The organism is Halopenitus salinus (genome assembly GCF_042662125.1).
GTDB lineage: Archaea > Halobacteriota > Halobacteria > Halobacteriales > Haloferacaceae > Halopenitus > Halopenitus salinus.
Genome location: NZ_JBHSXL010000003.1, coordinates 168566 through 225027, shown reverse-complemented (window position 1 = coordinate 225027; position 56462 = coordinate 168566). Strand labels below are relative to the sequence as shown.

General features: G+C 66.3%; 58 protein-coding genes, 2 tRNA genes and 1 pseudogene (2 of these 61 running past the window's edge). 33 read left to right on the top strand and 28 right to left on the bottom strand.

From position 1 onward, the window contains the following. Positions 1-41 (top strand): annotated as a pseudogene (locus ACFQE9_RS03890) (M24 family metallopeptidase) (it extends 1140 nt beyond the left edge of the window). 53 nt (positions 42-94) lie between these two features. Then, on the top strand, positions 95-1003 hold the full coding sequence (gene map, locus ACFQE9_RS03885) for a type II methionyl aminopeptidase (protein ID WP_379740611.1): 909 nt from the start codon (positions 95-97) through the stop codon (positions 1001-1003). 100 nt (positions 1004-1103) lie between these two features. Here the strand turns inward: map and ACFQE9_RS03880 are convergent, their stop codons facing one another. After that, entirely contained in the window at positions 1104-1304 is a 201-nt protein-coding gene (locus ACFQE9_RS03880) for a DUF7835 family putative zinc beta-ribbon protein (RefSeq protein ID WP_379740608.1), read from the bottom strand. A gap of 100 nt (positions 1305-1404) precedes the next feature. Between ACFQE9_RS03880 and ACFQE9_RS03875 the strand changes: the two genes are divergently transcribed. Beyond that, a complete protein-coding gene (locus ACFQE9_RS03875; protein ID WP_379740605.1) occupies positions 1405-1998 on the top strand; it encodes an HIT family protein in 594 nt (197 codons plus the stop codon). A gap of 64 nt (positions 1999-2062) precedes the next feature. Here ACFQE9_RS03875 and ACFQE9_RS03870 read toward each other — a convergent pair whose 3' ends face one another. After that, entirely contained in the window at positions 2063-3097 is a 1035-nt protein-coding gene (locus tag ACFQE9_RS03870) for a DUF7972 family membrane protein (RefSeq protein WP_379740602.1), read from the bottom strand. Between the two features lie 104 nt (positions 3098-3201). Between ACFQE9_RS03870 and ACFQE9_RS03865 the strand changes: the two genes are divergently transcribed. Further along, the gene (locus tag ACFQE9_RS03865; RefSeq protein WP_379740599.1) at positions 3202-4056 is read left to right on the top strand and encodes a TatD family hydrolase; all 855 of its coding nucleotides are present in this window, start codon (positions 3202-3204) and stop codon (positions 4054-4056) included. A gap of 17 nt (positions 4057-4073) precedes the next feature. On the opposite strand, the gene ACFQE9_RS03860 is transcribed toward ACFQE9_RS03865, so the two are convergent. Next, complete coding sequence (locus ACFQE9_RS03860; RefSeq protein ID WP_379740596.1) at positions 4074-4793, bottom strand: DUF1405 domain-containing protein; 720 nt, start codon at positions 4791-4793, stop codon at positions 4074-4076. 73 nt (positions 4794-4866) lie between these two features. On the opposite strand from ACFQE9_RS03860, the gene ACFQE9_RS03855 reads away from it, so the two are divergent. The 4 genes from ACFQE9_RS03855 to ACFQE9_RS03845 all read left to right on the top strand — a co-directional run bounded on the left by ACFQE9_RS03855 (position 4867) and on the right by ACFQE9_RS03845 (position 6418). Next, positions 4867-5553: an FxsA family protein gene (locus tag ACFQE9_RS03855; protein WP_379740592.1), complete on the top strand. Its 687-nt coding sequence runs from the start codon at positions 4867-4869 to the stop codon at positions 5551-5553. A gap of 123 nt (positions 5554-5676) precedes the next feature. After that, positions 5677-5750 (top strand) — tRNA-Ile (locus ACFQE9_RS03850). Between the two features lie 197 nt (positions 5751-5947). Next, positions 5948-6139 carry a DUF7563 family protein gene (locus ACFQE9_RS15230; protein WP_464384453.1) on the top strand — a complete coding sequence of 64 codons (192 nt, stop codon included), beginning with the start codon at positions 5948-5950 and terminating at the stop codon, positions 6137-6139. A 66-nt stretch (positions 6140-6205) separates the two neighbouring features. Beyond that, entirely contained in the window at positions 6206-6418 is a 213-nt protein-coding gene (locus ACFQE9_RS03845; RefSeq protein ID WP_379740589.1) for a hypothetical protein, read from the top strand. A gap of 133 nt (positions 6419-6551) precedes the next feature. Here the strand turns inward: ACFQE9_RS03845 and ACFQE9_RS03840 are convergent, their stop codons facing one another. Beyond that, positions 6552-8378, bottom strand: coding sequence for a sensor histidine kinase (locus tag ACFQE9_RS03840; RefSeq protein ID WP_379740586.1), 1827 nt, complete (start codon positions 8376-8378; stop codon positions 6552-6554). Between the two features lie 481 nt (positions 8379-8859). Here ACFQE9_RS03840 and ACFQE9_RS03835 point away from each other — a divergent pair, with 481 nt between their 5' ends. The 6 genes from ACFQE9_RS03835 to ACFQE9_RS03810 all read left to right on the top strand — a co-directional run bounded on the left by ACFQE9_RS03835 (position 8860) and on the right by ACFQE9_RS03810 (position 14110). Next, positions 8860-9279: a PIN domain-containing protein gene (locus ACFQE9_RS03835; RefSeq protein WP_379740583.1), complete on the top strand. Its 420-nt coding sequence runs from the start codon at positions 8860-8862 to the stop codon at positions 9277-9279. A gap of 43 nt (positions 9280-9322) precedes the next feature. Then, entirely contained in the window at positions 9323-10480 is a 1158-nt protein-coding gene (locus tag ACFQE9_RS03830; protein ID WP_379740580.1) for an MFS transporter, read from the top strand. A 502-nt stretch (positions 10481-10982) separates the two neighbouring features. Further along, on the top strand, positions 10983-12215 hold the full coding sequence (locus ACFQE9_RS03825; protein ID WP_379740577.1) for a hydroxyacid-oxoacid transhydrogenase: 1233 nt from the start codon (positions 10983-10985) through the stop codon (positions 12213-12215). A 130-nt stretch (positions 12216-12345) separates the two neighbouring features. Further along, a complete protein-coding gene (locus ACFQE9_RS03820) occupies positions 12346-12597 on the top strand; it encodes a hypothetical protein (protein WP_379740574.1) in 252 nt (83 codons plus the stop codon). Between the two features lie 76 nt (positions 12598-12673). Beyond that, on the top strand, positions 12674-13549 hold the full coding sequence (locus ACFQE9_RS03815) for a homoserine kinase (protein WP_379740571.1): 876 nt from the start codon (positions 12674-12676) through the stop codon (positions 13547-13549). Positions 13550-13732: 183 nt separating this feature from the next. Beyond that, on the top strand, positions 13733-14110 hold the full coding sequence (locus ACFQE9_RS03810; protein ID WP_379740569.1) for a DUF7522 family protein: 378 nt from the start codon (positions 13733-13735) through the stop codon (positions 14108-14110). Positions 14111-14157: 47 nt separating this feature from the next. Here the strand turns inward: ACFQE9_RS03810 and pdxS are convergent, their stop codons facing one another. Further along, complete coding sequence (gene pdxS, locus ACFQE9_RS03805) at positions 14158-15066, bottom strand: pyridoxal 5'-phosphate synthase lyase subunit PdxS (RefSeq protein ID WP_379740566.1); 909 nt, start codon at positions 15064-15066, stop codon at positions 14158-14160. A gap of 151 nt (positions 15067-15217) precedes the next feature. Between pdxS and fer the strand changes: the two genes are divergently transcribed. Continuing rightward, positions 15218-15946 (top strand): ferredoxin Fer, encoded by a 729-nt coding sequence (fer, locus tag ACFQE9_RS03800; protein WP_379740563.1) that lies wholly within the window; start codon positions 15218-15220, stop codon positions 15944-15946. Positions 15947-15992: 46 nt separating this feature from the next. Here fer and ACFQE9_RS03795 read toward each other — a convergent pair whose 3' ends face one another. The 4 genes from ACFQE9_RS03795 to ACFQE9_RS03780 are packed head-to-tail and all read right to left on the bottom strand — an operon-like array spanning position 15993 to position 20762. Then, complete coding sequence (locus ACFQE9_RS03795) at positions 15993-16562, bottom strand: J domain-containing protein (protein WP_379740560.1); 570 nt, start codon at positions 16560-16562, stop codon at positions 15993-15995. Between the two features lie 52 nt (positions 16563-16614). Then, a complete protein-coding gene (locus ACFQE9_RS03790) occupies positions 16615-16809 on the bottom strand; it encodes a hypothetical protein (protein ID WP_379740557.1) in 195 nt (64 codons plus the stop codon). Next, positions 16806-19109, bottom strand: coding sequence for an efflux RND transporter permease subunit (locus tag ACFQE9_RS03785; RefSeq protein WP_379740554.1), 2304 nt, complete (start codon positions 19107-19109; stop codon positions 16806-16808). The genes ACFQE9_RS03790 and ACFQE9_RS03785 overlap by 4 nt, the downstream gene beginning before the upstream one ends. Positions 19110-19115: 6 nt before the next feature. Next, on the bottom strand, positions 19116-20762 hold the full coding sequence (locus ACFQE9_RS03780) for a COG1361 S-layer family protein (protein ID WP_379740551.1): 1647 nt from the start codon (positions 20760-20762) through the stop codon (positions 19116-19118). Between the two features lie 123 nt (positions 20763-20885). On the opposite strand from ACFQE9_RS03780, the gene mutS reads away from it, so the two are divergent. Continuing rightward, a complete protein-coding gene (mutS, locus tag ACFQE9_RS03775; RefSeq protein ID WP_379740549.1) occupies positions 20886-23954 on the top strand; it encodes a DNA mismatch repair protein MutS in 3069 nt (1022 codons plus the stop codon). Then, the gene (gene mutL / locus ACFQE9_RS03770; protein WP_379740546.1) at positions 23951-25828 is read left to right on the top strand and encodes a DNA mismatch repair endonuclease MutL; all 1878 of its coding nucleotides are present in this window, start codon (positions 23951-23953) and stop codon (positions 25826-25828) included. The genes mutS and mutL overlap by 4 nt, the downstream gene beginning before the upstream one ends. 77 nt (positions 25829-25905) lie before the next feature. Here mutL and ACFQE9_RS03765 read toward each other — a convergent pair whose 3' ends face one another. The 5 genes from ACFQE9_RS03765 to ACFQE9_RS03745 all read right to left on the bottom strand — a co-directional run bounded on the left by ACFQE9_RS03765 (position 25906) and on the right by ACFQE9_RS03745 (position 31058). Further along, positions 25906-26160, bottom strand: coding sequence for a DUF7573 domain-containing protein (locus tag ACFQE9_RS03765; RefSeq protein ID WP_379740543.1), 255 nt, complete (start codon positions 26158-26160; stop codon positions 25906-25908). A gap of 3 nt (positions 26161-26163) precedes the next feature. Continuing rightward, entirely contained in the window at positions 26164-27819 is a 1656-nt protein-coding gene (gene lysS / locus ACFQE9_RS03760; RefSeq protein ID WP_379740540.1) for a lysine--tRNA ligase, read from the bottom strand. 5 nt (positions 27820-27824) lie between these two features. Then, positions 27825-28574 carry a UMP kinase gene (pyrH, locus tag ACFQE9_RS03755; protein WP_379740537.1) on the bottom strand — a complete coding sequence of 250 codons (750 nt, stop codon included), beginning with the start codon at positions 28572-28574 and terminating at the stop codon, positions 27825-27827. A gap of 110 nt (positions 28575-28684) precedes the next feature. Continuing rightward, a complete protein-coding gene (locus ACFQE9_RS03750) occupies positions 28685-29716 on the bottom strand; it encodes a lysylphosphatidylglycerol synthase transmembrane domain-containing protein (protein ID WP_379740534.1) in 1032 nt (343 codons plus the stop codon). A 58-nt stretch (positions 29717-29774) separates the two neighbouring features. Next, positions 29775-31058 carry a glycosyltransferase family 2 protein gene (locus tag ACFQE9_RS03745; protein ID WP_379740531.1) on the bottom strand — a complete coding sequence of 428 codons (1284 nt, stop codon included), beginning with the start codon at positions 31056-31058 and terminating at the stop codon, positions 29775-29777. Between the two features lie 90 nt (positions 31059-31148). On the opposite strand from ACFQE9_RS03745, the gene ACFQE9_RS03740 reads away from it, so the two are divergent. The 9 genes from ACFQE9_RS03740 (at position 31149) to ACFQE9_RS03700 (ending at position 40072) form a co-directional block, all read left to right on the top strand. Beyond that, positions 31149-32087: a hypothetical protein gene (locus ACFQE9_RS03740; protein WP_379740528.1), complete on the top strand. Its 939-nt coding sequence runs from the start codon at positions 31149-31151 to the stop codon at positions 32085-32087. A 93-nt stretch (positions 32088-32180) separates the two neighbouring features. After that, positions 32181-33005, top strand: a complete 825-nt coding sequence (locus tag ACFQE9_RS03735) for a molybdopterin synthase (RefSeq protein WP_379740525.1) — start codon at positions 32181-32183, stop codon at positions 33003-33005. Positions 33006-33280: 275 nt separating this feature from the next. Next, positions 33281-33877 carry a DUF7978 family protein gene (locus ACFQE9_RS03730; protein ID WP_379740522.1) on the top strand — a complete coding sequence of 199 codons (597 nt, stop codon included), beginning with the start codon at positions 33281-33283 and terminating at the stop codon, positions 33875-33877. Positions 33878-34079: 202 nt separating this feature from the next. Next, entirely contained in the window at positions 34080-35789 is a 1710-nt protein-coding gene (locus tag ACFQE9_RS03725; RefSeq protein WP_379740519.1) for a GTPBP1 family GTP-binding protein, read from the top strand. Positions 35790-35894: 105 nt separating this feature from the next. Further along, positions 35895-36464, top strand: coding sequence for a magnesium transporter (locus tag ACFQE9_RS03720; protein WP_379740516.1), 570 nt, complete (start codon positions 35895-35897; stop codon positions 36462-36464). Then, positions 36464-37042, top strand: a complete 579-nt coding sequence (locus tag ACFQE9_RS03715; RefSeq protein ID WP_379740513.1) for a magnesium transporter — start codon at positions 36464-36466, stop codon at positions 37040-37042. The genes ACFQE9_RS03720 and ACFQE9_RS03715 overlap by 1 nt, the downstream gene beginning before the upstream one ends. Before the next feature lie 104 nt (positions 37043-37146). Then, positions 37147-38814 carry a CTP synthase gene (locus tag ACFQE9_RS03710; protein WP_379740510.1) on the top strand — a complete coding sequence of 556 codons (1668 nt, stop codon included), beginning with the start codon at positions 37147-37149 and terminating at the stop codon, positions 38812-38814. Then, complete coding sequence (gene guaA / locus ACFQE9_RS03705; protein WP_379740507.1) at positions 38814-39731, top strand: glutamine-hydrolyzing GMP synthase; 918 nt, start codon at positions 38814-38816, stop codon at positions 39729-39731. Before ACFQE9_RS03710 ends, guaA begins: the two co-directional genes overlap by 1 nt. Beyond that, positions 39731-40072, top strand: coding sequence for a DUF7126 family protein (locus ACFQE9_RS03700; RefSeq protein WP_379740504.1), 342 nt, complete (start codon positions 39731-39733; stop codon positions 40070-40072). Before guaA ends, ACFQE9_RS03700 begins: the two co-directional genes overlap by 1 nt. Positions 40073-40174: 102 nt before the next feature. Here the strand turns inward: ACFQE9_RS03700 and ACFQE9_RS03695 are convergent, their stop codons facing one another. From ACFQE9_RS03695 to ACFQE9_RS03655, 9 genes are all read right to left on the bottom strand, one after another. After that, entirely contained in the window at positions 40175-40771 is a 597-nt protein-coding gene (locus tag ACFQE9_RS03695) for a GTP-dependent dephospho-CoA kinase family protein (RefSeq protein ID WP_379740501.1), read from the bottom strand. A 33-nt stretch (positions 40772-40804) separates the two neighbouring features. Beyond that, positions 40805-41002, bottom strand: a complete 198-nt coding sequence (gene spt4 / locus ACFQE9_RS03690; protein WP_379740498.1) for a transcription elongation factor subunit Spt4 — start codon at positions 41000-41002, stop codon at positions 40805-40807. After that, the gene (locus ACFQE9_RS03685) at positions 41002-41586 is read right to left on the bottom strand and encodes a DNA-directed RNA polymerase (protein ID WP_379740495.1); all 585 of its coding nucleotides are present in this window, start codon (positions 41584-41586) and stop codon (positions 41002-41004) included. The genes spt4 and ACFQE9_RS03685 overlap by 1 nt, the downstream gene beginning before the upstream one ends. A gap of 7 nt (positions 41587-41593) precedes the next feature. Next, positions 41594-42037, bottom strand: a complete 444-nt coding sequence (locus ACFQE9_RS03680; RefSeq protein ID WP_379741326.1) for a twitching motility protein PilT — start codon at positions 42035-42037, stop codon at positions 41594-41596. A gap of 139 nt (positions 42038-42176) precedes the next feature. After that, positions 42177-43400: a translation initiation factor IF-2 subunit gamma gene (locus ACFQE9_RS03675; RefSeq protein ID WP_379740492.1), complete on the bottom strand. Its 1224-nt coding sequence runs from the start codon at positions 43398-43400 to the stop codon at positions 42177-42179. 205 nt (positions 43401-43605) lie between these two features. After that, on the bottom strand, positions 43606-44088 hold the full coding sequence (locus ACFQE9_RS03670; protein WP_379740488.1) for a DUF5809 family protein: 483 nt from the start codon (positions 44086-44088) through the stop codon (positions 43606-43608). Between the two features lie 104 nt (positions 44089-44192). Further along, on the bottom strand, positions 44193-44693 hold the full coding sequence (locus ACFQE9_RS03665) for a DUF5810 domain-containing protein (protein ID WP_379740485.1): 501 nt from the start codon (positions 44691-44693) through the stop codon (positions 44193-44195). A 71-nt stretch (positions 44694-44764) separates the two neighbouring features. After that, positions 44765-45019 carry a DUF2250 domain-containing protein gene (locus ACFQE9_RS03660; protein WP_379740482.1) on the bottom strand — a complete coding sequence of 85 codons (255 nt, stop codon included), beginning with the start codon at positions 45017-45019 and terminating at the stop codon, positions 44765-44767. Between the two features lie 91 nt (positions 45020-45110). Further along, complete coding sequence (locus ACFQE9_RS03655; protein ID WP_379740479.1) at positions 45111-45665, bottom strand: metal-dependent hydrolase; 555 nt, start codon at positions 45663-45665, stop codon at positions 45111-45113. A 473-nt stretch (positions 45666-46138) separates the two neighbouring features. On the opposite strand from ACFQE9_RS03655, the gene ACFQE9_RS03650 reads away from it, so the two are divergent. The 5 genes from ACFQE9_RS03650 (at position 46139) to ACFQE9_RS03630 (ending at position 52489) form a co-directional block, all read left to right on the top strand. Beyond that, a complete protein-coding gene (locus ACFQE9_RS03650; protein ID WP_379740476.1) occupies positions 46139-46408 on the top strand; it encodes a DUF8103 family protein in 270 nt (89 codons plus the stop codon). Beyond that, positions 46405-47019, top strand: a complete 615-nt coding sequence (locus ACFQE9_RS03645; protein ID WP_379740473.1) for a DUF7504 family protein — start codon at positions 46405-46407, stop codon at positions 47017-47019. The genes ACFQE9_RS03650 and ACFQE9_RS03645 overlap by 4 nt, the downstream gene beginning before the upstream one ends. A gap of 326 nt (positions 47020-47345) precedes the next feature. After that, entirely contained in the window at positions 47346-47636 is a 291-nt protein-coding gene (locus tag ACFQE9_RS03640; protein WP_379740470.1) for an ArsR family transcriptional regulator, read from the top strand. Positions 47637-48020: 384 nt separating this feature from the next. Beyond that, complete coding sequence (locus tag ACFQE9_RS03635) at positions 48021-50372, top strand: surface glycoprotein (RefSeq protein ID WP_379740467.1); 2352 nt, start codon at positions 48021-48023, stop codon at positions 50370-50372. Beyond that, complete coding sequence (locus tag ACFQE9_RS03630) at positions 50372-52489, top strand: PGF-pre-PGF domain-containing protein (protein ID WP_379740464.1); 2118 nt, start codon at positions 50372-50374, stop codon at positions 52487-52489. The genes ACFQE9_RS03635 and ACFQE9_RS03630 overlap by 1 nt, the downstream gene beginning before the upstream one ends. A gap of 104 nt (positions 52490-52593) precedes the next feature. Here ACFQE9_RS03630 and cofH read toward each other — a convergent pair whose 3' ends face one another. Continuing rightward, positions 52594-54027, bottom strand: coding sequence for a 7,8-didemethyl-8-hydroxy-5-deazariboflavin synthase subunit CofH (gene cofH / locus ACFQE9_RS03625; protein ID WP_379740461.1), 1434 nt, complete (start codon positions 54025-54027; stop codon positions 52594-52596). 128 nt (positions 54028-54155) lie between these two features. On the opposite strand from cofH, the gene ACFQE9_RS03620 reads away from it, so the two are divergent. Then, the gene (locus ACFQE9_RS03620; protein WP_379740458.1) at positions 54156-54440 is read left to right on the top strand and encodes a hypothetical protein; all 285 of its coding nucleotides are present in this window, start codon (positions 54156-54158) and stop codon (positions 54438-54440) included. A gap of 4 nt (positions 54441-54444) precedes the next feature. Here the strand turns inward: ACFQE9_RS03620 and ACFQE9_RS03615 are convergent. The 4 genes from ACFQE9_RS03615 to ACFQE9_RS03600 form a co-directional block, all read right to left on the bottom strand. Then, positions 54445-54515: transfer RNA gene (locus ACFQE9_RS03615), tRNA-Gly, on the bottom strand. Between the two features lie 336 nt (positions 54516-54851). Then, the gene (locus ACFQE9_RS03610; protein WP_379740456.1) at positions 54852-55106 is read right to left on the bottom strand and encodes a DUF7123 family protein; all 255 of its coding nucleotides are present in this window, start codon (positions 55104-55106) and stop codon (positions 54852-54854) included. After that, complete coding sequence (locus tag ACFQE9_RS03605; protein WP_379740453.1) at positions 55103-55426, bottom strand: DUF8028 family protein; 324 nt, start codon at positions 55424-55426, stop codon at positions 55103-55105. The genes ACFQE9_RS03610 and ACFQE9_RS03605 overlap by 4 nt, the downstream gene beginning before the upstream one ends. A 465-nt stretch (positions 55427-55891) precedes the next feature. Further along, positions 55892-56095 carry a hypothetical protein gene (locus ACFQE9_RS03600; protein ID WP_379740450.1) on the bottom strand — a complete coding sequence of 68 codons (204 nt, stop codon included), beginning with the start codon at positions 56093-56095 and terminating at the stop codon, positions 55892-55894. Between the two features lie 119 nt (positions 56096-56214). Between ACFQE9_RS03600 and ACFQE9_RS03595 the strand changes: the two genes are divergently transcribed. Continuing rightward, on the top strand, positions 56215-56462 hold the beginning of the coding sequence (locus ACFQE9_RS03595) for a DUF8052 family protein (RefSeq protein WP_379740447.1). Its footprint extends 550 nt past the window's final position; 248 of the gene's 798 nt are visible here — the first part of the coding sequence; the start codon lies at positions 56215-56217; its stop codon lies beyond the right edge, outside the window.

The following is a 56462-nucleotide window of genomic DNA, read 5'->3' as shown; positions in this document are numbered from 1 at the left end:
AGCCGCTCGCCGACTTCCCGCGCGAGCTGTTCACGATCTAGACCTCGAACCGTTTCCCGCAACCTCTTTCCGGTCGCTGCGCGAACCCGTCCCCATGAGCGAGGAGCCGTTCGACGACGACGTACTCGAGAGCTACAGAGAGGCCGGTCGAATCCTCACGGAGACGATGAACGAGGCCCGCGAGATGATCGAGCCGGGTGTGACACACCTGGAGGTCGCGGAGTGGGCCGAAGATCACGTCCGCGAGTCGGGCGCCGGCCTCGCGTTTCCGGTGAACATCAGCGTCGACGAGGAGGCCTCACACGCGACGCCCGACGGGAGCGGCGAGGAGACCTTCGGCGAGACGGACATGGTCTGTCTCGACGTCGGCGTGCACGTCGACGGCTACATCGCCGACGCGGCGGTGACGGTGGACTTCTCGGGGTCCGACGAGCTCGTCGAGGCCTCCGAGATGGCGCTGGAGGCCGCGATCGACGAGGCCGGTCCCGGCGTGCCGGTCGGCGAGGTCGGCGGGGCGATAGAGGACGTGATCCGCGGGTACGGCTACACCCCGATCCTCAACCTCTCGGGCCACGGCGTCGAGCGCTACGACGCCCACACGGGCCCGAACGTTCCGAACCGCGGCGTCGACCGGTCGGTCACGCTCGAGCCCGGACAGGCGGTCGCGATCGAGCCGTTCGCGACCGACGGGCGCGGCAAGGTCGGCGAGGGGACCACCGAGGAGATCTTCGAACTCGAGCGCGAGCGAAGCGTTCGCGACCGTCGCGCCCGCGAGGCGCTCTCCGCGATAGAGGAGTTCGACGGGCTTCCGTTCGCGGCCCGATGGCTCGAGATGGACGGCTCGGAGATGGCGCTGCGTCGGCTCAAACGACAGGACGTGATCAAGGGCTATCCCGTGTTGAAGGAGGACGCCGGCCAGCTCGTGAGTCAGGCCGAACACACGCTGCTCGTCACCGACGAGGGCGTCGAGGTGACGACCGCCGGGATCCACGGGTTCGACTGACCGACCATCGGCCGGCCTTGGGTTTGCTCGGCTTCACGATCGGTCGATCGTCCGGATCGCCCCTTCGACCGCCCGATCGCCGAGCCGCTCGGTCGAATCGTCACTCGTCGTTCATCCGCGTCGCGGTCTCGGCTCCGCAGCGTCGACAGACCGCGATCCGGTAGGGTTCCCGCGAGAAGCGCGCGTTCTCGGCCTTTTCGCTTTCGGTCCGGATCTCCACGCGTACTCGATGTACCGTCCGCTCCCCGCAGTCGTCGCAGGGCTCGCGAACCGCATCCGGATCGGTGGCGTGCGACGCCATGGGTTGGGGCTACTCAAGAGGATCCGATAAAGCCTCGCCCCGCGGCATCGATCGGGGGCGAATCGCCCGGATTCAAGGACGTTGCGACGCCACCGACGGTATGGACCGGATCTACGCGCCCTGGCGCATCGAGTGGGTCGAGCGGGACGAGGACCCGGTCGACGGCTGCCCGTTTTGCGTGCTGCCCGAACGCGACGACGACGTGGAGTCGTGGATCGTCGCACGCGGCGACCACAACTTCGTGTTGTTGAACAACGCCCCCTACAATCCCGGCCACGCCATGGTCATTCCCTACGACCACGTCGGCGAGTGGGGAGACCTCGACGACGAGGCGATGCTCGAGCACGGCCGACTCAAGGCGGCCACGCTCGACGCCATGGACGCCGCGATCGGCCCGGACGGGGTCAACACCGGGATGAACCTCGGGGACGCGGCGGCCGGAGGATCGATAGACGACCACATCCACACGCACGTCGTCCCGCGGTGGGAGGGCGACACCAACTTCATGCCCGTGATCGGGGAGACGAAGGTGATCGTCGAGGCGATCGACCGGACCTACGAGCACCTCCACGAGGCGTTTTCGACTCTCGATATCGCCGTCGACGCCGGTCGGAGCGGAGACGATCGGGACGAGGACGACGCCGATGGAAACGGGGACGACCGCGAGCGTGCAGCGGTCAGATTGTCGATCTGAGGAGCCGTCCGCACGAAGCTGGACCCGACGGACCGCCGATCCGACGCGCCGCCGACCCGGCGCCTCACCGGTCCCACTCGACCTCGCTCACCTCGTCGGTCTCCCGGAGAATAAACGGGCCGATCGAGAGCGTGTGTCTCGTCACCGTTGCGATCCGCATGACGTATGCCAGGAGGATCACGAACGGAACCACGGCAACGGTCGCCGCGGCAGACACCACGAGGACGAGCGTATCGACGTCGAACACCGCGACCCCGTAGGCGCCCGCGTCGAAAAACAGGATCATGCCCGTCGAGACGAGCAACGCGGGGAGGGACGCCGCGAGGATGCGACGCGAGAGGACGATGAGATCCCACTGGAAGTACAGCGTCTTGAAGTGCTCGCGCGCGGGGCCGAAAAACAGGAGCACCTCGATCAACCGCTCGAGGGCTTCGGTACTCTCGGCCGTCAGCGAGTCGCCGTGCCGTTCGTTGAGGCGCCGGGCGGTGAATATCTTCCATGAGTAGTTGAAATCCAACGCGGAGAGGATCACCTCGAACCGGCCGAATCGCGCGTCGTCGAGGCCGCCTGAGACGCGCTCTGCGTTCTCCGTGAGGCTTCCCGTGAGGGTCTCGACTTCCTCCGCCACGTCGTCGTCGACGTCGCTCGGAACCGCATCGCGGAACTCCGACGCACGCTCTCCCGCCACCTGGACGAGCGCGCGCAGGAACTGGCTCGGTCGAACCGGGCTCACCGGCGCCTCGATGGCGTCGGCGACGTCCTCGCGAAACTGCATCGCTTCCTCCATGCGTTCGCGTTGGTCCCCGACCGCCCCGAACTCCTGGGAGAGAACCAGCTGATTCAACGTCACGACGAGCGTGACGCCGGTGATCGTCGCCGTCAGGAACCCCTGAAAGAGGGTGTCGACGGAGTCCCCGCCGCCGATCGCCTCCCTGGCTCCGGGATACAGGTACCCGGTCGCCACCAGGACGACGAACACCGCCGTCGAGACGAGTACGGCGACCAACAAGCGGTCAGCTTCGAAGAGCAACCACGACTTCAGCCGGGACCGTTTCGCCCGCTCGCGGAGCCGATCGTCGGGTGCCTCGTCCGCGGACATGGAACCGTTACTCGTGGGAGACACCAAAGTACCACGGGTCGATCACGGACGCTTTCAGGCTCCGATCGGGGGCGCTTTCAGGCTCGCGCCCGGATCGGTCGTCGATGACCGCACCCCAGCTCGAGACGCCCGTGCTCGACGACCACCTGCACCTCGATCCGCGCCACGGTCGCGGGATGGCGGCCGTCGAGGACTTCCGGAACCTCGGCGGGACGCACCTGCTCGTGGTCAACAAGCCCTCCTGGCACCTCGGCGTCGAGCCCGAGGAGCCGGACGACTTCCGGGCGGTCTTCGAGGAGACGCTGGAGATCGTCGCGGAGGCGAGCGAACTTCTCCCGGGGCGAGCCTGGCCGGTTCTGGGCGTTCATCCCGGACTGATCAGTCGGCTCGTCGACGACCGCGGCTTCACGCCCAAGGAGGCTTGCGAGTTGATGTGCGGCGGGATCTCCGTCGCCGCCGAGTACGTGGCCGACGGCGATGCGCTCGCGTTGAAGTCCGGACGGCCGCACTACGAGGTGACGGAGGCCGTGTGGGAGACCTCCAACGAGGTCACGAGACACGCCTTCTCGCTCGGCGCCGAACACGACTGTGCCGTCCAGCTGCACACCGAGGCGAGCGAGGACCTGCGCGAACTCGCCGAGTGGGCAACGGAGTGCGGGCTCGAGTCCCACTGCGTGGTCAAACACTACGCATCCGGGCGGTTGCGCGGGCCGACGCCGAGCGTGATGAGCGAGCGCGAGCGTCTCGAGCGGGCGGCCGAGCGCGGCGATCCCTTCCTGATGGAGACGGACTTCGTCGACGACCCGGATCGCCCGGGCGCGGTTCTCGGCCCGAAGACCGTACCGCGGCGCGTCCGCTGGCTGTTGGAGGAGGGCTATGAGGACGCCGTCCGGCTCGCACACGTCGAGACGCCGCGTCGGGTCTACGGGATCGACACCGAGGCAACCCTCGATCGATAGACGAGACGAGTCCCGGATCACTTGGCGCCGATCGCCGCGGCCCGGACCTTCTCCAGCCGCGTGAGGAGTAACCAACTGACCGGAGCGATCGTCAACACGACCGCTCCCGCCGCCGCGACCTGCAACACGGTCGTCGTGAACCACGGCGTCGAACCCGCATACGGCAACGCGGTGTGTGTCACCTGTCCGCCCGGCGGGACGAAGTAGTCGAACAGGAGGTCGACGGTGTACCACGCGGCGGCGACGGCGATGGTCCGGAGGCGGAACGCGGCGATCCGGTGGAGGACGAACGCCTGGACCACCATCCCGAGGTGGCTGAAGAATAAAAAGAGGTACATCGGGACCGGGTTCAACTCGAGGAACCCGGGGGCGAAGGCGACGAGGACGTAGGGCGTCCACAGGCCGAGTTTGACGTTCCCGACGAACGCCAGCGCGGAGAGGTAGTCGTTGGGGCGGCCGACGGCCCACGCGGCCAACGCGATCGCGACGAGAAGCGTCGCCGCGGGACTGTCGGGGACGAACGCCCACCACGTCGCGTCGATCTGCCGGAACTGGAACCGGTAGTAGTAGAACCCGAAGGCCGTTCCGACCAGGTTTATCGCGACGATCACCCACACGTACCGCAGCGCGAACGACTCGAGCCGCTCGGGGAGGGGAGCGACCCACCGCGACAACGGCTCACTCTCGGGCGGGTCCGTCGGCGTTCCGTGCGGGCGAGCCGGGTCCGAGCGGTCCATGCGTGTCTCCTCCGCGGGCGACCACAAAGCCGTGACGAAAAGGGCTATGAATGCCCGCTTTGAAACCGTGGGTATGCGACTTCGCTATCTGCTCGCGCTCCTCCTCGTGATTCCGCTCGCGGACGCGTTGTTTCTCGTCGTCGTCGCGGACCGGCTGGGGTGGCAGATCACGGTCGCGCTCGTCGTGCTCACGGCGATCCTCGGAATGCTGCTCGTACGTGCCGAGGGGCGACACACGCTTGCCCGGATCCAGCGCAAGGCCGCCCAGGGCGACCCGCCGACCGACGAGCTTCTCGACGGCGCGTTTTTGATCGCCGCCGGCGCGTTCCTCCTCACGCCGGGGCTCGTCACCGACGCGATCGGATTCCTGCTCGCGCTGCCCCCGACACGGGTACCGATCCGCGCAGGGGTCAAGCGGTTCCTCGTCGTCCCCTACCTCGAGCGGCGTACGGGCGGATTCGCCTCGGGGAACGTCTACATCGGCGGCTTTCCGAACGGCGATGGCGACGGAAACGGATTCGGAGCTGCCGGATTTGGAGGCACGGACTTCGGAGCCGGCGGGGGATTCGACGGAACGGGATCGGGTTCCGGATCCGGCGGAGCGGCGAGCGGCTCCCGTAGAGAGGCGTCCACGGACGACGACGTCGTCGATGTCGACTTCTCGGTGGACGACGAGGTGTCGGCCGAGGACGAGGAGTCGTCCAGGAACGAGGGGTCGACCGATAGCGATGCGACGGACGATGAGGGCGTGGGTCGATAGTACCGCGACCGATCGGCGGCTTCGATCGACCGACGTCGGGTGACAATAATCGACGTACTGCGGTGCGATGTGAAAGGGAAACCCTTAAACTCCTACCAACGCAAGCGGAGAACGCGCTCGCCTGGGCCAATAGCTCAGTCAGGTTGAGCGCTCGGCTGATAACCGGGAGGTCCACGGTTCAAATCCGTGTTGGCCCACCTGCAAAAAACCCGGAACCTATCCGGGTGAAATTGGTGGGCTGGGACTCCCCAGCCATCCAATTTCGGTATTATAACGAATTTGAGGTACCTCTCTATTCGCGTTGTTTGAGGTGTTCACCAGGCGCGGGTCGACGCTGTACTGCGGTGCGTGTGACTGGAGAAGCATCCAGTCTCGACACCGGGAGGTGTCAGCCATGATCCGTCTTGATCGCGGATCAAGCGCCGACCACGAGTGTCGACACTGCGGGACTCACGTGTCCGACACGTTCCGTCGAACCTTCGGCGACGACGAGGGTCGTGTCTATCGGTGCCTCGCCTGCGATACGCGAGCCCGCATCCAGCTCGGGAGTGCCGCCGGACGCGACGTCGATTGGCGATCCCGCTGACCAACCGAATCGGAACCGTGGGACACACACCGACCAACTCGAGAACCCGAACAGTGGTGGTTCGCCGTGAGTTCGTTCGACGAACCCACCGCTGACGATCTCCGTTCCCGCAGTGATCACGCGGTTCGTGCCGCGTGGTATCTCGTGGTCGTGACCGTCTCGAGCGGTGTCGGGGTGTGGATACTGCACCGCTTCGAACTCGGTGCGCTCGTCGACCAGCGCATGTTCCAGCTCGACCAGCAGGAGCAGACCACCGCCGCGTCCTCGCGACGCGTGTAACACGGTCGGATAGCGACTCGTTGTTCTGTTCGCTAGTCAAAACGGGGTCCGAATACCGAGATGTGGCACAGCGATCACATTCCTTGCGTCAGTATTCGACTGAACCAGTCGTGTTGTGGCTCGTGCGTATTGCTCAATCGATGCCCGTGATTTCGAACCGGGCGCCGCCCAACTCACTTTCCGTGGCGCGGATCTCCCAGCCGTGCGCCTCAACGATATCCGCGACGATCGCGAGCCCGAAGCCAGCTCCGGCAGTCGTCGAGTGCCCGCTCTCGAAAACCTTGTCGCGGTCATCCTCGGGGATCCCCGGCCCATCGTCCTCGACATAGAACCCGTGCTCAAGTGTGCCAACGGTGACCGTCACATCCGCCTCACCGTGCTCAATGGCGTTCCGGAACAGGTTCTCGAACAACTGCCGGAGCCGCGAGGCGTCTGCTGGCACCGTGTCGTGGGCCATGATCTGGAGGGTGGCGCTGTCCGTCGGCACGGATTCCCACGCCAACTCCGCGAGTTCCCCGAGTATAACGAGCTCAACGTCGCCGATCGCTTTGCCTGCCTTCGACAGCGCGAGCAGGTCGTCGATGAGTGCTTCCATCCGCTCGACCGCGTCGAAACAGTGGGCGAACTCCTCCGCATCGCCGGTCTCCTTGGCAAGTTCGAGCCGACCCGATAGGACGTTCAACGGGTTCCGGAGGTCGTGACTGATGATGCCGGCGAACTGCTCGAGGCGCTCGTTCTGTCGCTGGAGTTCTGCAGTTACCTGTTTGCGCTGGAGTTCGTAACTCACCCAGCGACTCATCAAATCGACGAGCGTCATGTCCCACTCGGAGAACTGATCGGCTCGCGTGTCCCTCCCGTAGAAACAGAACGTGCCGTACACGCCATCGTTATCGTACACCGGTGCCCCGAGATAACAGGAGATGCCCCAGTCGGTGTAGCCGGCGCGGTCGGTTTGCTCCGGCGCATCCTGCGCGATGTTCCCCCATGCAAGGGTCTCTCGCTGGGTCGCCACACGTTCACAGTTCGTCGCTTCGAGCGGTACCGTGTCCCCCGCCTGGAGACTGTCGTCGTCGGCAGCGACGATCTCGAACAGGTACTCATCGCCTCGAATCTCCGAGAGCGAGCCGTACTCCGTCCCGAACTCTGCACGTCCGAGCGCGAGCAGCTGTTGGATTTGTTCGGTGAACGTGCTGTCGCGATCGGCAGTAATCGTGTATAGCTCTTTGAGTATCTGTTCACGGTGTTCGAGTTCCGCGCGATGTTGGTGCTGTTCGGTGATTTCGCGAAAGTAGATGGAGAGCCCGGTTTCGTCAGGGAACGCCCGAACGTCGAACCACTCGTCCAGCGGCGGGAAGTACTCCTCAAACGAAACGGCCTCGTCAGTCTCTATCGCCCGGTGATACTCCTCGTAGAAGATCGTGTCGACGGCATCGGGAATTTCCTCCCACAGGTGAAGTCCCTCGAACGTCGTTTCCTCGCGGGGGGTCCCCATTGCGTTGGCGAGCACTTGTTTTCCCTTCTCGTTGGCGTAGGTGATCCGCCAGTCGGTATCGACGGCCAAGAAGCCATCGCGCATCCGGTTCAGGATCGCGTTCCGCTCACGTTCGGCCGCCTTTCGTTCGGTGATATCACGGCCAATTCCGGCGAACGCATAGGGGCTGTCTTCAGGGAGCCGCGTCGCTCTGAACTCGTAAGGGATACGGTCGCCGTCCGCCGTCACCAACTCTACTTCGACAACAGCGTCACCGGTTTCGAACAGCTCGTTGATTGCTTCGGTGACGCGGTCGCTATCCGGTTGGTCAAAGAAGTCGGAGGGGGTCATCGTCCCCGCTTCCACGTTAGTGTACCCGGTGATCTCGGCAGCGGCTTGGTTCCAGAGTTCGATGTAACCGGATTCGTTGACCGCAAAGAAGATATCCTCAAGAGCGTTGACTAGAGGCGGTATGGTTTCTGTCTTCACGATACTCTCTTGTCTGCTATGGGTCCCGAATCCATATAAGAGTCTGGGGGCAGAGGTGTTCAGAACACTGTCTTCGGCAACCGCCTATTTCGTCTGGTCGATCAGGGGCGCACCGTCGTCGACGTCGAACACGCGATGTCCGTGCCGACGCCGCTCAACGAGCTGGGGAGACGAGTGATCTCCCCAGTCGTGAAACGGATCGAAAGACATCGCGCGACGGGATCGAGGCTCTTCCGACACCAGCCATATCTTTTTACTCCTTGAGTCAGGATCTCATGGTGCCTACTCACAAATTCAATGGGATTATCGGTAGGCAAGCACGGAATTGAGGGAGCTACACGCGGATTGAGTCATCGCATGTCATGCTCTCCGGGGGGTTGCGGAGGCACCCCCCGATTTCGTAGCAGAACGGAGGTTCGGTCAGTCCAACAGTCCGCATCACTCACCTCCGTTTACGGTCCTGGATCATTGGACCGCAAACGTGTATCTTGACACCGACGTCGTCCTCGCGGTGTTGAAAGCTGACGACCGGCTCAGCTCCGCGGTCGATCTCGACGCGATCGACGACCCGAAGACCTCCGTCTCGACCTGTATTGAGGTCCAGTACGCGATGGAAGACGAGTGGACCCGCGAGCGGGTCACCAGCGTGAACGAATCACTGACTGACGAAGGGATCGAACTCGTGCCGCTGCGGGAGTCCCACGTCGCCGCAGGCGGAGCGCTGCAACGGAAATACGACCGACTGAACCTCTTCGACGCGGTCCACCTCGGAACTGCGGACGGTCTTTCGGAAACGCTCGTCCCGGCTTCCGTGTTCCGACCGGTCGATCGCCGATCGCGAGCGGATCGATCGAGTCCCGACAGCGGACAACCGTCTCGAGAGAGGATCCGGAACTCGTGAGGGGGTTCGCAACACTTGACTCCCCCAGGTCGAAAGTGCCGTCGTGAGTCGCCGTCGTCTATTCGGTTCGCTTTGCGGGCTCGTCTTCTTCCTCAACCTCGCCAGAGTCGTGTTCGCGCCGCTTTTGAACGTGTTCATCGCCGAGTTCGGCATCGGCGAGGCGACCGCGGGCCTCATCGTGACGCTCACGTGGGTCGGCAGCGCGGCCCTTCGACTCCCGGCCGGGTGGCTGCTCACGCGCGTCCCACGACACCATCTCGTCCTGGCCTCGGGAGCCATCCTCGCGGGGGCGGCGGCCGGCGCGGGCGCGGCGACGACCGTGCGTCAGCTCATGCTCGGGGCGTTCCTCATGGGGACCGCCTCCGGCGTGTATTTCGTCTCGGCGAACCCGCTTTTGAGCGAACTGTTCCCGGAGGCGGTCGGCCGCATCCTCGGGATCCACGGTGCGGCGACCCAGTCCGCGGCCGTGGTCGCGGCGCCGCTCGTCACCGTCGCGGTGTGGTTCGACTGGCGGTACGCGCTGTGGACGATCGCCGTCGGCGTCGCCGTGGTGACCGTCTACGCCGTCGTTCAGGCCCGCCGGACGGAGATGCCCGCCGCGGGCGAGGCGGATCGATCGCTGATCGCGGGGGCGCTCTCGGAGTGGCGGATCATCCTCACGGCGCTGGGGCTGGCCGGGCTCGTCGTCTTCGTCTGGCAGGGCGTGTTCAACTTCTACGAGCTGTACATGCAGTCGCGCGGTCTCTCTCCGACGGCGGCTTCGACGATGTTGACGATCGTCTTCGCGGCCGGCATCCCCGCGTTCTTCATCGCCGGCGAGCTGGTCGATCGACTGCCGTCGGTCCCGTTGTTGCTCGCCATCGTCGGGTCCTTCGCCGGCTGCCTGCTGTTGTTGGTCGCGGCCGACGGCTTCGTCGCCCTCGCGGTGATCTCCGCGGTCATCGGATTCGTCATCCACGCGCTGTTCCCGGCGACCGACGCCTACATCCTGACCGCGCTTCCGGATTCCGCCCGGGCGAGCGCCTACGCCGTGTTCAGCTCCGTGTGGATGCTCTCACAGTCGATCGGCTCGTCGGTTCTTGGAAGTTTGATCGAGCGCGGCTACGCCTACGACACGGTTTTCGTCGCGGCCTCGGTGGCCCTCCTCGCGACGCTCGTCGTGCTCGCCGGCCTCGAACGGGACGGTCGACTGCCGACGTGAACCGCCGTTCGGCGACCACGTGCATCGGCATTCCCTGGAATCGACGAAAAGGGGCGACGGGGGGACGTCGCCACAGCAATGGTGGGGGGACACGATCGCGGATCGCTCGGGTCGCGTCGATCGTGCGGTGGTGGCCTCGGGATGGAGGCCACATCGGGGGTAGACCGGGAGCCGGTATTGTTATGAGCGACCTACCGTGGCCCCGACGGTCGAGGAACCACCTCTCTCGGCGGTCAACGGCCGATCGAAGGACGTCGATTCGCCTCGCTTCCGTCCTGCGATCGTGTGGTCTCGCCCCGCTCTAACGTCCCGTTCGTCCCTCGATATCGACGATTTCGGAGCCGGATCGTCGATCGTTCGTCGACCTCGAGATCAGTCCTCCTCTCAGGCTCGTTCGTCGATTCCGAGATCGCTCCGCGCTCTCGAGATCGGTCATCGGTCTCGTCGGTCATCTGAAAGCTGCTTACCTATTTATGTCGCCCACCCGATCACCGTCCCGTACATGGTGTATGAGTCCGAATCGGTCTGGGAGTTCGAGATGGCCAAGAACGTCACCTTCGGGGTCGGCGCGGCCGCGGAACTCGGCGGAGTCGTCCGCGAATTCGACGCGGACTCGGTCCTCGTGGTCACGGATCCCGGCGTCTCGGAGGCCGGAGTCGTCGACGAGGCGACCGAGTCGCTCGCTCCGGACGACTACACGGTCTTCGACGAGGTCGAACCGGAACCGTCGGTCGAGGTCTTCGACCGTGCCCTCGAGGAGGCGGCGGCGGTCGATCCGGACTTCATCGTCGGCCTCGGCGGCGGAAGCTCGATGGACGTCGCGAAGACCACGAGCGTCGTTCACGAACACGGCGGCGACATCCTGGATTACGTCGCGCCGCCGACCGGCGGGGGACGGGACGTTCCCGGACCCGGAGTCCCGACCGCGTGTCTGCCGACGACGGCGGGAACCGGATCGGAGACGTCGCCGGTCTCGGTCATCTCCCTGCCCGAGGAGGATCTCAAGGTCGGGATCTCGAGCCGCCACCAGCGTCCCGACGTCGCGCTCGTCGATCCGGGGCTGACGGTGTCGCTCCCGCCGGGACCGACGGCCTCCTCGGGGATGGACGCGCTCTCACACGCCATCGAGGCGTACGTCACCCGCCGGTACGACGCGAAGCCCGCACCGCAAGACCGGACGGATCGTCCCGATTACAACGGCCGATCCGTGCTCACGGACCAGCTCGCGAGAACCGCGATCGAGCACATCGGCGACGGGCTCCGTGACGCGGTGAACAACGGCGAGGACGTCGAGGCGCGACGGAACATGTCCCTCGGAAGCTTGATGGCGGGGGCCGCGTTCACGAACGCCGGGCTCGGAGCGACCCACGCCATCGCGATGGCGGCCGGGGCCGTCCACCACACGCCACACGGCGTCACCATCGCGTTGACGCTGCCCGAGGTGATCCGGTTCAACGCGACGAGCGCGTTCGACCGCTATGCCGAGATCGCGGAGCTCCTCGGGGAGGACACGAGCGGGCTGAGCGACGACGAGGCGGCCGAGGCGGCGGCCGTCGCGGTGGAGAAGCTGGCCGCCGACGTGGGGATCGAGGGCGGCTTGTCCTCGCTCGGGATCGGACCGGACGACGTCGATCACCTCGCCGAGCGGTCGAACGCGCTCCAGCGACTCCTCGTCGGGAATCCCCGCCGCGTCACGAGAGAGGACCTCGAAGGGATCATCGAACGGTCGCTTTGAGATCGTCGAACGGGGCGCCTCGAGCCGGTGGTCGAACCGGGTGCCTCGAACCGGTCGGAGGCCCGGAGCGTTCCCGGCGTCCGCGAAAACGGAACTTTAATGCGCGAATCGGCCGGACCGTGAAACGAGAATGATCCCGCTGCAATCTCTGATCGACGGGTTCCTGCTCGACTACCACCTGGGTCACATCCTGTTGGTCGCGTTCGCAGTGACGACCGTGGGTGCCCTGCTGCTCAAGAGCCAGCGCGTTCTCGCCGCCAACCTCGCACTGTTCGGGCTGATCTTCGCGGTCGCGCCCTTCACGACGATGTCGGCGCCGTTCATCTTCTTCGGGCTGGCGCTTCTCGTCATCGCACCGCTGCTTTGGACCACGGCCAGGTGACCGTCGATCCGGCGGAACTCGGCGGCGGCGATCGCGGAACCAGCCCCTTTTTTGCCCACCGCCGCAACCCCACGGTATGATCACGGTACGGGCACCCGCGACGAGCGCGAACCTCGGAAGCGGGTTCGATACCTTCGGTGCCGCGCTCGCCCGGCCGGCAGACGTCGTCGCCGTCTCGAAGGCGGAGACCACCTCCATCGAGGTGACCGGCGTCGGCGCACAGTACATCCCCGAGGACCCCGAAAAGAACACCGTCGGGGCCGTCGTCGAGGCGCTCGACGCGCCCGCACACATCCACATCGACAAGGGGGTTCGTCCGGCTTCCGGACTCGGGTCCTCGGCGGCGAGCGCGGCGGCGGCGGCGGTCGGGCTCAACGAGCTGTACGACCGCGGATACACCCGCGAGGAACTCGTTCCGATCGCCGCGGAGGGCGAGGCGGTCGTCTCCGGGGTCGCTCACGCCGACAACGTCGCTCCGGCCATCGTCGGCGGGTTCACCGTCACGACTCCGACGGCCACCCACGGGGTCGAGACGGACATCCCGGTCGTGGCGTGTCTGCCCGACGTCGCGGTCTCGACGCGGGACGCACGCCGGGTCGTCCCCGAGACCGCCTCCATGGATCAGGTGGTCGAGACGGTCGGCAACGCCGCGACGCTGACGATCGGGATGTGTCGCTCCGATCCCGACCTCGTCGGCTCGGGGATGTGCGACTCGGTGGTGACTCCAGAACGCGCCCGCCTCATCACCGGCTACGAGGACGTCCGCGAGGCCGCCTTCGCGGCGGGCGCGACCGGCGTCACGGTGAGCGGCGCGGGCCCGGCGATCCTCGCCGCCTGCGAGATGGACGACAGGCGACACGTCGCGGCCGCGATGGTCGACGCCTTCGCGGGCGCGGGCGTCGAGTCGCGCGCCTACCAGACGCGGATCGGTCCCGGAGCGACCATCGTCTGATCCCCGGAGCGGCCATCGTCTGATCCCCGGAGCGGCCATCGTCTGATCCCCGGAGCGGCCATCGTCTGATCCCCGGAGCGGCCATCGTCTGATCCGGGACGTACCGTCGGCGTCCCGGACCGTATCGATCCCCGAGAATCGGGGGTGGATTATTTAGGTGTGTGCCCTGTTGTGAGCTACCGTATGAGCGACGACGAGCTGTCCGATCCACTGCGGGATCAGCTGTTGAGCGCGGCGCGAACCGCGATCGGCGACGAGCTTCGAAGCCTCACGTACTTCACCGAGGACGCGGTCGAGCAGATCTACCTCCGCGGTGACTTGGAACGGAGCGCCGACCTCGTCGGGTTCGCGGAGCGCGAGCGGATGGGCTTTCACTCGAAGTCCCTCTACAGGGGGACCCAGCTCGACGACTACCAGTTCACGATCCGGGTCTTCGAGCGAGGGTACCTGACCCGGGTGATCGCCGGCGATCACGGCGTGTGGGCGACCACGGACGAGATGCGGATCGACCGGTTCGAGGAGCTCGCAAGCGCGTTGACGACGGTGCTGGAGGACCTGTAGGTGACCGAACGGGAAGAACGCGAGGGACGTGTCAGAAGATATCCGCTTTAGACGCCGCGACCCTGCAGGCGCTCCTCCTCCTCGAGCGAGTCGTTGGAGCGACCCTTCATGCCGCTTCCGGCGCCGCGGGCGATCTCGGCGAGTTCGTCGGCGTCGTCCCAGTTGTTCACGGCCTCGACGATGGCGGTCCCCATCTCCGTCGGGTTCTCCGCGCCGAAGATCCCCGAGCCGACGAAGATGCCGTCACACCCGTGGTGCATCATCAAGGCGGCGTCGGCGGGCGTCGCGATCCCGCCGGCCGCGAAGTTGACGACCGGTAGCCGACCCACGTCGGCCGTCTCGTGGACCAGATCCCGGGGCGCGCCGTGCTCGCGGGCCCACGCCTCGCGCTCGTCGTGATCGAGGCCGGCGATCTCGCGGATCTGTCGCTGCATGGTGCGCTGGTGTTTGACCGCCTGGTTGACGTCGCCGGTTCCGGCCTCGCCCTTGGTGCGGATCATCGCGGCGCCCTCGTTGATGCGTCGAAGCGCCTCGGGGAGGTTCCGAGCGCCGCAGACGAACGGGGCCGTGAACTCGCGTTTGTCGATGTGGAACTCGTCGTCGGCGGGCGTGAGCACCTCCGACTCGTCGATCATGTCGACGCCGAGCGACTCGAGGATCTGCGCCTCCTTGCGGTGGCCGATCCGTGATTTGCCCATCACCGGAATCGAGACCTCGTCGATGATCGAGACCACGTTCTCGGGGTCGGGCATCCGGGCGACGCCGCCGCGTTTCCGGATGTCGGCGGGAACCGCCTCGAGCGCCATCACCGCGACCGCGCCGGCGTCCTCGGCGATGCGGGCCTGCTCGCGCGTGACGACGTCCATGATGACGCCGCCCTTCTGCATCCGGGCGAAGCCACGCTTTACCAGTTCGGTTCCGCGTTTGAGTTCCTCGAGATCCGTGGCGTCTGCCATGGTGAAATTCTGGGTCGGAGACCACTTAACGTGCGTCCTTCGGCCTCGAACGCGCGTCCCAACGCCGATGTCGAGTGCGCACGTTCGACGTCGTGGGGCCGTGGCGCGCCGTGTTGGGAAGCCTTTTGGGTCCGATCGGACAAGTGAATCCATGGCCTCCCCGTACGAGGTGCTCGGGGTCGATCCGGACGCAGACGACGGGGAGATCGAACGCGCCTACAGGCGGCGAGTGCTCGAGACCCATCCCGACCACGGCGGGTCGGCCGAGGCGTTCCAGGACGTGAAGACCGCCTACGAGGCCGTTCTCGCGGGCGAGGGTGACGACGAGTCCCTGCTCGAGTCGGGAGAGGGATCGTCCGGAAGCGACGGGAACCGATCCCGCAAAGCGTCTTCGGGTTCCGGCTCGCAAGCGGGCGGGGAGAACGGCAACGACGACGGCGGCGAATCCGAGCCCGTCGGTGCCACGGTCGAGTACCTCGATTACGAGGTGCTCGCGGACCGTGGCTGGTCGCTCGACGACGAGAACCTCTTCGACCGGGCGGCCGACGCCGACCTCTCGTCGGCCGATCACGGGCGGTTCCTCGCGGAGCCGGACGAGACCCTCCTCGAGGCAGCCGAGAAACGCGGGTTCGCGTGGCCCTACGCCTGCCGTGGCGGGGCCTGTGCGAACTGCGCGGTCGCGGTGATCGAGGGGGAGCTGTCCATTCCGGTCAACCACGTCCTCCCCGACGAGATGACGGAACGCGGGATCCGGCTGTCGTGTGTGGCGGAGATCGTCTCCGATGAGCTTCGAGTGGTCTACAACCTCAAACACCTCCCGAAGCTCGAGGAGCTTCGCCTGCCGTCGGATCCGTTCGACCGCTCGCGCGCCAGCGATTGAATCGGACGTGCGGGATCCGGCTCGTGGGCGCGAACTCGTGAGTGAGCTACTCCCGGAGTCGATCGTAGGCCCGCGTGAGCTCCTTGAACGCGGCTTCGTCGCCCCCGTCGGCGTCGGGATGCAGCGTCTTCGCTCGCTCCCTGTAGGCCGCGCGGACGGTCTCCTGGTCGGCCTCCGGGTCGACCCCGAGGGTCTCCGCGGCCTCCCGACGCGTCGGCGCCGGATCGGCGGCAGCCGAGGCCCGGTCGGTCCGGGCTCCGGCGTGAGTTCCCGCCCCTCCGGACCGTGTTCCGCCGCGACCACCGGCCGTCCCGCGCGCCCCGTCGAAGGCGGCCTCGCGGTTCCTTCGGGCGCTGGCGCGCGTTCGTTCGTACTCGCGGGCGCGACCGTCCCCGGCGGATCGCCTCCCGCGGGTTCGCCCGCTCGACGTCCGACGCGTACGAACCCGGTCGGCGAGTCGGCCGCTGGCGTGCAGCCAGAGGAGGTAGGCCGCGAGGCCGAACGGAACGGCGACGAAGACGAGGATCGGATGGACCACGAGCCCGGCGACGGCGAGCACCACCGTGAGTCCGATGAACGTCGCGGCGAGTCCGACCACGAGCTTCCGGTTCCTCACACGTTCGGTTGGGAACGCGGAACCGTAAGCCTCCCGCCGACGGCGATGTCTCCTATGCGTTCCGGTCGTCGCTTCCGGCAGCCTCGACCGCCTGGTCCCTCGCCTCGTCCGCGCCGTCCGCGTCCAAAAGCGGAACCACGGTCAAGGCGGCCGGCAGCACCGTCATCGCGGTCACGAGCGAGAAGGCGATCGCGAGGACGGTCGTCCGACCGAAGTTCGCGAGCACGGGGAACCGCGAGACCGTCAACACCCGAACCCGAAGATGGTGGTGAAACTCGATCCGACGATCGGCCGCGAGAGCTTCGAGACCGCGGTGGCGGCCGCCGTAAGCGGGTCGAGCCCGTGTTCAGTCACTTCGAACTCGTACCGTTCGAAGAGGTGGATCCCGTAATCGACGCCGATCCCGAGGGTGAGAGAGGACATCGTGATGGTGAGCGGGTTCCACGGAATTTCGAAGAGGTACATCGCGCCCGTGACCAGCACGGCCGCGGCGCCCGCGACGCTCGCGACGAGCGTCACGGCGATCCGGGCCGACAGGAACGCGAGGGCCAAGAACCCCAGCCCGAGCCCGAACGACAGGAGGGTCATCGGGGTCAGCCCGGCCGTCACGTTCTCGATGACGTTGCGGTTGACCACCGGCTTGCCGGTGATCCGGACCTCCGTTCCCGGCTCCATGGTGAGTTCCGCGTTCCCCTCGAACTCCGAGATGAGGGTCCGAACCGCCTCACCCTCGACGTCGTCGACGTAGAAGGTGAGGAGCACCCGCGAGGGATTCTCCGAGCGAGGGTCCGCGCTCGCCGACCCGGACCCGTCGCCGGAGGCGGCGTGGGCATCGAGCGTTCGATCCAGTTTCGCCTGGGTGTCCGGGATCCCGCCGTCGGTGGCCATCTGCACGTCCACGACCGGCCCCTCGACGGCATTCACCCGGTCGTTCTCGAGCATCAGCCGCTGGTAGGTGGCGAGATCGCGGAAGCTCTCCGGCGTGTAGGCCCGGTCGGTCTCGACCACCACGTAGACGGCCTTCGGGCTCTCGACCGTCCCGGAGAGCCGCTCGAGGTCGTTCTTCTCGTCGAGATCCTGGGGCCAGAAGTCCATCATCTCCTGTTTGGGCTCGACCTGCGGGTACGCGTAGAGCCCGCCCGAGACGAGAAGCAGGGCGATGAACAGCGTGAGGAGCGGCCGTCCGCCCGTGACGTCCGTCGTGAACCGCCTCGTCGCGGCCTCCAGTCGGTCGTCCTCGGGCGCGGGATTGGAGACGGCCGCCGCGCCGCCGCTCGATCCACCGTCGACGCCGCCCTCGTCGATCGCTCCGTCGCTACCGTCGGTCGATCCGTCGCCACCGCCGATCGGACCGTCGATCGATCCGACAGCTGCGCCGTAGTCCCCGCGATCGTAGCGGACGAGCAGCGCCGGAAGCAGGGTGACGGAGAGGATCATCGCGGCGAGCACCGCGATGGCGCTCGTCACGCCGAACTGGCGGACCGGCGGGACCGCCGAGACGAGAAGCGAGCCGAGCCCGACCACGGTGGTCCCCATCGCGATGAGCAGGGCTCTCCCGGTGGTTCTGGTCGCCACCTCCGCCGCGCGTCGGGGCTCGTTGCCGGCGTGTCGCTCCTCGACGTAGCGGGTGTGGATCTGGAGGCCGTAGTCGATCCCGAGCCCCAACGCGATGGGCATCACGCCGAGCATGATCGCGTTGAAGTCGTATCCGAGAGCGCCCATCGCGCCGAACATGTATACGAGCGCGACCATGGCGGTACCGAGGGGCAACAGGACGTGCCAGCCGCGTTCGACCTTGCGGCGCATCACCACGTAGACGACGCCGAAGATGAGCGCGAACGCGCCACCGAAGAGGGCGATCATCTCGGGCAGCATCAGCCCGAACGCGGCGTTCTCGAAGACGGGCTGTCCGGTGATCGTCGTGGACATCCCCGGCGGCGTCACGGCGGCGTCCGTCTCCGCGTCGATCGCGGAGTACATCACGTCCGCGCCGCGCGTGGGCATGAATGCGCCGCGGTCGAACCGATCAACCTCGCCGTAGCTCACGAGGATGACGGTCGTTCCGGGTTCGGGCCGTAGCCGATCGACCATCGCCGCGGACTCCGGGCCCCGATCTTCGACCCGTTCGATCGACCGGCGGACGCCGGCCTCCGTTCGGGGGAGTTCGCCGTCGTTCCCCCGACGGACGACGTCCGCGATCGAACGCACCTGGCCCACGTCGTCCACGTTTTCGGTATACCGGCGGTCGAGCCGATCTATCGCCCGGATCGTCTCGGGGTCGGTGAGCCGGTCGGACTCGACGACGACGAAGACGTTGTTTCCGGCGCCGAAGTCCTCCTTGACCATCTCCCAATCTTTCGCAGTCTGGGAGTCGTCGTCGATGTAGAGGGTCATCCCCATGCTCATCTGGACGCCGGCGAGACCGACGCCGGCCGCGAGGAGAGCGGTGACGGCGACGATCGCGAATATCCGACGCCGGTTGGTCGCGGCGTACCGGCCGGTGGCGGCGAGGCGATCGCGGACGTACGTTCCGATCTCGGTCACCATTGGTGGTTATCGAAGCCGCGAGCGCAGCCGGGACCGGTAGACGACCCCGACCGCCAGCACGATGATCACGATCAGCGCGACTCCGCCGACGAGCGGCAGGCGACTCTCCGAGGGCGTCACCGTGACGGGTGCGGACTCGACGTCGGTGACGACGGTCTCGCCGAAGGCGTTGTCGTGTTTGATCGTCGCATCGACCGCGTAGGTCTTCGGCGTCGCCGCCGCGTCCGTCGAGACGGTGTAGCTCACGGTGGCCGTTTCGCCGGGCTCCAGATCGCCCACGTAGGCCGTGTCGTCGTCGGTCTCGAACGGCGAGTTGGCGTTGATCCGGACCTCGGCGTTCCGCAGGGTCCCGCCGCCGACGTTCCGGACCGTCACGTCGACCGTCTCAGTCGAGCCGGCCGTCAGATCCGTGGTCTCGACGACGGCGAACTCGCGTTCTGGCTCGACGGTCACGCCGACCGACTGCGGCTCGCTTTCGACCGGGTTCGCGTGGTCGTCGTCGTGTACGACCGAGAGGGTGAGCGGGTACTCCTGGGGGACGGTCCGGTCCGTCGCCTCGAGTTTGAACCGGGCGGTCGCCGATTCACCGGGCTCGAGCGTTCCCAGACTGGCGCGACTCGAGAGAAGCGAGAAGGGCTCGATCGGCTCCAGAACTGCCCGCGCGTCCCTCGCGGTCCGGTCGCCGGTGTTCGTGACGGTCACGGTGACGGCGCCGATCGAATCGACGTAGAGGTCCTCGGTCTCGGCCTCGTACGCGAAGGCGGGTCCACCGGTGATGGGAACCGCACCGGTCCGGACCGCGGATTCCTCGGGATTCCCGTTCTCGTTCTCGTAGCTCAATCGGAACCTCGCGGGGTAGTCTCCGGCGACGTCGACGTCTTTCGTACCGGTCTGGAAGGTGGCGGTCGCGCGCTCGCCCGGCTCGAGCCGGCCGATCGAGACTCCCTCGCTTCGGGGACGGAGGTGGGCCGACTCGAGCATCGTGAGTTCGGCGTTCCGGGCGGTCTCGGACCCGTCGTTTCGGACCGTCACCGTCACGGTGCCGTCGGCGCCCTCGTAGAGCCCCTCGCTCGTGGCGTTCGCGATCCCGAGGCGGACCGACTCCTCGACCCGTATCGTGAGGTACTTCGTCACGGTTTCCTCGTTGCGGTGGAGGATGTAGTCGTTCGAGTCGACGGTGATCCCGCGGACGTACTCGTACTGCATCTCCACCGGGACGCGGTAGGTCCCCGGCGCGGCGTTCTCGTCGACCTCGACCGTGAGGGACGCTCGACCGCTGCTTCCGGCATCGATCGTCCCCAGGCTCTGAGTGCCGGTCCTGACGGTGAGGGGCGCATCGCCCGACTCGACGTCGGCGGTCACGGCGCTCGCCGCGCCGAGGTTCACTCGATGTGATTGTACGACTTGAGCAATACCATCGATCCGCTGGTCGGTCTCGGTGGTCCCCTCGTGGCGGTTTTGAACGGCTATCTCGAGACGTTCCGTCTCGCCGGGCGAGACGACGTTCACGCCCTGTACAGTCGGTTCGAGCGTCGGCTGCGAGAAGTCGTCGTAGCGTTCGGCCGAGACGGCTCCGGCGCCGACGGCGATCGTCGCTCCGAGGAGGAGGACGGAGATCGCCAATGACGCGATCGATCGGATGTTCTGTTTCATCGTGGTTGTGGTGTTATTATACAATACTACACTTATATCTGGCGGTCGGAGATTCGCCGAACCGTCGGCGGGGCGTCTCCCCGTCCGTGGCGTTTATGCACCTCCCACGCCGTTTTCGCGTGTATGCCGACGGCGGATCCCGCGACGGTAACCGGATTGCCCCCATCCATCGCGGCCGCCCGCGAGGACCTGACCCCGATGCTCTCGCAGTACGCCGACCTGTGTGCCGCACACGAGGACGCCCTCGTGTTGTTCCAGGTCGGCGACTTCTACGAGGCGTTCTGCGAGGCGGCCGCCGAGGTGGCGCGCGTCTGTGAGGTGACGTTGACCCAACGCGAGGACTCGACCGGCGAGTATCCGATGGCGGGAATCCCCATCGACAACGCGACGAGCTACCTCGAGAGCCTGCTCGATGCGGGCTACCGCGTCGCGCTCGCCGACCAGGTGGAGGACGCGGAGGCCGCCTCGGGGCTCGTAGACCGGGCGGTCACGCAGGTGATCACCCCCGGAACGGTCGTCGACGAGGAGCTTTCGTCCTCGGGCGCGACGAACTACGTCGCCGCCGTGGTCCGGGGGAACGAGGACGGGGGTGGCAACCGGGGCGTCGACGGAGATCCCCCCCGAGTCGCCCGGGGGCTCGCGGCGGTCGACGTCGCCACCGGCGAGTGTCTCGTCACGAGCGGCGACGCCGAAACCGTCGCGGAGGAGTTGGAACGCATCGATCCCGCGGAGGTGGTCTACGGCCCCGAGACCGAGTTCCGTGGTTCCGCGGGCGGAGGCGACGCACGCTGGATGGAGACGGAGATCGACGACGACCTGTTTCGCGGGTCGGTCGCGAGCGACCGCCTGGAGCCGTACCTCGCCTCCCCGAAGCGACGGTTCGCGAACGACGCCGAGCTCCGGGCGACCGGTGCGGTCCTGGCCTACGCCGAGTACACACAGGGTGACGACGGGCCGCTCGAGTACGTCTCCCGGATACGCCGGTACGATCCCCGCGATCGCCTGCGGCTCGATGCGGCCGCCCGCCGGAGCCTCGAACTCTTCGAGAACCGCGGGCTGGGCGCGAGCGACACCCTCTTCGACGTGATCGACCGCACGAGTTGCGCGCTCGGCCGTCGGTGTCTCGAGCGGTGGCTCCGGCGGCCGCTCGTCGACGCCGACCGAATCCGGTCGCGACACGACGCCGTCGAGTGGCTCGTCTCCCGCCCGATCGTTCGCGAGACGATCGACGACCGGCTCGCGAGCGCCTACGACCTGGAGCGGCTGGTCGGTCGCGTCTCGCGCGGACGGGCGAACGCGCGCGACCTCCGGTCGCTTCACGCGACCCTCGAGGTGGTCCCGGACCTCCGGGACGCCCTCGTGGAGGAGACGGACGAAACGGGAGCGAGCGGGACGGCCGGTTCGGAGGCGACCACGGGAGCGAAGACGGCCACCGGCGAGGGGCGAGCGGGCCACGCGGACGAAGCAGGCCACGAGGGGCCAGCGGGCGGGGAGGATCGACCCGGCGACGGGAGCCGCTCCGCCGATGGGCCCTGCTCCCACCTGGAGGAGCTTCGCGAGCGGCTGGACCCGCTCGCGGAGACCCGCGACCTGATCGATCGGGCGATCGTGGCGGACCCGCCCCAGGAGATCACCGACGGCGACGTCATCCGGGAGGGGTTCGACGACGAACTCGACGACCTCCGCCGGACCGAACGCGAGGGACGCGAGTGGATCGCGGACCTGGAACAAAGAGAGCGCGAGCGGACGGGGATCGACTCGCTGACGGTCGGCCACACGCAGGTTCACGGCTACTACATCGAGGTCACCGACCCGAACCTCGACCGGGTGCCGGACGACTACCACCGTCGACAGACGCTCAAGAACAGCGAGCGGTTCTACACGCCCGAGCTGAAGGAGCGCGAGGACGAGATCCTCGGCGCCGCCGAACGGGCGGACGCGATGGAGTACGAGCTGTTCCGAGAGATCCGCGAGACCGTCGCCGCCGAGTCCGAGCGCCTCCAGGCGCTCGCGGAGGCGCTCGCGGAGCTCGACGCCCTCCGGTCGCTTTCGACTGTCGCGGTCGAAAACGACTACGTCCGTCCCGAGATCGTGGAGCCGGGGGACGGCGGCGGGGAGGACAGCGACGACGGCAGCGAGGCCGACGGGGAGGACAACGACGACGGCGACGCTCCAGGCATCGAGATCGAGGGAGGCAGACATCCCGTCGTCGAGCGAACGGGGGAGTTCGTCCCCAACGACGCGGACCTCCCGTCCGGAAGCGTCGCGATCATCACCGGGCCGAACATGAGCGGGAAGTCGACCTACATGCGCCAGGTCGCGCTCGCGGTCGTGCTCGCACAGATCGGCTCGTTCCTCCCGGCCCAGGCCGCGCGGGTCCGGATCGTCGACCGGGTGTTCACGCGCGTCGGAGCCTCAGACGACATCGCCGGCGGGCACTCGACGTTCATGCGCGAGATGAGCGAGCTCACGGAGATCCTCCACGACGCGACCGCGGACTCGCTCGTGCTCCTCGACGAGGTCGGCCGCGGCACGGCCACGACGGACGGGCGGGCGATCGCCCGCGCGGCCGCGGAGTTCGTCCACGACGAACTCGAGGCGACGACGCTCTTCGCCACGCACTACCACGAACTCACCGACCTCGCGGACGACCGCGAGCGCGTGTTCAACCTCCACTTCACGGCCACGCGAGAGGACGGCGACGTCACGTTCCTCCACCGGGTCGCACGCGGGGCGTCCTCGTCGTCCTACGGGATCGAGGTCGCCGAACTCGCCGGCGTCCCGGAGCCGGTCGTCCGGCGCTCCCGCGAGCTTCTGGAGGAGGACGCGGCGGACGCGGACGCCTCGGAGGAACTCCCCGGATCGGAGCGGGGCTCGGCGGGTCCAGACGCACTCGAGGACGGTTTCGTTCTCGGGGACCCCTCTTCCGACGAGTCGACTCGCGACGACGCCACCCTCCGTGAGTTCCTGGACGGCGACGGCTCCGACCGATCGGAACCGGAACCGGAGTCAGCATCGACATCGACATCCGAACCGGATCCGGAACCGAAACCCGGCGCGGACGGCCGGAACGGATCTCACGCCCCGCGGGACCACCTCGCCGACGCCGTCCGCGACCTCGACGTCGCCACGATGACGCCCGTGGAGGCGCTGAACGTGCTCGCCGAGCTGAAGCGGGAACTGAAGCGATGAGCGACGGATCGAGGAACCGCGACGAATACGGGTCCCACGAGGGAGGGGAAGCGGGATCGAACGGGGATCCCCCTCGGATCCGACGGCTCTCGAAGCCGACCGTCGACCGGATCGCCGCCGGCGAGGTGATCACGCGTCCCGCCCGCGTGGTGGGCGAGCTGGTCGACAACGCCCTCGACGCGGGCGCGAGCCGCGTGGGGATCGCCGTCGAGGGTGACGGAACCGAGTCGCTCCGGGTTCGCGACGACGGTCGCGGCATGTCCCGCGCGGACGCGAAACTGGCGATCGAGCGGCACGCGACGAGCAAGCTCCGCGACGGCGAGGACCCGACCGACGTCGCCGCCCTCGGCTTTCGTGGCGAGGCGCTCCCGTCGATCGCCGATGCCGCGCGTCTCGAGATCCTCACGAACGCCGGCGGCGCGGTCGGAACCCGGATCGAGACGCGGCCGCGCTCCGGCGCGGGCGTTGCGGGCGATGCCGGGGATGCGGGCGATGCGGAGGACGACGCCGTCACGGTCAAGGACGCTGGACGGGCCCGCGGGACGACCGTGATCGTGGAGGACCTCTTCGCGAACAGACCGGCCAGACGGGAGTCGCTCGCGGGGGCGGCCGCCGAGTTCGCACGGATCTCCGCGCTCGTGACCGACTACGCCCTCGCGCGTCCCGACGTCGCCTTCACGCTCGAACACGACGGCCGCGAGACGTTCTCGACGCCGGGGACGGGATGGACCGACGCCGTCCTCGGAGTCTACGACCGGGAGGTCGCGAGCCGATCGACGGAGATCGACGCGACGAGCCGCCTGCGAGCGGGGGATGGAGACGCGACCGTGAATGATGACGGCGCGGCCGCGAAGGATTCCGACGCGACCGCGAACGACGCCGACTCGGCCGCCGTCGATCTCGAGGTTCGCGGCGTCCTGGCGTACCCCTCCGTCTCGCGAGCCAGCCGCGATCACGTTCGGATCGCCGTCGAGGGACGGCCGGTGGAGGACGCCAGACTCGAACGCGCCGTCTCCGAGGGATACGGTCGACTGCTTCCGGACGGGCGCGAGCCGGTCGCGGCGGTTGACCTGCGGCTCCCCACGAGCGAGGTGGACCCGAACGTCCATCCGGCGAAACGCGAGGTTCGGCTACGGCGCGGCGAGGCGGTCGCGGACGCCGTCTCGGCAGTTGTCGAGGACGCGCTCACGGGAGCGGACCTCCGACGGAAGGCCGAGGTCGCGACGGATCTCGAGACGTCCCTTTCGGCGCCTTCGGACGCCTCACCGTTCGCCGACGTCGATCCCATCGGCCAGTACGGCGACCTCTACGTCCTCTGTGACGCCGGCGAGGAGCTCCTCGTGGTCGACGCCCACGCCGCCCACGAGCGCGTCAACTTCGAGCGGCTGCGACGCGCCTTCGAGACCGCCCGAGATCCGTCCCCCGAAGACCCGTCCCCCGAGGCCGTCGTCCCGCTCGATCCCCCGGCGACGGTCTCCCTCTCGAGCGACGAGCGCGCCGCGATGGAGGCCCACCGAGAGGACCTCCGCCGGGTCGGATTCGACTCGGAGGCGTTCGGCGGATCGACCGTCCGCCTCCGGTCGGTTCCGGCCCCGTTCGGACGCGCGGCCGACGTCGAGGCGTTTCGAGACGCGCTCTCGACGCTCGCCGCGGGCGGGCGTCCCGACGATCCCCGCGAGGAGCTGCTCGCCGATCTCGCGTGTCACCCGTCGCTCAAACGCGGCGACGCGATGACGGACGCCGAGATGGGGTCGCTTCTCGATCGCCTCGGCGAGTGTGATCGGCCCTTCAGCTGTCCGCACGGCCGGCCGACGGTGCTCTCCATCGAGGAGGCGACGCTCGCGGACGGGTTCGATCGACCGACGCGCCGGTGAGCCGGTTGACGTCGATCGCGGACGGGGCCGCTCGACCCTTTCTACTGCCTGCGATCCTTTCCACGGCTTTCGACCCTTCACCACTGCTTGCAGTCCGAACAGACGTACTCGCCGTCATCGAGCCAGCGGCGCTCCACGGTCGAGCCGCACCGGTCGCAGTCGGACCCGGACGTCGAGACCGTGCTCGTCGCGGTCGCGGGATCCCGCTCGTCGTCCCCGATTTCGTTCGCCTCGCCGTCGGCCCCATCGTCGACTTCGATGCCTCCACCACCGGCTTCGCCGTCGTCCCCGTCGCGGTTCGCGAACTCATCGAGCGATCGGTCCTCGTCCATCGCCTACGCCTCCCGTCTGAGCCGGTCGACGACGAACTCCCGCTCCAGCTCGCCGAGGAACTCGCCGAGCCGGGGGCCCTGGGTCTCATCGAAGAAGAGCCGGTAGCCCGCCTCGAAGAAGTCGGACACCTCGAGACCGTGTTCGCGGGCCGTCTCGTACATCCGGGACTGGATCGCCTCGCCGTCGTGACCCTCGGCGACGTAGTCGGCGAGGTCGTCGAGGGCCGCCTCGGTCGCCTCCTCGAAGGACGCCTCCGGGAGATCGGTCCGGAGCCTGTAGTTGTACTCGTTGTCCATGCGTTCGGCCCACCTCCGGGCCCGTTCGACGCGATCGAGGGCGTCCTCGATGGCCCACTCGGGCGTGTCCGGACCGAAGTGCCCCTCGTCGCGAGCCAGCTGCTCGCGGAACGCCTCGTCCTCGACCATGCCGAGCACGGCCGCGAAGGTGTAGGGCAGTCGAACCCGCCCTTCGCGGACCTCCTCGACGACGAGGGGGTAGGCCCGCTCGGCGAACCGAGTGAGCTCCTCGTCGTCGACCTCGCCGAAGTAGGCCCGCTCGAAGCGGTCGAAGCGGTCGACGAGCTGGTCGAGCCGCTCGAGGTTCAGATCCCGCGCCTTCTTCGGCTCGAGCGCGAAGAAGTACCGGAGGACCTCCGGCTCGAGCAGCTCGAGGATCTCCGGCACGGTGACGATGTTGCCCGACGACGACGAGAGCGCCTCGCCGTCGAGGGTGAACCACTCGTAGACCATCGGAACCGGCGGATCGATGTCCAACACGTTCTCCGCGATGTCGACGCCGGAGGGCCACGAGCCCTCCGCGTGGTCCTTGCCGAACGGCTCGAAGTCGACGCCGAGGACGTCCCACTGCCCCGGCCACTCGAAGCGCCAGGGGAGCTTCCCCTCGCGGAAGGTCGCGGTCCCCTCGTGGCCGCAGCCCTCGATCGTCGAGCCGCCGGCCTCCATGTCGGTACAGACGTACTCGACGGTCCCCGCCTCCGGATCGATCGCGGTCACGGTCTCCGTGACCTTCCCGCAGGCCGAACAGATCGGGTTGAACGGAACGTACTCGTCGTCGACCTTCGCCTGGTACTTCGAGAGCACCTCGCGTGCGCCCTCGAGGTCCGAGAGGACGGTCCGAACGACCCGATCGAAGTCCCCGCTCTCGTACAGCTCCGTGTTGGAGACCATCTCGACGGGGATTCCGAGGCGTTCCGCGTCCGCCTGCAGCAGGTTCGCGAAGTGGGCTGCGTAGGAGTCCGCCTCGCCGAAGGGGTCGGGGATGTCGGTGTAGGGCTTGCCGAGGTTGCGCCCGAGGGCTCCGGCGTCGACCTCGCCGAGGCCGACGATCTCCCCCTCCGTGTTCGCCAGCTTGCGCGGAAGCTTGCGGAGCGGGTCGCGGTCGTCGGAGGTGAACACCTGTCTCACCTCGTACCCCCGCTCGCGCAGCACCGCCGCGACGAAGTAGCCCCGGATGATCTCGTTGAAGTTGCCGAGGTGGGCGACGCCGGAGGGGGAGACGCCGCCTTTGATCACGATCGGCTCCTCCGGGTCGCGGGAGAGGACCTCGTCTGCGACCGCGTCAGCCCAGAAGTCCCGGTGGCCGTCCTCGCCGGTGGCGTGTGGGTCCGCGACGTCGGAGTCGGCGTCGGCATCGGCCATCCGGCCTACTCACCTCCGCTTTCGGGCTCGGCCGCGAGTTCGCTCCCACTCCAGGCGGCGGGGTCCTCACAGGCGTCGGGCACGATGTCGGTCCCGCCGTGATTCCCCTCGAGCACCGCGTTGACGATCGCCGACGGGTCGGTGCCGTCGAGGACGATGGACCGGAGGTCCGCCCTGTCGATGAGCTTCGCCGCGAGGAGGTCGACCGGCGCGGACGCCCCGGCGTCGCGGCTCATCGGGACGACGATGTCGACGAGCTCGCGCGGCGTGAGGCGACTGTACTGTTCGGCGTCGGGATCGACGTTCGGGTCGGCGTCGTAGACGCCGTTCGCGCTCGTCGCGTAGACGAGGAGGTCGGCATCGACGGCCTCCGCGAACTCCGCGGCCACGGCGTCCGTGGTCTGTCCGGGCATGACGCCGCCCATCACCGACACCTCGTCCCGTCGCAGCGCTCCGGCGGCCTCGTCGTAGTCCTCGGCGGGAGAGAGCGTTGCCTGCTGGCCCAACGCGGCGATCAAAAGCCGGGCATTGAGCCGCGTGACGCCGATACCGAGCTGGTCGAGCTGGACCTCGTTCGCGCCCAGATCGCGGGCGGTCCCGATGTACTCGCGGGCCACGCCGCCGCCGCCGACGACGACCCCGACCTCACAGCCCGCCTCGGCGACCGCCTCGATCGCCTCGGCGTGTGCCGACACGCGCCCCGGATCGAGGTCCGGGGCGAGCACGCTCCCGCCGATGGATACGACGACCTTCATTGGAGTCGGGTAGCTCTGTCGCGCTCTTAAGGATTGTCAAGCGGACACGGATTCACGGGTTCGAACCGCTCAGCCGAGGCGAGCCGGGACTGCGGATTTCCGACCCACCATCAGTTCCGCCGGATCACCCAAAGCGTCGCGACCCCGCCGACGGCGACGACGAGCCAGTAGCTCACGAGTCGATAGACGGTCGTCACGGCGAGCGCGTCGGTCGTCGAGAGCGCGGTGAGGGCCGTAAGCAACGCGACGAGCGTTCCCTCGATCGCCGCCAGCCCGCCGGGAAGCGGCGTCGATCCCGCGACGACGGTCACGGGGACGAGAAAACAGACGAGCAGCACTGACACCGGCGTCCCGAGCGCGACGGCCGAGAAGTAGAGCGGAAGCGCGAACAGGATCCATCCGACGTAGGCGTACGCGACCGCGACGAGCAGGGCGCGCGGCGAGCGGGCGACGATCTCGATGGACCCGTAGAGCCGGTCGATCCGGTCGCGGACGGAGGCGATGGAGATCCGATCGGTTCGGCGAGCGAGCGGGGAGACGACGGCGAGGATCCACTCGCGGAGCCGATGTCGGAACCGCCAGCTGAAGGCGGCCAGGAGCGGGAGGCCGACGGCGAGTCCCATCAACACGAGCGCGAACGGCCGAACGGCCCCCGGAAGCCGCCCGGTCGTCAACAGCAGGTAACCGAGCCCGACCCCTCCGACGGTGAAAAACGGGAGCATTCGGATCAGGTCGCTCGTGACGACGCTGGCCAGGCTCTCCTCGTAGCTGGCGCCGGTGTCCCTCGCCAGGATGTAGGCGATGAACGGCTCGCCGCCCGCCTGCCCCATCGGCGTGACGTAGTTGGCGAAGGTCGCGGACAGGAACGTGACCACGAGCCGTCGATAGGGGACGTCGATGCCGATCGCCTCGAGGACGACGTGCCAGGTCTTTCCCCACACGACGAGACACGCCAGCGCGGACGCGGCCCCCGCGAGCACCCACGTCGCCTCCGCCGTTCGAAGTCGTTCGATCGTCTCCTCCCAGCCGACGACGGCGCCGATCAGGTAGACGAGCACGATGGCGACCACGAACCCCAGAAGCGTCTTGAGGACGGCCGATCGATCGACCCAGCCCGCGCCTACCGTCTCGTCCGTGGACACGTAGTTGGCCTCACTCGAGGGCGGGAGGATTTATAAATGGCGTCCGGCTCGGCGCGAGTCACGCGCCCGTCTTCGTCACTTGGTACCACTCGCCCTCCCAGGTGAGCACGTACTCGAGGACCGCCTTGACCGTGAGGACGCCGTGGCCGAGATAGACGAGCGGCGCGAGCGCGATGGTCCAGGAGGGTCGCCCGACGCGCCCCTCGAGGGCGTCCTTGCTCCAGACCCCGCCGATCATCGCGAAGACGCACGCGAGGGGGACGAGCGCGGAACTCGTATCGACGAGCGCGAGCAGCAGGACGTGGGCGGTGAGTATCAAGAGCGCCCCGCCGGCGAGCACGGCGCCGACGGCCCGCCCGACGGTGATCAGATCGCCGAGAGTCGGCCGATCGGAGAGCGCCTCGCGGATCCGGAGGTGGGAGACCTGAACGTGGCCGATCCGCCAGCGCTTGCGCTGTCCCCAGAGATCGAAGAGCGTGTGCGGGGCCTCCATCGAGCTGGTGCACCGACGGTTCTGTACCACGGTCAGATCGGCGCGGTAACACTGGTGTGAGAAGTAGATGTCCTCGGTCAGCACGTCCGCGAAGCCGCCGACGGCCTCGATGGCCTCCCGGGTGAAGCCGGTCGCGGAGCTTTGACAGTGTGTGAACCCGACCAGGTCGCCGATCAGGTAGCCCGCCTGGACGACCACGCGCTCGCAGTAGGCGAGCGTCTCGACGGGACCGGTTGGACGGGGCACGCGACGTCCCTGAAAGACGTCGGCGTCCGCGAGCAGCTCGCCCATCGCCGTGGAGACGAACGTCGGTGAGGCGCGCTCGTCGGCGTCGAAGACGACGAAGTGGTCGGCCGCGCTCCACTCGACGGCGTGGTTGATCGCGGTGGCCTTCGACCCGGGCGACTCGTTGACGAGGCAAGTCACTTCCCCGTGTTCGGCGGCCAGCTCCTCCGCGCGCTCGCGCGTCAGATCGTCGTCGGGCTCGACGACGATGGCGATCGAAAGCGGGTCGTAGTCGTTCTCGAGCAGGCTCGAGACGCTGGCGTCGAGGACGTCGGCGTCGCGGTAGGCCGGGACGATGGCCTGAACCGGCGGCCCCTCGGTGATCCGCTGATCCGCGTCCTCGCTGCGCCAGACGTCGGCCGCCAGGAGGTATCCCGTGCTGGCGACGACGAGGCTGAACACCCCGACCGACAACACGCCCTGCAGGAACTGGATCCGAACGAAAAGCGGCGCGATCACCACGGTCCAGATGTCCGGGGCGGTCACGAACCCGACCACCAACAGCCCGATGATCGCGATCCAGCTCCCGGTCGTCTCCGCGATACGCCGCTCTATTCGGCTCATCGTTCACCTATGGTTCCCTTTCAGTATTTAAAGTTGTGGCTCCCGGACGTGCCGATACATAGTTGCATGGGGACGTTTAACGCCCGAATAGTGACGTTTCGAGACTGGCTGTCGGTATCCGCCGAGAAGGTTCGAAAACGGGGGGTCGAGGGGCTCGGCGACGTCGCCTACGACCTGTACACCGGCCTGTGGTGGCTCGCGTATCCGCTCCCCCGCGGGCGTAACGTCTACGAGCGCGAGTGGGACGTGCTCGTGATCCTCGACGCCTGTCGGGTCGACCTCCTCCGGTCGGTGGCCGACGAGTACGCGTTTCTCGAGGGGATAGAGCGGATGGAGTCGGTCGGCAGCATGTCCAAGGAGTGGATGGCGAAGACGTTCACCGACGAACACGCGGAGTCAGTCGCGAAGACGGCCTACGTGACGAGCAACGTCTTCTCCGAGCGGATCCTCTCCCCGGACCGCTTCGGGACGCTCGATGAGGTCTGGCGATACGCGTGGGACGAGGAGACCGACACGGTCCTGCCGCGTCCGGTCACCGACCGGGCGGTTCGAACGGCCCGCGAGTCCGATCCCGACCGGCTGATCGTCCACTACGTCCAGCCGCATCACCCCTTCGTCGGCCTCGATGCGGGCTTCGACGCCGACCCCTTCGGTCCGGCCCTCTCTGACACCGTCGTGGACGCCCTGAGAAAGGGTCGAATCGACTTCGAGACGTTCTGGGAGGCCTACCGGGAGAACCTCCGACTCGTCCTCGACGACGTCGAGCTGCTCCTCTCGAACGTCGACGCCGACCGCGTCGCGATCACCGCCGACCACGGCGACGCCCTCGGCGAGTGGGGGATCTACGACCACCCGGTCGGCTGTCTCCACCCGAGCGTTCGAACCGTCCCGTGGACGACCACGACCGCCACGGATCACGGGACCTATGAGCCGTCCAGCGAGATCGGAGCGGGCGGCGAGTCTGCAAAAGCGGGAGAGGAATCGGCGGAGATCGAGGCGCGGCTGCAGGCGCTCGGATACGTCGGGTGATGTCGTCGAACCGCCCCCGGACTCGGGTCACGTTCCGAACACCGCCTGCATCGCCGGGAAAGTCCTAAGCCGCTGGCTCGCCCCTCCATCGATATGCAACCGATCTCGATACTCGGCGACGGGGCCGCGGACCTCGCCGATCGCCTCGTTGACCACCTTCATGAGCGCGCCGAGGGCCGCGTGGGTCGCGTCGACGCGCTGGCCGGGAATGAGGGGGACGATCCCACCGACACCACTGCGGGTGGCGTCGCCGACACCGACGTCCGGCTGCTCGATGACGGGACGTGGACGGCGACGGGGACGGGCGCCCATCTCACGTCGCTTCTCGACCGATTCGCGCCGGATCACGAGTACTTGATCGTCATCGGTCGGACGCGGCTTCGCGTCCCGACGGTGCTCGTCGGCGGGGACCGGGATCCGGAGGACGTCGCCGGGACGGTCGTCGCAACGGTCGAGGCCGCCGCGGCAGCCGACCTCGATGCGATCGTCGAGGCGGTCGACGCCGCGGAGCCGTGGATCACCCTCGAGGAGCTGGTCGAACGCGTCAAAGCGAGCGACGAGGCGGACCGCTCGGGGGCGATCGCCTCCTTCACCGGCCGTGTTCGCGCGCGGGACGCCCCCGACGACGATCGGACGACTCACCTCGCCTTCGAACGATACGAGGGAGTCGCCGCCGAGCGGATGGCCGAGATCGCCGCCGAACTCGAGGCGCGCGACGGCGTCCTCGACGTCCGGATGCATCACCGAACCGGCGTGATCCCCGACGGCGAGGACATCGTCTTCGTCGTGGTGTTGGCGGGCCACCGCGCGGAAGCGTTCCGGGCGGTCGAGGACGGGATCGACCAGCTCAAAGAGCGCGTCCCGATCTTCAAAAAGGAGACCACCGAGCGCGAGGAGTTCTGGGTACACGACCGGTGAACGGCCGGATTTCGACCGGTAAGCGGCTAGAAATCGACCGTGAGCGACCGAGACCTGACCGGTGGGCGACCGAAGTTGGACGATACCCGATCGGAATTCGGACGCCGATCGGGCGACGGTCGGACGGACCGATCGTCAGACGCTCGTCAGTCCTCCGGCTGACGCGGGATTTTTCTCCCCCGCGCCCCTCGGGTTCGAGCATGCCCGCCACGACGGCGCTCGCACGGACATCGGCTCGCACGGGAACTCCCGCGAACCGACGGTCGTGACCGTCCATGTCGGATCCCGATTCCGCCGCCGAACGATCGGCGAACGACTCCGCCGGATCGCCTCTCCGAGCGGCCCGTGAGGGCGCGCTCGGAGGCGTCGCGGCCTACGCGATCGGCTACCTCCTGGCCTACCTCTGGAAGGCCGGCGAGTACCGCGAGACGATGGGGCGGATCGGACCGATCGCCGACCTGTTCGGGGTTGAAACGCCGGAACCCTGGCGGCTCGTCGGCTGGCTCTTCTACAACGCTCACGCGGTGGCGGCCTACGTCGACGTCGGGCTCGCGAGCTCCTACGTCGATCTGATCGCGCGCGGCGAGGGGCCGTTGGAGATCCTCTATCTCGTCCCGCCGCTGACGCTCGCCGCCGCCGGATTCCTGGTTGCCCGCCGTGCCGGTCCAAGTTCCTCTTTGGTCGAGACGGTTCGGCTCGGACCGGCGGTCGCGATCGGCTACCTGCCGCTCGTCGTGATCGGGGTGTTCGCGTTTCGGGTGGGAGGGTCGGGGCCGGAACTCGTTCCCTCCCTGCTGCTTGCCGGGATCGTCTATCCGGTCGTCTTCGGCGCGATCGGTGCCGCGATCGCGTACGTGACGGATCAGCGCTGACGCCGATCATCGTCGCTGACGTATCTGCGTCGACATTCGTCTCGAGCAGACGGCGTAAGTGTGCTGTCGCGAGCAGAAGACGTAGGTGTGCTCCTCACCCCTTTTGGGCCCTCCCGCGTCTGTGACGGAACCCGACGTCTCCCGTGAGATGGGTAGACACACCACGAAAACGCTTAAACGCCGATACGACCTACGGGGGGACATGAGCGCGGACCGGTCTGTCCTCAGACAGGCCATAGAGCGCGGCGAACGCGACGGTGGCGCGATCGAGTTCAAGGAACGACTCACCCGCGAGGTGCACCTGGCGGACGGCCGAAAGGAGTCGCTCGCCGCACAGCTTCGCCACCGGGTCCTCTCCGGCGACGGCGAGGCCACCTACGTCGTCGGGGTCACCGACGACGGCGGGATCGCCGGCATCCCGCCGGAACGGTTCTCGGAGACGATGGACGTCCTCTCGCTTCTGGCCGAGGAGGCCGACGCCCACATCCACGACGTCGAGACCTGGGGCGTCACGGCCGACGAGACCGCGGACGACCGCCGATCGGTCGAGACGGCAGGCGGCGATCCGGGTGCGGTCCATCGCGACGACGGAGACGATCGCGGACTCGTGGGGATCGCGACGATCCGGGAGGGGTCCGTCCTCGAGACCGACGACGCACACGTCGTGGTCGGCACGGCCGGCCACGTCGACCACGGCAAGTCGACGCTCGTCGGGTCGCTCGTCACCGGGCAGGCGGACGACGGCCAGGGCGGGACGCGGGGGTTCCTCGACGTCCAGCCCCACGAGATCGAACGCGGCCTCTCCGCGGATCTCTCGTATGCCGTCTACGGGTTCGACGACGGCGACCCGGTCCGCATGGACAACCCCCACCGCAAACAGGACCGGGCGCGGATCGTCGAGGAGGCCGACCGGCTGGTCTCGTTCGTGGACACGGTCGGCCACGAGCCGTGGCTGCGGACGACGATCCGCGGGCTCGTCGGCCAGCGGATCGATTACGGGCTGCTCGTCGTGGCCGCCGACGACGGTCCGACGCGGACGACCCGCGAGCACCTCGGGATCCTGTTGGCCACCGAGCTCCCGACGATCGTCGCGGTGACGAAGACCGACCTCGTCTCCGAGGAGCGCATAGAGGAGGTCTCACGCGAGATCGAATCGCTGCTTCGCGACGTGGATCGGACGCCCCTGTCGGTCGAGCGGCACGGCGTGGCGACCGCCATCGACGAGATCGGCGAGTCGGTGGTGCCGATCGTTCGAACGAGCGCGGTGAGCGGCGACGGGCTCGGGGACCTCGACACCCTCTTCGCGTCGCTCCCGAAGCGGTCGACCCCGGACCGCGAGGAGTTCCGGATGTACGTGGATCGGTCCTACGACGTCAAGGGCGTCGGCGCGGTCGCCTCCGGAACCGTCAACTCCGGCGCCGTCGAGACGGGCGACGAGCTGCTCGTGGGGCCGATGGCCGACGGCTCGTTCCGGGAGGTGGAGGTGCGCTCGATCGAGATGCACTACCACCGGGTCGACCGCGCGACGGCGGGACGGATCGTGGGGATCGCCCTGAAGGGGATCCCGGAATCGTCGCTCGAGCGCGGGATGGTGCTTCTCCCGCGAACGGCCGATCCGGAGCCGGTCCGGGAGTTCGAGGCCGAGGTCGTGGTCCTCAACCACCCGACGCGCATCCAGTCCGGCTACGAACCGGTCGTTCACCTCGAGACCGCGAGCGAGGCGGCCGAGTTCACCCCCGAGGACGGCCGGCTGCTTCCGGGCGACACCGGTCGCACGCGCGTGCGGTTCAAGTTCCGACCGTACCTCGTCGAGGAGGGACAGCGGTTCGTCTTCCGTGAGGGATCGAGCAAGGGCGTCGGAACCGTCACGGGCGTCGGCGCCGGCTCGGATCCCGCTCCGGCGGACGACTGATCCGACCCGCACCTCCGGCCGGACGGTCGAACGACGGACGCGGACCGCCGCACGGCTTTCGGACGCAGTAGGTACCTTTAACTTCGAATTCGAACACGACCATCCATGGACGTCCGCGAGGAGTTCGCATCCATCTATCGGGAGTCGCTCCCGGTCCTCCTCGTCGCGCTCTGTGGCGGGCTCTTCTCCGGGGTCATCCTCGAGGAGCTGCTCGCGAGCATCGAGCGGTTTCCGGGACTGTTGGTCATGGTTCCGGTGTTTCTCGCCACCCGCGGAAACGTCTACGGGGCCCTCGGCGGACGGATCTCGAGCGGGCTCCACCAGGGGCTCATCGAGCCGCGACTCGAGTGGAACGACCGGCTCGCCCACGCGGTCGTCGCCTCCTTCGTGAACGCGATCGGCATCTCCGTCGTGATCGCCGTCATCTCCTGGGTCGCGCTGGTACTGCTCGGTCGGGAGGCCGCACACCCGCTCGAGTTCCTGGCGATCATGCTCATCTCCGGCGTGTTGACCTCCGTCGTGTTGATCTTCGGCCTGCTCTCGCTTCTGTTCGTCGGCTATACCCGAGGACACGACCCGGACAACCTCGTGGGACCGATCGTCACCACGCTCGGGGACGTCTTCGGGATGGCGTTCCTGCTCGTCGCGGTCGGCGTCGTGGAGGTGGTCGGCTGATGGCGGCCTCGACCGGAACGCTCGGATCGTGGTCGGCCCGCCGGATCGTGGGGAACATGTTCCCGCTTCTCGTCGCGCTCTCGGTCATCGTGTTGTGGGCCGGGATCACCCTCGAGGACGCGGAGGAGCTGCTCGGCGAGTACGGCGCGCTCGCGGTGATGGTCCCGGTGATGGTGGGCATGGGCGGCAACCTCGGGGCCATCCTCAGTTCGCGGCTCACGACGAGGCTCCACCTCGGGACGACCGAGTTCGATCCGCGGGATCGACACCTGTGGGCCACGGTGACGGCCATCCTCGCGCTGGCGGCGACGGTCTTCGCCACGCTCGCGGTCGTCGTCTGGCTCGTCGGCCTGTACACCGGGAGCGGTCTGCCGCTTTCCACGCTGCTTTTCATCTCGCTTTCGAGCGGCCTGTCGGTCGCGGTCATCGCCGTCTGTTTCGCCGTCGCCGCCACCTACGGGTCCTACCGTCTCGGGATCGACCCGGACGACACGACGATTCCGATCGTGACGAACGTCGTCGACGTCTTCGGGATGCTCATCTTCCTCGGGATCGCGAGATGGACGCTCGGAGGCTGAACGGGGACGTCGGGGGCTGAACGAGGGCGACCCAACGCGTGTGAGGACCTCGCAGTCGTCGTCGGTCCCGAAACCGTTTAGGCGAACGCTCGCGCACGGTCGGTATGCCGACGGATCCCGACACGGGGTATGACCCCTCGCTTGGCCGGAAGTTCGTATTCGTCACCGGAGGTGTCATGTCCGGGCTGGGGAAGGGAATCACCGCCGCCAGCACCGGCCGACTCCTCTCGAACGCGGGGTTCGACGTGACCGCCGTGAAGATCGATCCCTATCTGAACGTCGACGCCGGAACGATGAACCCCTACGAGCACGGCGAGGTGTACGTGCTCAAAGACGGGGGCGAAGTCGATCTGGACCTGGGGAACTACGAGCGGTTCCTCGGTGTCGACATGACCTTCGATCACAACGTCACGACGGGCAAGACCTACAAACACGTCATCGAGAACGAGCGCGCCGGCGACTACCTGGGCAAGACGGTCCAGATCATCCCGCACATCACAGACGACATCAAACGCCGGATCCGCGAGGCGGCGGAGGGGACCGACGTCTGTATCGTCGAGATCGGTGGAACCGTCGGGGACATCGAGTCGATGCCGTTCCTCGAGGCGCTCCGGCAGTTCTCCCAGGAGGAGGACGACGAGGACGTCCTCTTCACCCACGTCACGCTCGTTCCCTACTCGAAGAACGGCGAACAGAAGACGAAGCCCACCCAGCACTCGGTCAAGGAGCTTCGGTCGATCGGCCTCCAGCCCGACGTTCTGGTCGGACGGTGTGAGGACCCCCTCGATCCCGAGGTCAAAGAGAAGATCGCGCTGTTCTGTGACGTTCCCACCGAGGCCGTCTTCTCGAACCCCGACGTCGAGGACGTCTACCACGTCCCCCTGATGGTCGAGGACGAGGGGCTCGACGAGTACGTGATGTCCCGACTCGACATCGACGACGAGGCCCTCCCGAAGCCCGAACGCTCGACGCGGTGGCGCGAGCTCGTCACCCGGGATCGAGACGAGGAGATCGACGTCGCGCTCGTCGGGAAGTACGCGCTCGAGGACGCCTACATGTCGATCCACGAGGCGCTCAAACACGCCGGGATCCACACGGAGACGGAGGTGAACGTGCTGTGGGTCGACGCCGACGAGATGGCCGAAGAACACGAACAACGGCTCGCGGAGGCCGACGGCATCGTCGTTCCGGGCGGGTTCGGATCCCGCGGGACGGACGGCAAGATCGAGGCGATCCGCTATGCACGCCGAAACGACGTCCCCTTCCTCGGGCTCTGTCTCGGCTTCCAGCTGGCGGTCGTCGAGCACGCGCGCAACGTCCTCGGGCTCGAGGCGGCCCACTCGGCCGAACTCGACCCCGACACGCCCCACCCGGTCATCGACCTGTTGCCCGAGCAGTACGAGACCGAGGACATGGGCGGCACGATGCGCCTCGGCGCCCACGAGACGGCGATCGACCCCGGAACGCTCGCCTACGACATCTACGGGGACGACTCCTGTACCGAACGTCACCGCCATCGCTACGAGGTGAACCCCGAGTACATCGATCGACTGGAGTCCGACGACCTGCGCTTTTCGGGACGCGCGGACAACCGCATGGAGATCCTCGAACGCGAGGACCACCCGTTCTTCCTCGGGACCCAGTACCACCCCGAGTTCCGGTCGCGGCCGGACAGGGCGAGCCCGCCGTTCGTGGCGTTCGTCGAGCGCGTACTCGAGGAGGCCCGCGGGGAGCCGGACGGACCGCAGGCCGACGAGGGGGTGACCGCATAATGGTCGACACCGACGAGTTCATCGAGGAGGCGGTGGCGCGGATCGACGACCAGATCGGCGACTCGAACGCGGTCATCGCCCTCTCTGGCGGCGTCGACTCCTCGGTCGCGGCGGCGCTCGCTTACGAGGCGGTCGGGGACCAGCTCACGCCGGTCTACGTCGACACCGGGTTGATGCGCAAGGGGGAGACCGAGGAGATCCGCGAGACGTTCTCGTTCATGGAGTCGCTTCGGGTGATCGAGGCGGCCGACCGCTACTTCGATCGGCTGGCGGGCGTCACCGACCCCGAGGAGAAACGCGAAGTCATCGGCGATCAGTTCATCCGCGAGTTCGAACGCGAGGCGCGTGACGTCGACGCCGACGTCCTCGTCCAGGGGACGATCTACCCCGACCGTATCGAAAGCGAGGGCGGGATCAAGTCCCACCACAACGTCGGCGGGCTGCCGGAGATCATCGACTTCGAGACGATCGTCGAGCCGGTCCGCGACCTCTACAAGGACGAGGTCCGCGAGGTCGCCCGCGCGCTCGGGCTCGAGGAGATCATCTCGGAGCGAATGCCCTTCCCCGGCCCCGGACTCGCCGTCCGGGTGATCGGCGAGGTCACCCCGGAGAAGGCGGACGTCGCCCGCGAGGCGTGTCACGTGGTCGAGGACGAACTCGAGGAGTACGACCCCTGGCAGGCGTTCGCCGCCGTGATCGGCAAGGGTACCGGCGTGAAGGGGGACAACCGCGTCCACGGCTGGATCGTCGCCGTCCGCTCCGTCGAGAGCCGCGACGGGATGACCGCGAGGGCCCAGGAGATCGACTGGAGCACCCTCCAGCGCATCCAGAGCCGCATCACCGGAGAGAACGACGACGTCGCCCGCGTGGTCTACGACGTGACCCACAAGCCGCCGGCGACGATCGAGTACGAGTGATGGTGGTGGTTGTCCCCCGCGTGGTTCTCGCGGGTCCGGACGAACACGACCTCGAGTCGGCCTTCGAGGATCGCGGCGCGGAGGTCAAACGCATCCGAGGCGTCGTTTCGGCGGACACGCTGCGGGACGCCGGCATCGAGACCGCAGAACTCCTCGTGATCACGGACGTCGAGGAGGCGACCGGGATCGCGGTGGCCAAGGAGCTGAACCCCGAGTTGAAGGCGGTCGCCTACGTCGACCGGTCGCTACCGGAGTTCCTCTCAGGGATCGCCGACCTCGCGGTCGATCCGGACCTGATGGAACCGGACGTGGTGGCGACGGAGCTACTGTCTCGAAAGTAGTCCATAGCCACTGTCTCGAACGTAGCCCGTGGCCACTGTCTCGAACGTAGCCCGTGGCCGCCGTCTCGAACGTGGTCGGATCGTCCGCGGCGAACCGGGTCGTCACTCGTTTTCCGACGATCCCGAGTCCACGCCCAGTATCTCGAAGGCCCGCTCGACGTCGCCCTCGAACTGGCCCAGCAGCTCGCGGGCATCGCGTTGGGTCGTCTCCGTGACCGGCGCGTGGACCATCCCCTCTCCGGGCTGGCCGTAGACGACGCTCGAGCCGAGCGGCGCCGCCGCGAGGGCCGGAAGCGCCGCCAGGTCCTCCTCGCCGTCGACCTCGATGACGGTCGGATCCGGATCCTCGATGGCCTCCATCAGGGCGGCGAGCAGCTCGCGGGAGAGCTCGCCGGGCGGGTTCTCGACCGCGATCCGGCGATCGTCGCTCGCCGCGAGCGCTCGAGCGATCTCCGCGTCGACAGCCTCCCGCTCCGTTCGGCCGTCGACGAGGGCGACGTCCGGGTTTCGCCCCGCGTTCATGAGGTGGTAGGTGACGACGTCGCCGACGGCGACGAGCGGGGCAGCCGCTCCTCGCTTTCCGTCGGCGTAGATCGCACGCGTCTCCGCAATGCGTTCTAAGAGATCGTCGGCGTCGGTCGTCACCGGACCCAGCGGCTCCTTGAACGCGTCTCGAAGCTCCCTGGGAAGTCGTAGCATCGGGGTGGATCCGTCCCGTGGACGTCCGGAACGCTATCTGACCTTCAACGCGTAGGAGCCGGGCTCCGTGACGTTCATCTCCTCGGCGATCTGGCTGTCCTCGGGGTGGGTGATGATTACGTAGCCCGCCCAGTCCTCGGTCAGCGAGGAGGAGCCACAGAGCGCACACGTCTGGGAGTCGGGATCGTTGACGTAGTGACACTCCCGACACGCGAGGCGGTCCTCGGCCATCAGTCCTCCTCCACGACGCCTTCACCCTGCTGTTCGCGGCGTCGACGCTCGGACTCGAGCCACTCGTGTTTGCCGAGCCCCGGCTGTTTGGCGGTGAGGCCGATCTTCGAGTCGCGCGGGTTGCGCTCGTCGATGCTCTTCGTGACGATCCGGACGCGAACGGCGTCGTCGACGCCGAGCGTCTTGTCCGAATCCGAGGAGGCCAGCTGCTGGTTGGCCCCGTCGAAGTTGAGGTACTCGTCCGTGATCTGGGAGACGTGCAAGAGCCCATCGACCGGCCCGATCCCGACGAAGGCGCCGAACTCGACCGTCTCGACGACGGTGCCGTCGACGACCTCCTGCATCCCGGGATCGTAGGTGAGCGCGTCGAACTCGACCTCGTAGTAGACGCCGGGGCGGTTCGGCAACACCGCCCCGTCGCCGATGTCGTGAACGTCGATGACGCTCACGACGCTGCCGACGTCCTCGTCCATTCGTCCCTCCAGTTTGTCCTGCAACAGGGCCTTCACCCGCGTCTCGGACACGTCCGCCAGGTGTTTCGGCGGCACTTCGACCGTATCTGTGAGTCGTACTCGCTTGTACATGCGTGCGCTATGGTTCCGTTATCGCCAGTGCGTTCTGACCCCTTAAACCGATTACTGGTACGTCCCGCGCCAGGATCCGGTCTCTGAGGGGTCGATCGTTCGTCGCGACGTACGTGACCGCGCCCCGTTCCGCGAGCGCGACCAGCACGTCGTCGGCGTATTCGTTCGCCGAACCGCCCGATTCCTCCGTCGTCCGTCTCATCTCCTCCGCCTCCATCCTCGTCTGCGTCGTCTCTCCGGTCCCCGTCGTGGAACTCGTGTCGTCGACCTCGATCGGGTCGGCCCGTCGGGCCAGGTCGGCGCCGACGGCCGCGGCGGTCGCCTCGGTTCCGCTCCCGTCCGCGAGGCGATCGAGCTCGGAGCGTACCGCCGCCGGGACGACCGTTCGGTGGGTTCCGAGAAGCCGATCGAGCTCCTCGAAGAGGCGAACGTTCGCCTCGACCGGCGCCATCAGCACGCTCGTGTCCAACGCGACGATCGGGGCGTCCGGATCGTCGGCGGCGGTTCGGTTCTCGGTCACCGTCTCGTCCCTCCCGATCTCGTCCGTCACGATCCGGTCGCTCGCGTTCCGTCTCGAGATCCCCGACACGCTACTTCAACGTCCCCACGCCGATGAGCCGCCAACGTGCGCCGACACGGCGGTTGATCGCGATCTGCGCGCCAGCCTCGGCACAGACGGGGCGTTTGAGGTTCACTTCGCACTCCCCCTCGCGGGCGCTCGTGACCGCGCCGACCGTGGTGGCGGTGCCGACGGTGAGCATCAGCGGCTCGCCGGTGGAGATCTCCTCGATCTCGCCCTCGCCGACGATCCGGTCGAGGAGGTCGACGTCCATCTCGAAGGCCTCGCGGGTCGGCGGCAGGGTTCCGGGCTCGCCCGCGACCTGTCCCGCGAGCGCGTCGCCCTTGGTGAGGCTCGGATCGAGTCCGGTTCCGACGCCCAACAGCCCGCCGGGACGGGCGGTCTCGACCTGCTCGCCGCCGGCCTGTAGCGACCGGATCGAGGTGGTGAGCGGCTGCCACTCCGTGCGGCCCTCCTCGTCGATCTCGAGGCCGGGACGGATCTCGAGGTCGTCGCCCACCTCGAGTTCCCCCTCGACGAGCGAGCCGCCGACGACGCCGCCCTGGAGGTCCTCGAAGGTCGCGCCGGGCCGATTGATGTCGAACGAACGCGCCGCGAACATCCGCGCGGACGCGTCGGGATCGCGGTCGGGGGTCGGGATCTCCTCCTCGATCGCCTGGATGAGGAGGTCGAGGTTGACCTCCTGTTGGGCCGAGACGGGGACGATCGGCGCGTCCTCCGCGACGGTCCCCTCGACGAACTCGCGGATCTGCTCGTGGTTTTCGACCGCCCGATCGCGGTCGACCAGATCCACCTTGTTCTGGGCGATGACGATGTCGTCGATCCCGATGATGTCGAGCGCCATCAGGTGTTCTTCGGTCTGTGCCTGCGGAACGTCCTCGGTGGCGCTCACGACGAGCACGGCGCCGTCCATGATCGAGGCGCCCGAGAGCATCGTCGCCATCAGCGTCTCGTGGCCTGGAGCGTCGACGAACGACACCGTTCGGCGGACGTCGCTTTCGCCGCCGTCCGGACACTCCTCCTCGACGGTGTACCGCTGCGGCTCCTCGAGCCCCGGGCATTCGCGGAACGTGGCGTCCGCGTAGCCGAGCCTGATGGAGATGCCGCGTTTCATCTCCTCTGAGTGCTGGTCCGTCCACGAGCCCGACAACGCCTGGACGAGCGTCGTCTTCCCGTGGTCGACGTGGCCGACGAGTCCGATGTTCACCTCCGGTTGTGTGTGGTCTTTTGTCACCGTAAGCCTCCTTTGGGAGTAATCTTGTGCGGAATTGGCTCCGTGCGAGTGATAAAGTTGCTGTTCTCCGGACGAACGGCGCCCGGACGTGGGTCGCCGTCGAGGATCTGTCGGGCATCCGTCGGAACCGAGATACAGCCGTCACGTCGGGCAGTTTCGCCGCACGTTCACCCCGCGGAATCGACGACGCTACCAATCGACGACGCTACCGTTCGTCGGTGGACGCGTCCGCGGACACATCGGCGGGCGCATCCCCGCCCGATCGGAGCCGATCGTGATAGATCCGTCCGAACGCGTTCCGCCGAAGGGTCCCGATCGCGGCCTCCTCCTCCTCGTGGAAGCTGGCGGCGATCACGGTCCCCGCGAACGGAGCGGCGTGCCAGACGATCCGGTCGACGTGCTCGGAGCCCAGCAGCTCGACGTCGGAATCGTCGTACGTCTCGGACGTCTCGAGCCACTCCTCGAAGGTCGGGCGGTCCGCCACCCGCACCTCCAGCATCGAGGCGAAGATGGCGTCGCGGGCGGTCTCGACCACCTCGCCGGTGACCCGGTCGGCGTACTCGTCGGCGTCGAAGGACATCGCCTTCGCCGTCTCGCGGACGACCACCTTCGCGGCCGGCCCGGTCTCGACGTACTGCTCGCGTGCTTCCGCCATCGTCTCCGGCGCGAACGCTCCCCGAGTGTCCATGCGCGTTCGTAGACGCGAGGTTCGGAAGGGCGTTCCGCTTGCGTCCGGACGACGAAGCGATCGGATCGCGGTGATCCGGTCGGCAATCCGGTGGCGATCGGGAATTAATTCGATCCGTCGCAGTCGTCCATGTCGGCGTCCCCGCCCGAGTCCGGATCCGTATCGCCATCCGAACCCGTATGGTCGTCCGAATACATCCGTCGCGTCAGCTCGCGGGCCTCCTCGATGATCGCCTCCGTCTCGGCGTCCGGAGCTGACGTCGTGGTGGTGCTTGCGCCGTCGGCGGCGTCGGCGGCGTTGGGAGCACCGCTTGCGTGCTCGAGATTTCGACCGCGGCTCGACGCGTCGGCCCCCCCGACGTCCGGCCGCCCCCGGTCGTGACCGTGGACGGTGTCCTCGAACACCTCGTGGTACTCGGCCGCCTCGGCGTGTTCGGTCACGTCCGCGGCCAGTTCCGCGGGCTCGCGATCGGTCCATCCGGGAGCGTGCTCCGCGAGCCACTCCTCGTGATCGCCGCCGTGTAACATCGCCGTGAACGCGAGGTGGTGTGCCAGGTGTTCGCCGTCCCGTTGGGGCACCTCACAGACCGGACACGCGTATCCCATCGGGGGACACTCGGGGTGTCGGGGACTTCAACCCGTCGCAGAAGCTCGATCGAAGCGCCCGTCGCCGAGGATCACTCCGAGACGGGGGTCGCGTCGCTGGCGTGGTACCGCTCGCTTCCCCGTTCGGTCGCCCGGTAGACCACCTCGTCGCTGACCGGCTCGACGAGCCCCGTCTCCGCGAGCGTCTCGAGGCGCCGTTCGACGTGGGCCACGTGCAGTCCGGTGTTTCCCGCGATCAGGGCCGGATAGTCCGCGCCGGACTCGAGGAGGTACCTGAGAACCCTCTCGTCGGTCCGATCGAGGTCTCGACACCGGCTGGCAGCCATATCGTGTTACACGTTACCATACCTTAAATACCTATTGGTGGATTAAACTCCCGATCGGCGCGAGAGGTCCGGTAACGGAGCCGTCCCCTCCCTACTCGACGATCGGCTCGATGTACCGCGGGACGCGCTTTCTGATGAGCCCGTAGACGACCGCGACGATCAAGGCGATCGCGACCGCGAGGCGGACGCCCCCGTCGAAGAGGAACGCGCCCGGGATCGCAAGCACGAACGAGAGCGCCACGTCTTCCGGAGCGCCGTCGTATCTGATGATCCGTCGCGGCGGGATCCACCGTCGCTCGACGTGGTGGTACACGCCGAGATCGGAGGTTGCCTCCCAGGGGGTGAGCTCCCGGGCGCCGCCGAGCGCGTCGGCGACGGAGTGGACCGCGGCGGCGAGCAGACACATCGCGATCGCGACCGTGGCCGCGGTCGGAACGAGCGCGGCCAGGCCGACCGCCGGAATCGTGGGGATCCAGTAGAAAAGCGGGTAGTGAAGCGTCCGCCGGTGCTCGCCGACGAAGAGATCGAGGTCGGGGAGGATGCCGCCCGCAATTCCCGCGAGCGCGCCCGTCGCCGCCAGCTCCGGGGCGAGGACGAGCAGCGGGAGGGCCAACACGGGCCCGAGGACGACGTGGGTGGGGGCCATCATCCGTGATCGATCGGCGGTAATCGATCGACGGTATTCACTCCTGCGGTGATGGGGCGTCGTGGCGAGCGAACGGTAATTCGCTCACGGCTACCGCGACTCCCGTCGTATCTCGGTCTATCGGAGTCGAAATCGGGACGATCGATGACTTGATGGCCCATCTCTCGAGGAAGACGGATAATTCCGATACCAGTGAGAACCCAACAAATGGGTGTGGTTCAGTAACGTTCTTAATAGTATGTACTATCGGTATGATCCGGTGTGGGAGAGATGTATCCGGGAGTGATGTCGGTTCGATCCGTGTCAGATGAAACGTCGCCGGCACATCCGCGGTCATCGTCGAATGATGATGGGAGGGGTGGCCGCTCTGTGAGGTTCCAAACGGAACAACGCGACGAGAGCATCGTGATGTTACCGCGCCGACGCTCGAACGAATCGTGGGGAAGCGCATTCGAACGATCCGGAGGGGGCTTGTGAGTCCCGACGAACCCTCCGAGATCGACTGGACCGTAGTGAAGGCGATCATCGACGCCCAGTCGCACGCGAACACGAGCCTCGAGCAGTACCTCCTCTATGTCACTCACGACGAGTTCGATCTGAACCACGAGGAGATCGAGACGTGTCTCGAGGACGCGATTCACGGTCACGAACGCGCCATCGACGATCTCCGAACGGCCAAGGCGACGCTCAACGGAGAGGACTGCGAGGACTACGAGGCTCGTGAAACTCCCGAGGATCGATGAATCCGGATTCCGGGGCTCGATCGCCCCCCGATCCGCCACTCGATCCCGATCCAGGCACGAACGTGCTCGTCCTCGATCGTTCGACGGGAGCAGCGGAGCCGCCGTTCCAGTTCCCGGACGCCCCCGTCTTGGATCCATCTGAGAGTCACGTGCTGTTGATCTCCCTCACGCGATCGGCGAAGTCCTGCCTCGAGACGTGGGATCGACAGGTCGGAGCGGACCCAGCCGAGGGCGTGATACTGTGCGCGTTGCCGAACGGGAGCGACGTCGACCTCCCTCGATCCGCGTTCTCGGCCGCGTTCGTGAACTCTCCAGGCGCGTTGACGCCGCTCGGGATCCGCATCACGGAACGCGTGGACGAGTGGGCCGAACGGGGGCGTCCGATCGACGTCCAGTTCGAGTCGATATCGACGCTGCTGCAGTACGTGGACATCGAGTCCGCATATCGATTCCTCTCGCAGCTGACTGGGCGCTGTACCGCTGCGAACGCGATCGCTCGATATCGTCTGACTCCTGCAGCTCACGACGAGGAGACGGTCGAAGCGTTATCCGGTTTGTTCGACGTCGTGATCGATCGTGACGCGGATGGGTGGTCTCGCCGATCACGATGACACGGTCGCGTATCGGTTCCGAAACGTGAGAGAATAGACACGCCACAGCCCGCCACAAGAGATGGTTGAGGGTTGCCTCGATTGGACGGTCGAGACCACGAACGGGTGCTGGTCGATCTCACGGAGGAACGGGAGCGGATTCAAGATGAACCGTGAGCGGATTTCCGGATGGTCGCGGTACGGTCTGCTCGAGGATGGTCGTTCGTCTCGGATTCATCGGGTCGGGTGTCGAAACGAAAAACGATCGTCGAAAATTCCTCTCAGATCGTCTATAATCCGAACGATGATCAAAAAGGACTTTATATTCGTATGTGGTACCCCGCATAATGCGGATTACGGTTCCGACCGATTTCGACATCCTCGAGGCCCTCTCGGATGGTCGGCGGAACAACGCGGCGAACCTCGCGTACGTTCTCGACCGAAACCGTTCGTACATCAACACCCGGCTCCCGGTGTTGGCGGATTACGGCCTCCTCAAACGCATCGGACCGGCCCCGAACAGCGGACTCTACGTGATCACGGAGAAGGGACGCGTCGTCGCGGAGAATCGGGAAGCCTACGAGTGTGACGAGACTGACTTCGACGAGCTGATCGAACGCGAACTGCAGGCACGGTAGATCGGCTCCGTATCTCCTCCGTCGGTGTTCGTTCGTCGACGAGCAATGCCGATACCGTTCGGAAGTGTCGAATCCTGGATGTAAGTCCGGAGGGCGGTTCGATCTAGGCTCGTCACTACGCTCTCAGAAACGATCCCCGTATTCGACATCGTGTGTCCGCACGCTTTCGGGTCCCGACCCATCTCTCCTGCTCCCAAATTTTTATACTACGCTGGTAGATACCAACGGTATATGCCGACAGGGCTCGAGCGAGCGGAACGTGATGTGGATCCGTGATCGGTCCCGGTTTCGTCGGCATACGGTACTTCCGAGAATGACTCGAAACAGGACGATCGACGGGCCGTACCGACGGTCCCGTCCCAATGGTGTGGGGGTAGTACAGGCATGACAACCGACGAACGAACCTTCCGGAAGCGATCGCGCGCGGTGTTTCTGGCCGCCGTGATGGTGCTGTCGGTGGCCGCGTTGAGTACGGGATTTGCGGGAAGTGCGGCGGCGGCAGAAGTTGCTGTTGGCAATAGCGATGACTTGCAAAATAAGATTGATGCTGCAAATACTGGAGATACACTCATTGTCAAAGAAGGAACCTACAGTGGCGTAACGATAACGACGGACGGTATTACGCTTAAATCTGCGTCGGATGCCGATCCAACAATTGAGGGTGGTATTTACCTTCCTAGCGAGGCAGAAGGAGAGCCAGTCGGCTCTGTTTCTGGACTTACGGTTGATGGATTCGTTATTCAGCAGACCACCGAAGGATCTCAAGCACTAGATATTCAGACTGGCGGGAGCTCCGATAATCCGCAAAGAAATATTAAATTCATCAATAATACAATCAAGGCACCTAATGACGGATATGCTGTATTCCATGGTGGTAATACTAAAAACGTCACGTATGAAAAAAACACATTCACGACCGTAGAGGGTGCAACTGCCAATAAATTAGTGTTTATTGGTGGTGAGAGATCGTACGGATCTGATCGGGGCTCAACGGAGGTTAATATAACAAACAACACATTTTCGGGGAGTACAAGCGCTATTGACGCTACTCCCAAAGATGGTGTTGGATTGGAACATGAGGCGAGCGAGAGTAAAATAAAGAATAACGACTTTAGTGGCATTCTTGATAGTGTCAATAAAAGTGATAACGTCGTAACTATATTCAAGAATGATTCTGTAGAACTCGGTGAGAATGGTCTTAGTGTAACGAGCTCAGAGGCGTTATCTAACCAGATACAACCGGTTATCACTTTTGTTGGATCCGGACAAACAGTCAATATCAATTCCGGAGATTATCAAGAATCTCTAACAATCAACACAGAAGTGATAATCAGAGGACCTTACGCGGGTGTATCCGGTGATCGTACTGATCGTAGTGACGAATCAGAAGCAACTATCGTGGGGAACCATGACATAAATGCCAATAGTGTAATTGTGAATGGTGTGGAATTCGAAGAGCTAAACAAAGAAAATGCAGTAAAAATAACGGGAGAATCAGTTACAATTAATAATTCGGTATTCGATGGGCCAAGCACTAGCGATTTCAACTCTCGAGATGGGTATGCTGTCTGGGTTGAAGGGCGTAATGCAAAAATATCTGAAAATGAATTCACCGGATTCAACGGAGGCGTTCAACTCACAAGTGACTCTGCAACAGTCGAATCAAACGTCATAAATAGTGATGTGACTGGAATCGGACAAAGCTCGGGTAGCGATGCCATTGCATCCTACATCGCGAACAACACGATCGACACCGGTGTACAAGGAATCTCTGGCTGGAATACCGACGATATGGTGATTACGAACAATACGATCACCGTCAACGACTCCGAGTACACTGAGCGCGGTAACTTCCAACAGGAACGCTCAATCGACATCTCCGGGGATAATGTCTCAGTCACCAACAACACGATCGAGAGCACCGAGACCGGCATTCTGGTCGAGTCAAGCGCAACGGCGGACGTCACGATCCGACGGAACAACGTAAGCGCCGATGAATTTGCGGTGAACGCGTCCGAGTACGAACACACACTCGACGCCACGCTCAACTACTGGAACCACTCCGAAGGGCCGAACGCGGCCGCAGGCAACGGGATCGAGGGAGACGTCACCTACGATCCGTTCTTGACGACCCAACCCGATCAGCTCTCCGTCGACACGCCCTCCGAGACGACGGAGTTCGGCCACGATCTGACGGTACCCGCGGACGGAAACGCCTACGCGGTGGCGTTCCCCGCACCGGTCAACGGAACTGTGAGCGAGGTATTCGGTGACGTCGACGGCGTCGTCTACGCGCACGACGGCAACGAGTGGCAGACCGGCTCCCAGATCGCCGATCAGGACGTCAACGCCCTTGACGCCTTCGTCGTGATCAACGAGGGAGAGGAGGATCTCCACATCTCCTTCGAGTATCAGTCCGATGACGGCGTCGCGCCGTCGATGACCTCCGCGGACCTCGAGGCCGGGTGGAACTACATCGGTGCGCCCCAGTCCGGCGGTTCGGATGAGGCCTTCTCGGCTTCGACGGCATCGGTCGAACGCGTCGTGAATCCGATGTCCGGTCCCGATAGCGTCCCCTACGACGTGGCCGGTGACGAGACGCTCGTCGGCTCGTCGAACGTCGGTCCGTTCCGTGGATACTGGGTCTTCGCGACCGACGATGGCGAGATCGGGGCGACCGTGGTCGTCGATCCGACACAGGATCAAGAACAGAGCGCGCTTTCTCAGAGTAGTTGATGAGCCAGATCTCAACGCGAAACGTCCTGGTGATCGCCCTCGCGCTGGCCGCACTTGCGGCCCCGACAGCTGTCGGGGTCGCGGTCGCGGACAGCCACGACGATAGCCCGCCGGACGTACCCGCCGCCTACTACGGTAGTGCGACGGTTAACGGTGAGCCGATTTCGACCGGAACCGAGATCGAGGCGGTCGTCAACGGCGAGGTCGCCGACACGATCACTGTAAGTGAGGAGGGAAGCTTCGGCGGACCCGATGCCTTCGATGAGAAACTCGTCGTCGAGGATGCCTCGAGCGGCGACACGGTGGCGTTCCGTGTTCGCGGTGCTTCCGCCGAGGAGACCGTCAAATGGGAATCCGGAGCGGTACAGGAAGTCGATTTGTCGTTCACCGGCGTTCCCGTCGATGATGCGGACGAAGAGATCGACCGAGGTGACGCGGAAGTCGTGCTCGAAGTCGCAGCACCCATCGAGACTGATCCGGCGACAGGGAACCCGACGGTGTCGCTCGAGGCCGAGGATCCCGAGTCGCCTGTGAGTGAGATCGAGTTCTCACCTGACTCCGACGAACTCTCCGGGGGAGTCAACGTCGTCGAACTCGATACGGAGCCTGCCGGAACTGGTCCGGCACCGGGTGATTCCGTATCGGTGACACAGATACAAGTGCCAGAGACGGCGAGTGATAACTCAGCAACGATCCGGATGAGCGTCTCGAACGATCGACTCTCCGAGATCGATGCGAATCCTGAAGACCTCCGTGCCAACCGCTTCGTAAACGGCGAGTGGCAGACTCTCGACACAAACGTCGCAGAGCAGACTGCATCCGACGTCGTTCTCGAAGCCGAAACACCGGGGTTCTCCTACTTCGCCGTGAGCGCGGTTAGTGAACCCGTTGCCGATCTTTCGCTCGACTCCGAAACCGTCGAGACCGGCTCCGATATCAGCCTCGACGCAAGTGGATCGACGACGGAGCACGGAGAGATCGTCTCCTACGAGTGGTCGGTTGCCGACGAAACGCTCACTGGGGAAACCGCCACGACGACGATCGACGAACCGGGCGAGTACGACGTCGAGTTGACCGTCACGAACGATGCCGGCGAAACGGATACCGCCTCCAGTACGATCGTCGTCGAAAGCGAATCCGACGGCGGAGAGGACGATGGAAATGACGGAAGCGACAGCGAGGAAGGCGATGACGGTGACGATGGTGCCGGTGGAGGCGGCGGTGGAGCCGCGCCGTCCGACGATGGGGACGAAGAGGATGACGTTCCCGAGTCGGTTCCGGATGACGTCGCCGTCGAAGCAGTAGAGACGGTCGCAACGCAGGTCGACGAGGAAACCGCCGAGACGGTGGCGACACCCGAGGCGACCTCCGTCGAGGAGATCCGCATCGAAAGCGATCAGGTCGACGGCGAGGTCACCGTCGCGGATCTCGAAAGTGAACCCGGAGAGACCGGACCCTCACCGGGTGCGTCCGTTTCAGTCGTACAGATCACGGTTCCGGACGAGGCAACTGACACCTCCGGAACCGTCCGCACGAGCGTGTCCGAATCAACCCTCGACGACGTGGACGCCGTCGCCGAGGATCTTCGTGTGAACCGATACGCGGAGGGTGACTGGCAACCCCTCGACACCGAGGTCGTAGAACGAACCGATGACGACGTCGTTCTCGAAGCCGAGACGCCCGGATTCTCATACTTCTCGGTGAGCGCAGTGTCGGAACCCACCGCGTCCATTGAGGCGTCCGCGACGACCGTCGAGGTTGGCGAGGACGTCGAACTCGACGCAAGCGGCTCCGACGACCGTTACGGGGAGGTAGTCTCCTACGAATGGTCGATCGCCGACGAGTCGCTCCGCGGTGAAACCGTCTCGACGACGATCGACGAGCCGGGCGAGTACGACGTCGAGTTGACCGTCACGAACGATGCCGGCGAAACCGACACCGTGACGACGTCGATCACGGTCAACGCAGTGGATACGGCGGAGACGACCGACCAGCCGCCGGACGACACCGAGGAGCCTCCGGAAACGACCGAGGAATGGATCCCGGGATTCACCGGCGTGATGGCCGTCGTCGCGCTGATCGGTAGTGCGTTAATCGCCCGTCGCTACGCCGAGTAGCGTTCGGTTCCGAACCTCGAGTTTCATTTTTTCGTTCGGATGGGTTGTCCGTGAGCTCCGCTGTCATCGACAACTGCAACGACACGTGGGAACGAAATCACTCCTCAGTCGTCCGCATTCACCGACCCGGACCTCCCGAGTTCGCGGTCCCGACCCGCGAGCATCGGCGTTCCGTCCGCTCGCGGGCCGATCGTCGGTCCGTACGGTCCGTCGTCCGGATCGATCGGGTGGCGGGTTCGATAGTCGGTCGATCGCTCGACCGGGATGCGACCGATCGCGTTCACCATGTCGACGTAGTCCTCGAAGCTGCGGTACTCGCCGTACTCGCCGCCGGCGCGTTTCGTGATCTCCTCGGAGAGGATCGTCCCCATGAAGTCGTCGGCGCCGCAGTTGAGCAGCTTGAGCGCCTTCTCGTCGCCGTATTTGACCCACGAGGACTGGACGTGGGCGACGTTGTCGAGGAAGAGCCGCGAGACCGCGATCATCAGCTCGTCCTCGGCGTCGCTGGCGCCGCCGTCGACGACGCCGTGTTCGGCGAGCGGCGTGTTCTCGTGGACGAACGAGAGCGGGACGAACTCCGTGATACCGCCGGTGCGGTCCTGGAGGTCGCGAACGACCTGCAGGTGTTCGACGCGGTGGGCGGCGTTTTCCACGTGGCCGTACATGATGGTGGCCGTCGTATCGAGGCCCGCCGCCATCGCCCCCTCCATCGCGGCCACCCAGTCGTCGGTTCGGATCTTTCCGGGACAGATGACGTCGCGGACCTCGTCGACGAGGATCTCCGCCGCCGTTCCCGGGGCGCTGTCGAGGCCGGCCGCTTCGAGCTCGCGGTAGACGTCCTCGTAGCTCCAGTCGGTTCCGCGCTTCGCGTGGTAGGCCTCCTCCGGCGTCATCGAGTGGAGATGCACGTCGTCGACCGACATCGCGGCCATCTGCTCGCGGTAGGTGCCGGGATCGGTCGCGTACGCCGCGGGGGGTTTGTAGTTCACCTCGCGTTCGGGATCGGCGTACGACTCGAGGATATCGTGGTGTTCCCCGTTGAGCGCGAAGGCGGGGTGGAGCCCAGAGACCGAACACACCTCGGAGATCCCGAACTCCAGCGCGTCGGAGACGATCCGGCGCGATTCCGCCGGCGTCTTGGTGAATCCGGGGTGGTCGATCCCGCTTTCGGCCTCGAAGGCGTGTGCGGAGTCCTTGAAGTTGCAGAACAGACACCCCGTGTTACACGCCGTCGTCACGTTGTTGTTGAGGTTGGCCACGAAGGTGACCTCCTCGCCGACCGTCTCCGCGCGCCGTCGGTCCGCGATCTCGAGGACCGCCTCCTTGCGCTCGGGATCGATCCCCGCCACGTCCGTGCCGGTCGTGATGAGTTCGATCCCGTCGTCCACCGTGAGCCGGTCGCCGTCTCGAGCCTTCGCGAGCGCGTTCTCGAAGGACTGGTCGGTCTCCGGACGGCGGTCGAACTCGAGTTTCGAGACCGCGTCGACGTCGAGATCGCCACCGGGATCGCTCGCGTCCGGATCGCGCGCGGAGGTCATCATTGAGGTTCCACGTTCCACGAGTAAAAAGGAACGGACCCCGGATCCGGGGAGTGGATCGGATGGTGTCCGGACCACCGCAATCGGACGGGGATCTTTTCCACCGACGCGTCCTACCCGACGCGTACATGTACCTCTCACACCCGGTTCGACGCGTTCGCTTTGACCCGCAACCCGGGCGATCCATCGCGCTGGTCGTCGAGATCGATCCCGATTCGGACGACGTCGACGCCGACGCCCTCCGTCGAACGGTCGCGGAGCTTGAGGGCACCTTCGACCGGGAACTCGGGTTCGACACCTACTCGATCGAACTTCCCGAGGAGGCGGTCGACGACCTGTGTGATACCCGCGGCATCGTTCGGATCGAGACGGCCGCGACGATAGAGGGCCCTCCGAAGGACGAAGTCACGTGAGAAATGCACCGGCCGCGATTTGAACGCGGGTTGCAACCATGGCAAGGTTGCGTGATACCACTACACTACCGGTGCGTTCTTCGCATTCGTTTCTAACCCGAGGGACCAATAAAAGCGTTCCGTTCCGGTCCGCCCACGTCCCGCGGTACCATCCACGTCGATCGCCGGACGTGACGGCGTCGAAACGACGATGCATGGCGCGTGACGCGCCGAATCTCGGTGTTCGCGATCGCAGCTGTCGTTGTACAGGGGTGGCTGTCGTTGTACCGAGACGGCTGTCGGTATCGGAAGAGGTTGGCAACGGGGAAACGGGAAACGGAGCCGTCTTCACGTGATCGGGAATGCCGTCCTCTTGAGACGGTCGATCGGAGATGGGGAGCGGGCGGCGGGTGGCAGGCGAGGTCGGGCTCGCTACTGCGGCGCGATGCGCCAGGTCGTCGCGCCGGTGTAGGACCACTTTTCGATCTCGAGGTCCGGGATCGAACCCTGCAGCTGGATCATCAACGCGCCGATCTCCTTCGGGGAGAGTCCGACGTCCTCGGAGATGAACTTGCTTTTGACGTATATCTCGCCGCTCTTCGCCTCCTCACGGAGGAACTCCGCGAGTCGGCGTGCTTTCGGGGACCCGTACGCTCCGTCCGTGGTGGTCGTGGTGTTCGTGCTCATGATCGTGACTCCGTGGCGGTCATCTCGCTCGCGTCGGTCGTCGACGTTCCATTCGTCCGTCGCTGCATTCGGGCATCGCGTTCGCGGCCGTCGTGGTTGATCCCGTGCTCGTGGCCAACGATCGCACACACGACGTTGAGCCCGAGCAGGCCCACGAAGAGCTGTGCGCTTGCTTCCACGACGATCCCGTGGAGGACCGGGATGTACGTGAGGGGCAAAAGCACCGCAGCCCAGAACGCGATGGCCCGGAGCTGGTCGCCGGTTCGCCGGCGGAGCCGCGTCGGGAGCGGCGCGTTCGATCGGAGGGTAGTGTTCGACATCTGTGTCACCTGCCTCGATTCGTACACGGACTGCCACCCCTATATAATGGAACGAGCGTTAGCGTAGATTCACGTGGATTAACGACTCTCAACGACGTTTTACGCCGGGCGATTACCTTTCACAAACCGATTAGAAACGCTTAGAAATTTTATCGGGCGTTCTAAGACGTTATTTAGGATGACGTCGACACGCCGTTCAGTTCCTCGATTCACCGTGATCTCCGCCGGTTTCGAGGCGGATCGACGACGACGATCGGTCGCGCGCGGTCATGGCCACCCGTCTCACGGACGCTCCCACCCGCCTCACGCACGTACCAAGGCACCCGTCGTACGGAACGATCTGGGTTCGATGTGGGTGGCGATTCGGATCGCGAACCGTCGACGCCGATCGGGTTCGGCGTCGAAAAAAGACCGGTTCGAACGCTGGAAGGTCCGGGATCGACCTCGGGGGTGGCGTCGCCGAGGTCAACGACGATAGGTCAGCCCCATCGCGGCGTCGTCGAGTCGCTCCACGACGCCGGCGATCCACGCGCTCGGCGAGATCCGCCTCGCGTCCTCCTCGGACACCTTGATGCGTTCGTCGCCGAACGGGTCGGAATCGCCGTCGTTCGACGCGTCGACGACGCTGCTCAGCCCGCACCGGCCACAGGCCTCCCTCCGTTTACTCATGGTACCGTGTCGTACATCGAGCCGGTATTTACATAAACGTTCCTGATGGTTTCCGAGGGGTGGTGGATCCCGCAGTCGAGGGGCGACGTTTTAGGTGTCCGGTGGCCAACCCTCACACGATGAGCGAACCGGACGCGACGCGCGAGGAGTCGGCGGGGGTCGAAGCCGACGCTACCGGCGAGCCCTCCGAGGATTCCGCCGGGGCCGGTGTTGACGCCGTCGTGAACGGCGGCGAGGTCGAAGTCGACGGAAGTGGGAGCGAAGTTGGCGGAAGCGAGGTCGGGGGTGGCGGCATCGAGTCCGATGCTGACGGCGTCGACGCGGACGTCGGCGTTCCCGAGCTGGGCGACGAGTACCTGCGTCGTGT

Coding starts and splice junctions, on each gene's coding strand:
- map (WP_379740611.1), top strand. CDS start 95: ATGAGCGAGGAGCCGTTCGACGACGACGTACTCGAGAGCTACAGAGAG.
- ACFQE9_RS03880 (WP_379740608.1), bottom strand. CDS start 1,304: ATGGCGTCGCACGCCACCGATCCGGATGCGGTTCGCGAGCCCTGCGAC.
- ACFQE9_RS03875 (WP_379740605.1), top strand. CDS start 1,405: ATGGACCGGATCTACGCGCCCTGGCGCATCGAGTGGGTCGAGCGGGAC.
- ACFQE9_RS03870 (WP_379740602.1), bottom strand. CDS start 3,097: ATGTCCGCGGACGAGGCACCCGACGATCGGCTCCGCGAGCGGGCGAAA.
- ACFQE9_RS03865 (WP_379740599.1), top strand. CDS start 3,202: ATGACCGCACCCCAGCTCGAGACGCCCGTGCTCGACGACCACCTGCAC.
- ACFQE9_RS03860 (WP_379740596.1), bottom strand. CDS start 4,793: ATGGACCGCTCGGACCCGGCTCGCCCGCACGGAACGCCGACGGACCCG.
- ACFQE9_RS03855 (WP_379740592.1), top strand. CDS start 4,867: ATGCGACTTCGCTATCTGCTCGCGCTCCTCCTCGTGATTCCGCTCGCG.
- ACFQE9_RS15230 (WP_464384453.1), top strand. CDS start 5,948: ATGATCCGTCTTGATCGCGGATCAAGCGCCGACCACGAGTGTCGACAC.
- ACFQE9_RS03825 (WP_379740577.1), top strand. CDS start 10,983: ATGGTGTATGAGTCCGAATCGGTCTGGGAGTTCGAGATGGCCAAGAAC.
- ACFQE9_RS03820 (WP_379740574.1), top strand. CDS start 12,346: ATGATCCCGCTGCAATCTCTGATCGACGGGTTCCTGCTCGACTACCAC.
- ACFQE9_RS03815 (WP_379740571.1), top strand. CDS start 12,674: ATGATCACGGTACGGGCACCCGCGACGAGCGCGAACCTCGGAAGCGGG.
- ACFQE9_RS03810 (WP_379740569.1), top strand. CDS start 13,733: ATGAGCGACGACGAGCTGTCCGATCCACTGCGGGATCAGCTGTTGAGC.
- pdxS (WP_379740566.1), bottom strand. CDS start 15,066: ATGGCAGACGCCACGGATCTCGAGGAACTCAAACGCGGAACCGAACTG.
- fer (WP_379740563.1), top strand. CDS start 15,218: ATGGCCTCCCCGTACGAGGTGCTCGGGGTCGATCCGGACGCAGACGAC.
- ACFQE9_RS03785 (WP_379740554.1), bottom strand. CDS start 19,109: ATGGTGACCGAGATCGGAACGTACGTCCGCGATCGCCTCGCCGCCACC.
- ACFQE9_RS03780 (WP_379740551.1), bottom strand. CDS start 20,762: ATGAAACAGAACATCCGATCGATCGCGTCATTGGCGATCTCCGTCCTC.
- mutS (WP_379740549.1), top strand. CDS start 20,886: ATGCCGACGGCGGATCCCGCGACGGTAACCGGATTGCCCCCATCCATC.
- mutL (WP_379740546.1), top strand. CDS start 23,951: ATGAGCGACGGATCGAGGAACCGCGACGAATACGGGTCCCACGAGGGA.
- ACFQE9_RS03765 (WP_379740543.1), bottom strand. CDS start 26,160: ATGGACGAGGACCGATCGCTCGATGAGTTCGCGAACCGCGACGGGGAC.
- lysS (WP_379740540.1), bottom strand. CDS start 27,819: ATGGCCGATGCCGACGCCGACTCCGACGTCGCGGACCCACACGCCACC.
- pyrH (WP_379740537.1), bottom strand. CDS start 28,574: ATGAAGGTCGTCGTATCCATCGGCGGGAGCGTGCTCGCCCCGGACCTC.
- ACFQE9_RS03745 (WP_379740531.1), bottom strand. CDS start 31,058: ATGAGCCGAATAGAGCGGCGTATCGCGGAGACGACCGGGAGCTGGATC.
- ACFQE9_RS03735 (WP_379740525.1), top strand. CDS start 32,181: ATGCAACCGATCTCGATACTCGGCGACGGGGCCGCGGACCTCGCCGAT.
- ACFQE9_RS03730 (WP_379740522.1), top strand. CDS start 33,281: ATGTCGGATCCCGATTCCGCCGCCGAACGATCGGCGAACGACTCCGCC.
- ACFQE9_RS03725 (WP_379740519.1), top strand. CDS start 34,080: ATGAGCGCGGACCGGTCTGTCCTCAGACAGGCCATAGAGCGCGGCGAA.
- ACFQE9_RS03720 (WP_379740516.1), top strand. CDS start 35,895: ATGGACGTCCGCGAGGAGTTCGCATCCATCTATCGGGAGTCGCTCCCG.
- ACFQE9_RS03715 (WP_379740513.1), top strand. CDS start 36,464: ATGGCGGCCTCGACCGGAACGCTCGGATCGTGGTCGGCCCGCCGGATC.
- ACFQE9_RS03710 (WP_379740510.1), top strand. CDS start 37,147: ATGCCGACGGATCCCGACACGGGGTATGACCCCTCGCTTGGCCGGAAG.
- guaA (WP_379740507.1), top strand. CDS start 38,814: ATGGTCGACACCGACGAGTTCATCGAGGAGGCGGTGGCGCGGATCGAC.
- ACFQE9_RS03700 (WP_379740504.1), top strand. CDS start 39,731: ATGGTGGTGGTTGTCCCCCGCGTGGTTCTCGCGGGTCCGGACGAACAC.
- ACFQE9_RS03695 (WP_379740501.1), bottom strand. CDS start 40,771: ATGCTACGACTTCCCAGGGAGCTTCGAGACGCGTTCAAGGAGCCGCTG.
- spt4 (WP_379740498.1), bottom strand. CDS start 41,002: ATGGCCGAGGACCGCCTCGCGTGTCGGGAGTGTCACTACGTCAACGAT.
- ACFQE9_RS03685 (WP_379740495.1), bottom strand. CDS start 41,586: ATGTACAAGCGAGTACGACTCACAGATACGGTCGAAGTGCCGCCGAAA.
- ACFQE9_RS03680 (WP_379741326.1), bottom strand. CDS start 42,037: ATGGCGCCGGTCGAGGCGAACGTTCGCCTCTTCGAGGAGCTCGATCGG.
- ACFQE9_RS03670 (WP_379740488.1), bottom strand. CDS start 44,088: ATGGACACTCGGGGAGCGTTCGCGCCGGAGACGATGGCGGAAGCACGC.
- ACFQE9_RS03665 (WP_379740485.1), bottom strand. CDS start 44,693: ATGGGATACGCGTGTCCGGTCTGTGAGGTGCCCCAACGGGACGGCGAA.
- ACFQE9_RS03660 (WP_379740482.1), bottom strand. CDS start 45,019: ATGGCTGCCAGCCGGTGTCGAGACCTCGATCGGACCGACGAGAGGGTT.
- ACFQE9_RS03655 (WP_379740479.1), bottom strand. CDS start 45,665: ATGGCCCCCACCCACGTCGTCCTCGGGCCCGTGTTGGCCCTCCCGCTG.
- ACFQE9_RS03645 (WP_379740473.1), top strand. CDS start 46,405: ATGAATCCGGATTCCGGGGCTCGATCGCCCCCCGATCCGCCACTCGAT.
- ACFQE9_RS03640 (WP_379740470.1), top strand. CDS start 47,346: ATGCGGATTACGGTTCCGACCGATTTCGACATCCTCGAGGCCCTCTCG.
- ACFQE9_RS03635 (WP_379740467.1), top strand. CDS start 48,021: ATGACAACCGACGAACGAACCTTCCGGAAGCGATCGCGCGCGGTGTTT.
- ACFQE9_RS03630 (WP_379740464.1), top strand. CDS start 50,372: ATGAGCCAGATCTCAACGCGAAACGTCCTGGTGATCGCCCTCGCGCTG.
- cofH (WP_379740461.1), bottom strand. CDS start 54,027: ATGACCTCCGCGCGCGATCCGGACGCGAGCGATCCCGGTGGCGATCTC.
- ACFQE9_RS03620 (WP_379740458.1), top strand. CDS start 54,156: ATGTACCTCTCACACCCGGTTCGACGCGTTCGCTTTGACCCGCAACCC.
- ACFQE9_RS03610 (WP_379740456.1), bottom strand. CDS start 55,106: ATGAGCACGAACACCACGACCACCACGGACGGAGCGTACGGGTCCCCG.
- ACFQE9_RS03605 (WP_379740453.1), bottom strand. CDS start 55,426: ATGTCGAACACTACCCTCCGATCGAACGCGCCGCTCCCGACGCGGCTC.
- ACFQE9_RS03600 (WP_379740450.1), bottom strand. CDS start 56,095: ATGAGTAAACGGAGGGAGGCCTGTGGCCGGTGCGGGCTGAGCAGCGTC.